A 56,170-nucleotide genomic window follows, 5' to 3' on the forward strand; every position below is an offset into this window, starting at 1 on the left:
GACGGTGCCGGGCGGATCGGCGACCGCCGCGACGTCGGGGGTCGGGTGTTCGGCCACGTTTGCGGCGTCCGCGGCGGAAACAGTCTCGAGAACGACTCGCCGCTCGCGCACTGTCACGGACCTGGTTCGTGGAAGCGGTTTAACGGCCCGGGCTTTCGGCGTCCGCTGCGCAACATCGGCCAGTGCGGTGCGCACCTGCGTGGTGAATCCCTCGACCATCTCACGGGCCTGTGCGGGGATGGGCAGTGCGCGCGTGGGCGGTTCCTGCGCCGGCGGCTCACCAGGCGGCGCCTTGTGCTTTCGCGGCCCGAGGCGGGCGGGGTGCGGTTTGGCCTTGTCAGAGTGCTTGGCGGACTGGGAGGTTGAGTGGCCGGTGTTGCCGGAATCAGGATCCGCGTGGGCCGTCGGGACCGCTCCCCCGATCAGCCCCAGCCAGAGCGCGACCACGATCACGCCCAACCCCGTCAGCGCTGCCTGGACTACTCGCCCCCGCTTGATCACGCAGGCACGCTAACCGGCGCCGTCCGCCCACCGCAGGAAAATGCACAAATCTGTATAGATGTTTCTTTAATGTCGGCTGCCGGCAGTTGTCCGGCATACTGAAACCCCTTTACACCGCCGAGCAGGATGTCGATTGTCAGCACCAGAACGCCGCCCCCGCGGACGGCCAGTCGGCGGCGGCAACACCGCCGAACAGGCCCGCGAGGTGTTGATGGACGCCGCCGAGCACCTGTTCGTCACCCGCGGCTACCGCGCTGCGACGATGGAGGTCATCGCGCGTGAGGCCGGCTATTCGCGCACCGCGATCTACCGCCAATTCGCCAACCGCGACGAGCTCGTCGCCGCCATGGTGCAGCGCACCACCCAGCGTCATATGGCGTCGATCCTGTCCCGGATGCCCGCGGGCGCCGGGCCGGTCGATCTCCTGGTCGAGAGTCTGGTGATCGTGGCGAGCGAGCTGGTATCCGATCCGCTGCTCAACACGATCGCCGACCAGACCGGCGACGGCACGATCGCCTCGCTGATCGCGAATGACAGCGGGTTGACCGAGCTGGTGAAATCCACCGTGGAGACCGTCGTCGCCGACGGCACCCCGTTCCGCCCCGGCCTGCACCCGAATGACCTGGCGCAGTTCATCATTGCGACCGCGCTCAGCTTCCTGATGAAGACCGTCCCCGGCGTCACCGATCCGGCGGTGGCGCGGAGTTACATCGAGACGTTCATCCTGCCGGCGATCCTGCCGGAGTCACCGCCACCGCGTCGGGTGTTCTGAGCGGGGCGCTCAGCGCAGCGCGCTGCCCTTGACCCATTCGGCCCACGGCACCGACCAGTCGCCGTTGTTGGTCGGCTTCAGTGGGTCGCCGCCGGTGTTGCGGATCTCGACGATGTCGCCGGGAACGGAGAAGTTGTAGAACCATTCGGCGTTCTCACCGCTGAGGTTGAGGCAGCCGTGGCTGACGTTCTCCTTGCCCTGCGCCCAGATGGTCGAGTTCAGCTGGTGCAGGTAGATGCCGTCCATGCTGATGCGGGTGGCGAACGGGATGGTGGTCTTGTAGCCCAGCCGGGAGTTGATCGGCAGGCCATAGGTCGAGGAGTCCATCACCACCGGGTTGGCCTTGTCCATCACGGTGTAGATGCCGCGCGGCGTCCAGAAACTCAGGGTGGTGCCGCCGACGGTTTCGGTGCCGCCCATGCCCATCGAGGTCGGCATGGTGCGCACCAGCTTGCCGTTCTCGTAGACCCTGACCTGCTTGTCGGTGTCGTCGGCGATCGAGACGTGCGAGGCGCCGATGGTGAACGACACCTTCTCGTCCTGAGCTCCGTAGAGATCCTCGCCGAGTTTGGCGCCGTAGATGCCGGCGTCGACGGTGACCTTGGTGCCCGGGGCGTAGTACTTCTCCGGGCGCCAGTGCGCGGTCTGATCGTCGATCCAGTTCCAGGAGCCGACGGCCTTGGGCTCGGTGATGACCTTCATCCGCCGCTCGGCGTTGGCCTTGTCGGTGATGGGCTCGTCGAAGCGCGCCACGATCACCATCCCGACGCCGTAGGTGGCGCCGTCCTGCAGCGACGCGGCCGACGTGCCGTTGAGGTAGACGCGGGCCTGGTAGCCGGGGGTCAGGGTGGTGAAGGTGGTGCTCTTGCGGGTCGGCATGCCGCCGGGGCCGCGGGCGTCGACCGTCAACGTGTAGGTGCGGCCGTAGCCGAGCGCGGTGGTCGGCTTCCAGGTCTTGGCGTCGGGGGTGAGGACGCCGGGGATCTCCTTGCCGGCGTCGTTGACCATCTTGACGCTCGCCACGGTGCCGGTGTCGGCGGTGACCATGATGCGGGCCAGCGGGTCGACTTCAGCGTTGGGCTTCGGGGTGATGGTGAGCCTGGCCGGTTCGGTGGGCGACGGCTGCGGGACGCCCTGGGGCGGGGCGGCCAACGTCTGGCAGTGCTCGGCGGCGCAGTCCGGCAGGGCCGAGACGACGACACCACCCGAGACGGCCAGCACCGCTAGTGCGACCGCCAGGTAGGCACGGCGAACAGACGTCAATTTCACTCCAATGTGGTTCGGCGAGGGCCGGATTGAATCGAGGCTCGATCCGTGCCTCAATCGTAGCCGGGACGTTTCGACTTCGACGCAATGCCTCTCCGATGTGGGCGAGTCGTGATGTGGTCGTTGCGTCAGCGGCCGGTCTGCTCCAGGTATTCGATCGCCGCGTCGGGCTCCTCGGTTACGTACACCAGCTCGTCCAACGGCATGGGCAGGAACCCGTCCTGCTCCATCCGCCGGAGCTGGATCACCAGGCCGTCGTAGAAGCCCGCGGTGTTCAGCAGCACGACGGGCTTGTCGTGGCGCCGGTGCTTGCGCAGTTCCAGGATCTCGGTGGCCTCGTCGAGCGTGCCGAGCCCGCCGGCCATCACCACGAGCGCGTCGGAACGCGCCAGCAGTTGCGCCTTGCGTTCGGCGAGGTCCGCGGTGAACACCATCTCGTCGGCGTTGGCCCTGGCCTGCTGCCGCAGGAACTCCACGGAGATCCCCACCAGCCGGCCGCCGCTGAGCTGCACCCCGTCGGCGACGACCTTCATCAACCCCTTGTCGGACCCGCCCCAGATCAGCGCGTGGCCGCCCTTGCCGAGGAGTTCGGCGAAGGTGCGGGCCGGTTCGGTGTAGCGCTCATCGAGGTCGGCGGCGGACAGGAAAACGCAGATGTTCATCACGATCGATGATGCCCTCCGGCGCGGCCGCGATGACGGGGGTTGACCACACGCGTCACATGAGCACCGGGAGGGGACAGATAGGTGGTCGGGAAATGCGATATCACCGGTGATATCACCGACGCGGTCACGCCGCTCGATTACTGGTTTGGCCGCAACCGCCCATACCATCGCTAGTCGACATGACCGACAAAGCCCTCGACGACGCCCCGGCGCCGCCTGCCTCCAGCACCCCGCAAGCTGCCCGGATCTCGTCCGAGGCGGCCCGTCGCCGCACCTTCGCCGTCATCAGCCACCCGGACGCCGGTAAGTCGACACTGACCGAGGCGCTCGCGCTGCATGCCCGGGTGATCAATGAGGCGGGCGCGATCCACGGCAAGGCAGGCCGCAAGTCGACCGTGTCGGACTGGATGGAGATGGAGAAGGCCCGCGGCATCTCGATCACCTCCACCGCGCTGCAGTTCCCGTACCGCGACTGCGTCATCAACCTGCTCGACACCCCGGGGCACGCCGACTTCTCCGAGGACACCTACCGGGTGCTGACCGCGGTGGACTGCGCGGTCATGCTGATCGACGCCGCGAAAGGCCTTGAGCCGCAGACCCTCAAGCTGTTCCAGGTGTGTAAGCACCGCGGCATCCCGATCATCACGGTGATCAACAAGTGGGACCGCCCGGGCCGGCACGCGCTGGAGTTGATGGACGAGATCCACGAGCGGATCGGGCTGCGCACCACTCCCCTGACCTGGCCGGTCGGTATCGCCGGGGACTTCAAGGGCGTGATGGATCGCCGGCAGAACAAGTTCATCCGGTTCACCCGCACCGCGGGTGGCGCCACCGCGGCTCCCGAGGAGCACATCGCCGCCGCCGACGCCCATGCCGCCGCCGGCGATGACTGGGACACCGCNGCGGTTCCGCCATCACCGGGCGAACCGATTGCCGCACGATGTGATCGTGGTCGACGAGACGTCGATGGTGTCGCTGACCATGATGGCCCGGTTGTTGGAGGCGGTGCGGCCGCAGACCCGGCTGCTGCTGGTGGGTGACCCCGATCAGCTGGCCTCGGTGGAGGCGGGTGCGGTGCTGGCCGATCTGGTCGAGGGCCTGGGTTCGCGTGGGGTGGCGGCGCTTCGGACCTCGCACCGGTTCGGTGCGTCGATCGGCGCGCTGGCCTCGGCGATCCGGGCCGGGGACGCCTCGGCTGCGGTGCAGGTGCTGGCCGCAGGCNCCGACGGTTCCGACTACGAGCGCGAGACGTTCCTGTCCGGTGAGTCCTCGCCGGTGCTGTTCACCTCGGCCGCGCTGAACTTCGGGGTGAACCAGCTGCTGGACGTACTGGTCGAGCTGGCTCCCGCGCCCAGCGGATCGCTCGACGTCGACGGTGTGCGACGGGCGGTCGACTCACCGTTCAGCGCGTTCGTGTTCAAGGTGCAGGCCGGGATGGACACCTCGCACCGCGACCGCATCGCCTACGCGCGCGTCGTCTCCGGCACATTCGAACGCGGCGACGTGCTGACCCACGCCGCCACCGGCAAGCCGTTCGTGACCAAGTACGCGCAGTCGGTGTTCGGCCAGCAGCGCTCGACGCTCGATGACGCCTGGCCCGGCGATGTGATCGGGTTGGCCAACGCCGCCGTGCTGCGCCCCGGCGACACGCTCTACCGCGATATCCCGGTGGTGTACCCGCCGATTCCGAGCTTCTCCCCCGAGCACTTCGCGGTGGCCCGCGGCACCGATCCCAGCAAGCACAAGCAGTTCCGCAAGGGCATCGAGCAGCTCGAGCAGGAGGGCGTCGTGCAGGTCCTGCGCTCCGACAAGCGCGGTGACCAGGCCCCGGTGTTCGCCGCGGTCGGGCCGATGCAGTTCGAGGTGGCCGCACACCGGATGGCCACCGAGCTCAGCGCACCGATCGCCCTGGAGAACCTGCCGTATCAGGTCGCACGCGTGGTCCGCCCGGAGGACGCCGAGTACGTGAACCGTCAGGTGTCCTGTGAGGTGCTGACGCGCACCGACGGCGTCATGCTGGTGCTGTTCTCCACGCCGTGGCGGCTCGAGGGCTTCCAGCGCGACAACCCCGACATCAAACTCGGGTCGTTGGTGGCCGCCGAGGGCTAACAGCCCGCCTAGCGCTTACACCTCGAATCCCTTGTCGTAACTGTCGAATTGGGCCGCTCGGCAGAAGCCGCCCACCACGGCGCCGCCGCTGGCTCCAACGCTGTGCATCTATGCACTTCACTGTGCAGCACTGTCCGTTGACTAAGCCGTTTCCGCAGGTTGAGATGTAGTTCACATCGCAGCGAGGTCCTACGGCTTCACCAGCACAGGCCCGACATCCGCTGCGGTCGAATTCAGACGACGCGCCGGATGCGCGTTCGGTCATCAGTCGCGAGATGGTGCGAGGAAGGATCATGCGTTGAGCTTCAGCAGTTATTTCCAGGGGCCGGCCACCAGCCTCGATGACCAGATCGAGAGCTACGCGACGACGCGCGTCCCGGACAGTCAACGCTGGCGCCGGCCGGCGATCCTGCTCGTCCTCACCGGCAACGTCACCGCGATGTTCTGGTTCGCGCTGGGTGGCCAGATGGGCTTTCTGGTGGGCTGGCCGATGCTGCTCATCCCGATTGCCTACATGATCGTCGGGGCCACCATCGTCGGCGCTTTGGTGATGAGAATCGCCAGCCAGGAAGGCCTGTCGCTGCCGCTGCTGTCTCGCGGACTCGGTTTCGGTGCCCGCGGCTCGGCGATCGCCTCGTTCGTCTACGCGGTGAACTACGTGTTCTACTTCATCTTCGAGGGCAGCATCGTTTCGCATGGCCTGAGTGAAATCGCCGGAATACCAATCAATTCGGCGGCTGCCAGCGTGGTATTCGGCATCGTCGCTCTCATAGCGCTGTATTACTCCTGGCGCGGCATGCATTCGATGAACATCCTGCAGCGGTTCGGCATGCCGATCTTTTTGATCCTCTTCGTCATCGGCATGGTGATGCTGGCCAATGGCTACGTGCTCGTCGGGCCGGGGGAATGGGTGGTTCAGGACGGCGTATCGGCCACCGCCATGTGGCAGGCGCTGAGCCTGGCCAACGGTCAGGTGGTGTTCCAGGCTTTGATCGCCACCGACTACGGGCGGTTCGTCAAGCGCTCAGTTTCCTATGCCGGTACCGCGGGCGTGATGCTCGTCGAGTTGCTGATGATTGCCGTGGTCATGGTGCTCGGGGTGTTCCTCGGCTTCACGATGATCTCGCATTTCGACGGCAGCCGTGCCGAGCAGGAGCTGGCCGCCACCGATCCCGGCTTGATCTTCGCGGTCGTGATGGGCGCGCTCGGGGTGATCTTCGCGATCTTGACCCAGGTGCGGATCAACGTCATGAACCTGTACTCCGGGTCTCTCGCCCTGTCCAACGCCTGGGATGTGCTGTCCCCCAAACGCATTGGCCGGCAATGGTGGATGGTGCTGCTGGTTGCGCTCGGCGTGGTGCTGTATCCGATCAACGTGCTGCAGTACACGGACAAGTTCCTGGCGGTCACTGGCATCATGACCAACACCTGGATTTTCATCCTGCTCAGCGACTACTTCGTCTGCCGCAAGCTGCTCAAACTCGCGCCGAGCAGTCAGATCGAGTTCCGCGAGGGCCGGGTCAAGGACTGGAACCTGTGCGGCATGGTGGCGCTGGCCGCGGGCCTCGCCCTGGGTGCCCTCGGCGTGTTCGGCGTCTATCCATTGCACTTCGCCTCGTTCGCGGCCATGCTGCTGGGACCGATCGTGTACATCCCGCTCACCATCATCACCCGGGGCTCGCAGTACGGTTCCGCCACCTCGGGTATCGACGACGAGCTGCCGGACGACCAGCGCGCTGTGGCGGTTGAGTGATTGAACAGTTTGAAACACAGGGAGATTGACGAATGACTGACAACGGTTCGGAAGCCGGTCTGCACTACCGGGAGATCTGCGAGCTGGTCGACATGCTGGCCGCCGGCGAGGTCACCGCACGGCAATTGACCCAGCTGACCCTCGATCGGATCGCCACGGTGGATCAGCGGCTGGGGTCCTACGCCTATGTCGCACCGGACGAGGCACTGGCGCAGGCCGACCAATCCGACGAGCGGCGCAAGGCCGGCACGACCCGTGGCCCGCTGGACGGTATTCCGTTGGCCATCAAGGACATTTACGACAAGGCCGGATGGCGGACCGAGGCCGGAATGGCGATCCGGGCCGGACAAGTGGCCAACAGCTCGTCCACTGTGGTCGAGCGACTTGAGCAGGCCGGCGCCGTCATCGTCGGCAAGGTGCACACCACCGAGGGCGTCTACACCGAGCACACCTCCCCGTTCAAGGCGCCGCTCAACCCCTGGGATCCGAATCGCTGGGTCGGGGTGTCGTCGAGCGGCAGCGGTGTCGCCCCGGTTGCCGGGCTGTGTTTCGGTGCGCTCGGCTCCGATACCGGCGGGTCGATCCGGATGCCGTCGGCCTCCAACGGCGCGACGGGCCTGAAACCGACGTGGGGCCGGGTGAGCCGGGCCGGCGTCGTCGAACTCGCCGCGACGCTCGATCACGTAGGGCCGATCTGCCGTTCGGCGCGCGACGCGGGCCTGATCCTGGGTGCGATTGCCGGTCCCGACCCCCGTGACCCGACTGCATCGTTGTTGCCGGTGCCTCAGTTCGACACGCACTCACCGGCCTCCCTCACCGGTGTCCGGATCGGGATCGACCCGGAGTGGAGCTATCGCGAGGTCAGCATCGATGTCGAGAAGGCGCATCGGGAGGCTGAGCAGGCTCTGCGCGATCTCGGCGCCGAGCTGGTACCGATCACCCTGCCCGATCCGACCGAGGCCATCACCGACTGGTTCGGGGTGTGCGCGGTGCAGACCGCCCGTGCGCACCGTGGGCTGTACCCAGAACAGAAGGGCAGCTACGGGCCTGCCCTCAGTGAACTGATCGATCGCGGAATCGCCATGTCCGGCATCGAATATGACGAACTATTGCAGCGGAGGCTGAAGTTCAAGGGCCAGATGGAGGCGGCGCTGGCGCAGGTGGACTCGGTGCTGATTCCGGCGATGTCCTTCATTGCACCGCCGGTCGAGAAGATGGTCCGGATGGACGAGGAGACCACCGCCGGAGTACACCGGTTCACCGTGCCGTTCACGCTCTCGCAATTGCCGACGATCACCTTCCCCGGCGGCTTCACCACCACCGAATCCGGCCGCCCCTTCCCGGTCGGCCTGCAGATGGTCGGCAGCGCTTTCGAGGAGCGCCGGCTTGTGGACATCGTCGGCGCCTTCCAGGCCGCCACACCGTGGAACAAGGAGCATCCCGCGGTGTGACGGGTTACCAGTCGGCTGGGGCGAGGTACGGGCTGGCGGCCACCGTGGAGCGCAGGAACTGCGCGACGGCCCGGACCCGCCCGAGCTGCTGCATCTCCCGTGGGATGACCATCCAGTAGTTGCGTCGCGCCGAGAACTTCTCCGGTAGAACCACTTCCAGTGCGTCGTCCGGTTCGCCGAGATATTCCGGCAGGGGCGCGATGCCGAGCCCGCTGCGCGCCGCCGTCCAGTGGCCGGTGATGTTGTTGGTCTGGACCGCGACCCGCTGCTTGTGCGGCAGCGATTCCAGGATCCGCAGCGGTGCCACGTCGAGCAGAGCGTCGATGTACCAGACCAGGGTGTGGTCCGTCAGATCGGCAATGTCCGTGATCGGTGGCGCCGCGCTGAGGTATTCCGGTGTGGCGTACAGCCGCAGGTCGTATCCGGCCAGATGGTGTACATGCACCGCGCGCGGTGACGGCTGCTCAAGCGTGACGGCAATGTCGAAGTGACGGGCGGACAGCGACCCGTGTTCGGTCGCGGTGACCAGTTCGACATCCAGATGGGGATGGGCGCGTCGTAGTTCGATGAGCCGCGGTGCCACGACGAAGGCGCCGAACCCATCCGGCGTCACCATTCGCACCGTGCCGGTGAGCGGGCCGGCCGTGGAGGTACGCGCGTCGTACGCCGCGACGACGGCCGATTCCACCGTCTCCGCACGTGGCAGCAGATCCGCACCGGCCTCGGTCAGATGCCAGCCTCCCGGGGAGCGGTCGAAAAGCCTTTCCCCGAAGGCCTTTTCCAGCGCGGTGATGCGCCGGCCCACCGTGGTGTGGTCCACCCCCAGATTGCGAGCGGCCTCGTTGAGCCGGCCGGTGCGCGCTACTTCCAGGAAGAAGCGCAGGTTGTCGGCGCTGAACATGGCGATAAACCTACACGTGCAAATGTGCACGCGCATGTGCGTCATTGGCCGTTGACGGGTGCATGAATGAGACATGAGCATGGTTCATGACCGGAGTCACTCGGCTCCCCGCAACGAGATCGCTTCACACTCCGGCGATCTCAACCTCAACCCCCCGAAACATGTGAGGACGGATCCATGACGGTGAACATCGCACTCCCCCGCTTCGCGAAGATCGGTGCCGGATCGGTCGATGACCTCGGATCCGTCATCACCCAGCTCAACATCTCCAGGCCCCTGCTGGTCACCGACAAGTTCCTCACCGAGACCGGTCAAACCGAACGGCTCGTCAAGACGATGGAAGCCGCGGGCGCCGACGTCGCGGTGTTCTCCGAGACCGTGCCCGACCCGACGGCCGCTTCCCTCACCGCCGGTGTGGAACTGGCACGCAGCCACAACGCCGACGGCGTCATCGGTTTCGGCGGCGGCAGCCCGATGGACACCGCCAAGGCGTTGGCAGTGCTGTCGGCCACCGGCGACAACATCACGTCCTACAAGGCACCGAGCAGCTACTCCGGGCCCGCACTTCCGATCGTCGCGGTACCGACCACCGCCGGAAGCGGGTCGGAAGCAACACAATTCACCGTCGTCACCGACGATGACACTGATGAGAAGATGCTCTGCCCCGGCCTGTCCTTTCTGCCGATCGGCATCGTCGTGGACTTCGAACTGACCGTGTCCATGCCGGCCCGCCTGACCGCCGACACCGGGGTGGACGCGCTGACCCACGCGATCGAGGCGTATGTCAGCCGACGCGCCAGCCGGTTCACCGATGCCCTCGCGTTGGCGGCGATGACGTCGATTTCGCGGCACCTGCGCCGGGCCTACGCCGACGGCGCTGACCGTGACGCACGCGAGGCCATGATGCTCGCCTCGACGCAGGCAGGCATGGCGTTCTCGAACTCCAGTGTCGCGCTGGTGCACGGGATGAGCCGACCGATCGGTGGCCATTTCCACGTCGCACACGGCCTGTCCAACGCCATGCTGCTGCCTGCGGTCACCAAGTTCTCGATCGACTCGGCAGTCGACCGGTATGCCGACTGCGCCAGGGCCATGGGTGTTGTAGCGCAATCCACTGAAGACCGCCCGGCGGCGAACGCCTTGGTGACCGAGCTCGAGCAGCTCTGCACCGACGTCGCGGTGCCGTCGCCCCGGGCGTACGGCATCGACCAAACCGCCTGGGAGGCAAAGCTGGACATCATGGCAACGCAAGCGTTGGCATCCGGGTCACCGAACAACAACCCACGGATTCCGACGCACGAGGAGATCGTCGCGCTCTATCGCGAGATCTACTGAGGCCCTCCAACGCTTCCGGCGACGGGCCTCATCCCCACCAGAACGAGGCGGCGATGATGCAGTACAGCGCGATCAGTGCCGCACCTTCCAGCCAGGTCGATTCCCCGTCGAAGGCGATGATCGCGGCGAGGATGACGGCGACGAGCAGCGCAACGATCAGCATCGGCCCGAACACCAGGGTCAGTGAGGCGAGCCCGAAGATCTGGCTCACCAGCACCAGCACCGGGGCCAGCACCAGGGCGATTTGGATCGGGCTGTTCAGGATGATCGAGAAGGCGTACTCGGACTGGTTCTTGGCGGCCAACTGCACGCCGACCACGTTCTCGACCGCGTTGCCGGCGATGGCCACGATCACCAAACCGGCGAAGGCCTGTGAAATGTTGAGCGAGTCCATCGCCGGTTCCAGCGCGGCGACGAACCAATCGGAGACGAACGCCGCCGACGCGCCCGCGACGGCCAGCATGCCGATCGCCAAACCGACCGGCCAGCGCGGCGGTTCCTTGTGCGGCTGCGGCACGGGGTCGCCGGTCTTGGTCTTGTCCCGGCGCAACGAGTACGGCAGGGACAGGGCGAACAACACGAGCAGGACCACCGACACGATCATCGAGAACGAGACTTCGTGCTGGGAGGCCGGGGCGTGCACCTCGTGGGCGATCGACGGTATCGCCATCGCGGTGACCGACAGCACCATCAGCACCAGGATGGTGCGGACCTGCGCGGAGCCCAGCTTCTGCGGGCCGTGACGCAATCCGCCGACCAGGAAGGCCAGGCCAAGCACCAGTAGCAGGTTGGCCAGGATGGAGCCGATCAGCGCGGCGCGCACCACGTCGACCAGGCCCGCCTTGAGCGCGAAGATGCAGATGAACAGCTCCGGCAGGTTGCCGAGCGCCGACTGCAGCACCCCGGTTGCGCCGGGGCCGAACCGGTCGCCGAGCTGGTCGACGGCCAACCCGACGAGCGAGGCCAATACGGTGACCGCCACCGCGCTGACGACGAAGCCGACCAGGTGCGGCCAGCCACCGTAGTGGGACAGCCCGGCCAGCACACAGATCGCGAGGCCACCGAAGATCAACAGCTTGTCGGATCGGATGAGCGCCGCCCCCATGCGCGCCATCATGACACGCGGACCCGGCTCAGGGGCGGAACTGGCGCTACCCCTTCAGCGCCTCGGCGGCCGGCCCCAGGTCGAGGAACACGGTCTCTCCGTTGGCGTCGTCGAGTCCGTCGTTGTCGGTGACCACGTACAGGTTCTGGTTGCCGGCGATGGCGAAGCCCTCGACCTTCTCCTGCACGTACCCGTTGGGGGCTTGCAGATCGGGCAACAGGTTGCGGGCCAACGTCTTCGGTAGCACCCGCGGCTTTTCGGAGGAGGACACCCCTGTGCCGTCCGGAATCGCCACCCGGTACAGCGCTTTCACCCGCGCGTCAGGCCCGTTGAGCTTGTCACGTTCGAGGACCAGCAATGCGCCGTTGTGGACGGCGATTTCGGAGATCCCGATCCAGTCATCCTTCGCCGCGGTGGTGTCCAGCTGGTACCCGAACCACTCCCACTTGTCCCCGGCCGGCGTGTAACGGCCAATGCGTGCCACGCCCTTCGGGTCGCTCTTGAGCTCACGCTGCAGCGCCACCCACACCGTCTCCCCGTCGACCGCAACACCTTCCAAGCCTTGGCTGCCGAGCTGTGCCGCAACGTCGTTGGGCAGCGGCACCCGCTTCTCGATCTTGCCGTCGGCGGCGACGTAGACGAGCTGGTTGCCGACGCCGTCGTCACCTTCCACGGCCAACACGAAGCCGCCGTCGGGCCGGGCGGCGACGCCCTCGGTGTCGAGCGTGACGGGCTTGCCGTCCTCGGTGACCGGCAGCGCGGTGTCGATCAGCGCGGGTTTCTGGCTGACGTCGACGCCGAGGATGCGCGCCGGGCCGTAGGCGTTGTCGGTGGCCGTGTAGAGCCGGTTGGCGTCCTTCGGGTCCGCCGACAACGCCCCGAGCGCGCCCCAGCCGATCGGCGCACCGTCGATGTCGCCGGAGACGATCGACGGGAAGTCCGGCTTGCCGGCGCCGGCGAAGGGTTCGCCGTAGCCGTAGAGACTCACCGAAGCGCGCACACGGTTCTCGGCGTCGTCGGACTCGGACGAGATGGCCAGTAGGTTGCGCGACGGGATCGGCAGGATTCCCTCCGGGCCCGGCGTGGTCGGCAGGATCTGCCGGAACTTCGGCGCCTTGGCATCACTGACGTCGTAGACCGCGACGAAGTTGCTGCGTTCGGAGGCGATCAGCGCGGTCGGCGTGCCGCCGATGCTGGTGATGGCCAGGCCTTCCGGCTCGGGTCCCTTGGACTCGGCCCGGCTTTCGATGTGCAGGCCGGTGCGGACCGCGAGCTGTTCGAGCGAGCTGCCGGCGTCCCAGGCGACCTCGCCCGTAGCCGCGTCGAAGACCGTCCAGCCGCGGGTACCGCCCTTCCAGTCGCCCTCGTTGGCGGTGGCCAGATGGTCGTCGCCGATCCAGCCGATGGCATCGGGCTCGCGCGGGGTGTCGGGGATCGATCCGGTCTGGTCGATCGTGTCGTCCTCTTTGGTGTCGATGCCTGGCACGGATTGGCTTCCGGCGCTGAAGATCTTGCTGACCGTCCCGGCCCGGCCGTCGAGGATGGCGATGCCGTTGTTCTCCTGCAGAGTCACGGCGACCTGGCCGCGGGAGTTGATGCTGACGTACTCCGGTTCCAGATCTTCCGGGGTGTCCAACCCGGCTTTCCGTGCCGCTTCGACGTCGAAGTCCACCTTGCGGGGCTTCCACATGTTCGGCGCACCCTTGAGGTCGATCAGTTGCACGAAACCGGTTGGCGGCTGCGGCAGATCGCCTTCCTGCTTGCCCGGCGGGGTGAACTCCTCGTCGCGCTGGTTCTCCATGGCGATCGCGGCGAACGTTCCGTCGGGGCTGATGGCGATCGAGTCGGGCTGACCGCCCAGATCGATGCTGTGCACGCGGGTGCGGTCGTTGACCCGGACGATGTCGACGCGTCCGGAGGGGTGCGGGAAGTCGCCGCCAGTGGTGTCGACGACGACCAGGACGAATTCGTTGACTGCCGCGACCGAGGTGGGCTGATCGTCCTTGTGGCCCAGCTCGGCGAGGGAAAGCGTGCCCTTGCCAACAGGTTTGGCGGGATCGTGAATGTCGAGAAAGCCGATGCGCTTGGCCGCGGCGTCGGTGTAGATGACGGTGTTGCCGTCGGGGGTGACGGTGGAGATCTCGGCGACGGTTTCTTTTTCGACCGGATCTTCGGCCGGTTTGTTGAGGTGCACCGGGTATGTGGCGGTGCGGTGGTAACGGTCCGCGTCAGGCAGATTCCAGTCGATCGGCGAGGTGGCCTTCGGAGCGTCGGCCCGAGGCTCGCCGGGCTTCTGCTCCTCGGTGGTGCAGCCTGCCAGGATCAGTGCCGCCGTGGTCACCGCCGCGGCGTACGCCGCACTCGCCGTTCTCATTCGTCACCCTCTTCAGTTGTGCAACGGGTCGACGAAGCTTGGCGTGGTCAGGTGACCGGTAGGGAGTCAGTGGGTGAACGGCGGGCGACGGATCGGCCGTTTCACAGCCAGCTGATTCACTAAGTGCCGGTGGTTTCCTGACCACCCACGACCGCGTGAATGCGGCCCTGCGGGTAAGGCAGGTTGATTCCGTTTTCGTCGTAGGCCCGCAGGATCTCCCGACGGAGTTTGCGCTGCACAGACCATTGCGCGTTTGGCCGGGTCTTGAGCGTCATCCGCAAGGTGAGCTGGTCCGCCGCCAACGACTGCACACCGAGCATCTCCGGTTCACCGATGACCTTGCCGGCCATCGACGGGTCGGCGATGACATCGTGGGCGGCTTCGACAGCGACCTGCTCGGCCCGGTCCACATCCGCGGTCAGCGAGACGGGGACCTCGACGCGGGCCACCGCGTAGTCCTGGCTCATGTTGCCGACGCGGGCAATCTCGCCGTTGCGGACGTACCAGAGCGTGCCGTCGATGTCGCGCACGGTGGTGATTCTCAGACCCACGCTCTGCACCTCCCCGGATACCTCGCCGAGGTCGACGTTGTCACCGACGCCGTACTGGTCCTCCAGCAGCATGAATACACCGGTGACAAAATCGCGGACCAGGTTCTGGGCGCCGAAGCCGATCGCGAGGCCGACCACACCGGCCGAGGCGATGAACGGCGCGATGTTCACGCCGAGCACGCTGAGCACCGCCAGGACCACCCAGACCAGCAGCACGATGGACACCGTGGACTTCAGTACCGACCCGATGGTCTGGGCCCGCTGCTGGCGACGTTCGGCCGCACGTACGCCATTGGTCGTCGCCGAGGCCCGATCACGCAGATAGCGCAGCAGCGGTGGCTTCTTCGCTTGCCCTTCCAGTTCTGCGCTACTGGATTTCTTTGGCCTACCGGTGGTGGCGCGGTCGATCGCGCGTTGCAGCAAATACCGGATGATTAACGCGACGACGATGTACGCCACGACCCGAATGGGAACCTCGATGAGCCAGTGCCGATTGGTTTCCGTCCACTCGAAAGCCTGGTTGTACATTTCCACGTTTTCGACGGTACGACAGTACTGACGCATGCGTCGAATGAGCCGAACTACTCACGTTTGGCCATAGGTAAAACACCTCAGCCCGAAGATGATTGGCGTCAACGAACCGTGGGGTTCACATCATGTGCGACGAAACAGTTCCGCAGGTCGCCCGCATCCGCCGGTCATCACGAAGCCCGTCGGCTCGAGGTGTCGCTGCATCGCCCAGCGAAAGGTGTCACGCTGCAGCACGTGCCCGGCGATCACCTCATGGACCAGCCGCAGATCCCGCAGCGTGAACTCCTCGCCCAGCAAACGATCCGGGTCCGGACTGGCGGCGTAGCGGGCCCGGACGTCGACGACGGCCAACTCGATGATGTCGGGGTGGTCGTAGACCAACTCACCGGGCGCGTCGACCGGCACGAACCGGGTGGCGTCGGCAAACCGCGTGGCTACCCGCTCGGGTGGGACGACGGCGATGTGCGCGGCGGACACCCCGACGAGAATCCACATCTGGGCCACGTGCCACTCGAGGCCGCGCGCACGGTCGAAGGCCTTCGCGCGCAGGGAAGTACGGTGCTGCTGCACTGCGGCGAGGGTACAGCCGCACACCCACAGTGGCGGCAGCGCTCTACGGTCGCGTGTGCAGCGCATCGGGGTCGACGTGGCGTTGCGCGATGTGCTCACAGGTGTTGCCGAACGCGAATCGCAATCCGGCCTTCCGGGACGCGTTGCGGCGGTTCGGGAAGTCGCACTCAGTACTACGTTGATTGGTCACTTTCCCGTAGTTTTGGGGCGCGACGCCCTTTCGCCCCTAGGTAGGTCCCCGGAGTCGTCTGATGGATCTCGAAACCGTGGCGGCTGTACCAGCCGGCCAGTCGTGCGGCGCTGGTTTCCGTGCGATCACCGGGCATGATCATGAGGCTCACGGACAAGCCGTAGTGGTCGGCCGTGCGACACAAATGTTGCAGCGCCGCGGTCCCCAAACCGGGCGCGCACGTCGGTCGGCTGTCACCACGAAGCTCCGTGACGATGATGTCGTGCAGCTCTAATGTGCCGACCGCAGTTAGCGATACGGTGAACGTGCGCAGCTGGAAACGCGTATCAGCACAGAACCAGGCCGGCTCCATGTAGTGAAAGTAGCGCTCCGCGAACCGAACAAACCCTCGGCGAGTGAGAGTTTGTGCGGCGTCATCCAGATCGACATCAGGGATGGGCCGCGCCCAGGCCGGGAGATGATGCACGAGACGGCGTGCCCGCTCGTCGCAGGGTTCAAGGTCCAGACAGGACGCGAGCGTACATGTCAGTTCCGCCTCGAGATCCCGGTCCCCGGTATGCGCCGCTATTCGTGCGTCAAAAAGCTTGTCACGTATGGCTTTCAACCGACGACGCAATTCATGGCTGATATCGCCGTCGAGGCAATAATCCAACGTCGATTCTGCGTTGTCGCTCAGCAATCCCCATTGGTGCGGGATTGAACCGACGCCTGCCCGAGCGACTCCGGAAAACGCGCGCTCGAATCTCCGGTTCGCCTCGTCGAATGCAGCTAGAGCCTCGAAGTACTGGCGTTTGCGCCACCACCACCGCCGCGCGGGCACGGCTGCACCCGTGGCGGAAACCGCTTCCCAAGCGGATTCCAACTCGGTGACGGCCTCGTCGGGTGTAGCCCGGCGGCGATCCATCGTGCCCACACCCGCTGCCCGCGCTCCCCGCGGCTCCGCGTCGAACGGGATGTCATTCATGCGATCCATGATCGCCCCGGGGTCCGACAAGAGGTGCGGCTTGGACGCGTGGTCACGCTTACGACGACGCGTCGTCGACCAGCACTTCCGTGCGCACGCCGAGCGCTTCGTAGGTCGAGCGCGCACGTGCGTCCCGGGTGACCAGGACGACGTTGTGCTCACGAGCCGCCAGCGCCACGAGCCCGTCATAGGTCGCTCCACCAGCGATGCCGCGCCGAGCGAACTCACGGTGGGCTGCGCGCGCGGCACGCGCTCCGAGCGGGAAGGACTCAGGAAAACTCTCGTCGATCAGGGCCACGGCGTCAGCCGGATCGACGCGGGCGTCACCGGGCAGACGGGTCAACACCGAATATGTTTCGGCCAGCGCTTGCCCACTGAGCCCTAGTGTCTTGCCGTGGGCCCACCGCGCGACGGCCGCGTGGCGCTGATGGGAACTCACGAGAAGCGGCACCGCGACGCTGGTGTCGACCGCCGTGACAGGCACCGGCGTCAGCGCCGTCCCGAATCGATGAGAGCGAACATCATGTCGTCGGTAACCACCGTGTCGGCCCGGGCCACCAGGCGCCCGTTCTCATCCCGCTCCAGGCGTGCGGTCCGTCCTCCCGGCACGATCTGCAATCCCCCGCCGTACGCAGAGATATCGACCTTCGTGCCCGGAGTCAGCCCCAACGCATCGCGCAGTTGCTTGGGCAGGACAACACGGCCTCCGGAATCGATGACGGCCTCCATGGGATCAGAGTACCAGCGAGATCCCATCTCCTGGCTGGACGCGGCGACCGGCCGGTCCGATGACGCCGCGATTCCGCAGCGCAGCGCCTACCGTTGGTCAGCAACTTCAATCGAGAGGAAGACGAGTTGGCCGTCTCAACCACGCCGACCCTGCGTGAACTGACCGTTCGCGGGATCCTGCTCGGCGGCGCCATCACGTTGGTGTTCACCGCCGCGAACGTCTACCTCGGACTCAAGGTCGGCCTGACCTTCGCCACCGCCATCCCGGCCGCGGTGATCTCGATGGCGATCCTGCGCAACTTCGCCAACCACTCGATCGTGGAGAACAACATCGTGCAGACGGTCGCCTCGGCGGCGGGCACGCTTTCGGCGATCATCTTCGTGCTGCCCGGGCTGATCATGGTCGGGTGGTGGACCGGTTTCCCGTACTGGACCACCGTGGCGCTGTGCGCGTTCGGCGGCATCCTCGGCGTGATGTACTCCATCCCGCTGCGCCGGGCCCTGGTGACGGGCTCAGACCTGCCCTACCCGGAGGGGGTGGCGGCCGCCGAGGTGCTCAAGGTCGGTGACAGCTCCGGCGGCGCCGAGGACAACCGCGTCGGTATTCGGGTCATCGCGTTCGGTGCGCTGGTGGCGGCCGGGTTCGGCCTGCTGGCCAACCTCAAGGTGCTGGCCAACTATGTGGCGGCGTACTTCCGCGTGGGTGCCGGCGGCTCGATGTTCGGGGCCAGCCTGTCGCTGGCGTTGATCGGTGTGGGGCATCTGATCGGCATGACCGTCGGGATCGCGATGCTCGTCGGGCTGGTCATCTCGTTCGGGGTGCTGCTGCCGATCCGCACCATCGGCGCGTTCGGCACCGACGAGTCCGTCACCGACGTGATCGACGGGATCTTCGTACAGGAGGTGCGGTTCATCGGGGCCGGGGCGATCGCGGTCGCCGCCATCTGGACGCTGCTGAAGATTCTGCGCCCGATCATCAAGGGCATTACCGATGCGCTGGCCTCGGCGCGCAGCCGCCGGGAGGGCCAGCTGGTCGACATCACCGAACGCGACATCCCGTTCCCGATCGTGATCGGCACCGTGGTGGTGCTGCTGGTCCCGATTGCCTTGCTGCTGTGGGCGTTCGACCACGGAACCGCCCTACAAGGCAGCGCGGCTGGGATCATCGTGGCCAGCGTCATTTTCATCTTTGTCATCGGCCTGGTGATCGCGGCGGTCTGCGGCTACATGGCCGGCCTGATCGGCTCGTCCAACAGTCCGATCTCCGGTGTCGGCATCCTCACCGTGCTCATCGCCGCGGTGCTGATCAAACTGGTCTACGGCCAGGCCTCCGACACCCAGTCGGTCGCGCTGGTCGCCTTCACCCTGTTCGTCGCGGCCATCACCTTCGGCGTGGCCACCATCTCCAACGACAACCTGCAAGACCTCAAGACCGGCCAACTCGTCGGCGCCACCCCGTGGAAACAGCAGGTCGCCTTGGTGATCGGCGTTCTGTTCGGCTCAGCGATCATTCCGCCGGTGCTCGACCTGATGCAACGCGCATTCGGATTCCTCGGCGCCCCCGGCGCCACCGACAACGCCCTGGCCGCACCTCAGGCCGCGCTGATCTCCTCACTGGCCAAGGGGGTGTTCGGCGAATCCCTGGACTGGTCCCTGATCGGCCTGGGCGCCGCCATTGGCGTCGGGATCGTCATCGCCGACGAGATCCTCACCCGCACCACACGTTTCGGCCTCCCGCCGCTGGCCGTCGGGATGGGCATGTACCTGCCGATGAGCCTGACCCTGATCATCCCGCTCGGCGCGCTGCTGGGTTGGTTCTACAACCGGTGGGCCGACCGTACCGGCGGCAATGTGGAGCGCAAGAAACGCCTCGGCGTGCTGCTGGCCACCGGCATGATCGTCGGCGAGAGCCTCTACGGCGTCATCTTCGCCGGGTTCGTCGCCGGCACCGGCAACGACGCGCCCTTCGCGATCTTCACCGGCAATGACGGGACACCAGCCGAATTGCTCGGGATCGTTGGGTTCGCGCTGGTTCTGCTGTGGCTCTACAAGCGGACGCAGAAGATTTCGAGCGTCGAACCTGTCAGGAGCTGAGCGGTTCTTGTGCCGCGCGCGATGCCCTCGGGTGCCTGAAGCCGAATGCGCCATCCGGCAACAGATACCCGTCACTTCACCACCTCGGTCGAGCTGAGGACCGCACTCGAAACGAGGTATCACCGGCGATACGACTGTTCCACAGTCGGCGTTCTTGCCTTGACGCAACTGGCAGATCCCCCCGGGGAGGGGTGTGAGACAGTGCAAATGTGGACGATCCATTGCTGCTCGGCCAGCGTGTGGTGGCGATCCTCGAGACCGGACAACGGGACGCCACATACAAACTGGCGACCTTGATGGGTCTGATACAGCATTGCATCGAGAACCTGCCGCCTGACCCTGAGGATCTACTGCGGGTACCGCTCCCCGATCTCGCGCACCGGGTGCTGGGAATCTACTGGCGGCAGGTGCGCACCTTCGACGGCCACATCCTGCGCCAACGCCGGACGGGTTCGAAGGCACGCATCATCGAAGCCACGCTGGAGCTTCGTGCTGCAGCCGGTGTGGGAAACGGTGGGCTGTCGCTGGAAGTGGCCAAGGTGCGAGCGCCCGAGGACTACCAGGCGGCGATCGACAAGATCGTGATCGCCATGGCCAAGCAACCGCTGCCGCGGCTCCAGAAGCTGCCGGGGTCGGCAACCGGTGACCCGTTTCTATACGACGATTCGTTCCTCGGCGAGAACGTGTCACGGAAGACCTTGCGTGCCCATGGCGATGCGATCGAGTTGATGCCCGGCGTGGCACACGGGTTGGCCCGACTGGCCGGATTGCTCAAACCCGCTCTGGAAATCATGTGGGTCGACGACGTCCGCGGGATGAACAAGTTCCTCACGGCGGAGGTACCGGACATCGCCGGGCACCTGTTTGGCCGGGACCGCGCGGACCTCGCGGCCGTCCGTGGACCGTTCACAGCCGCCTTCGGCCCGCACTGCTTCTACTGCAATACCCACCTGCAATCGGGCGATCCGGTCGACCACGTGCTGCCGTGGTCGTTGGTCGGCATCGACGGGCTAGCCAACCTGGTATTGGCGTGCCGCCGGTGCAACGGTGACAAGAGCAATGCCCTGCCGGCGGTCAGTATCGTCGGTCGCGTTCTCGACCGGGACCGCGAGGTGCTCGAGCAGATCGCCGATGAAATCCGTTGGCCAACAGAACACAACCGGGTGGTGGCCGCGGCACGGGGAATCTACCGCGGGCAACCGGCCGGTATCCCGACGTGGACGGGCTATAAGACGAGCACACGGTTGGATATCGCATTCCCACCGTGGTGGGCGACGACGTAGCTAATAGGCTGTGCCAGATGATCGACTGGCTGGCCCGGATAGTGGAGCCGCTCAACGGTGCGCTCTTCACCATCGGTACCGAAGCGGTCAGTTGGGCCGAGTTCCTCGGCTTCGTCACCGGTGGTCTGTGCGTCGCTCTGACAGTACGACGCAACATCCTCAACTTCCCCATCGGGATCGCCAACAACGCGTTCTTCCTGGTGCTGTTCACCTCGGCCAGCCTGTGGGCGGCCTCGGGCCTACAGGTGCTCTACATTGCCCTCGGCTTCGCCGGGTGGTGGCAGTGGTTGCGCGGCCGGGCAGAGGCGGGCACCACCGTGGTTCGTCGGAGCAGTCGGGCCGAGTTGGCTTGGTGCGCGGTGTTCTTGGTGCTCGGTACCTGGGTGCTGTACCTCATCCTGACCGCCGCGCACGACGCGGCACCGTTCCTGGACGCGGTGACGACGTGTCTGTCGCTGGTCGCGCAATGGCTGCTCAACACCCGGCGGATCGAGACCTGGTACTTCTGGATCGCCGCCGACTGCATCTTCATCCCGCTCTATCTCAGCCAGGGGCTAATCCTCACCGCGGCGGTGTACGTGTTGTTCCTCGGCCTGTGCATCGCCGGGCTGCGTGCCTGGACCCGGGAGCCGGCCCCGTCCGAGGCGGCCCTGCCGGCCGACAGCGCGGCGCGATGACCGAGTTCCGGCATGGCCTGATGATCGGCAAGTTCTATCCGCCGCGAATCGGGCACCACGAGGCGATCCGCGCCGCGGCCGCGCGCTGCGACCGGTTCACCGTGCTGGTGATGGCCGCCGCCGTCGAGACCATTCCGCTGGCCGACCGGATGGCGTGGCTCCACGAGGAGCACCAGTGCGATGCGAACGTGCGTATCGCCGGAATCCCTTGTGATGCACCCGTCGACGTGAACGATCAGCGGGTTTGGGCGGCGCAGGTCGCAACCATGCGCGCCGGCGTGCGCGCTGCGGGTGCCGCGCCGGAGATCGACGCGGTGTTCAGCGGTGACGACTACGTCGACGAACTCGCCCGGTGGTTCGGCGCCATCGCCGTGAGGACCGGACGTACCGGCAGCAGCACCGCGGTACGACGCAACCTCGCCGCCCACTGGCACGAGTTGGCGGCGGCAACCCGGGCCGGGCTGACCACGCGCGTCGTCGTGGTGGGCGCCGAGTCGACGGGGACGACGACGGTGGCCGAACAGTTGGCTCGGCACTATGCCGCCCGCGGCGGGGTGTGGGCCGCGACGCACTGTGTGCCCGAGTACGGACGCGAGTACACCGAACTCAAGTGGGCTGCCAACCCCACCGTGGATATCACTGACCTGCAGTGGAATTCACATGATTTCGATGTCATCGGCCCGGAGCAGACCAGGCTCGAAGAACAGGCGGTGCGGACCGGATCGCCGATCTTGGTCTGCGACACCGATGCGTTCGCCACCGCAATCTGGAAGCGCCGCTACCTGGGCGACGCATCCGGCGGGCCCTGGACGAATGTCCCGCCGCGAGCGGTCTACCTGCTCACCGATCATGAGGGTGTGCCCTGGCACGACGACGGGATGCGGGAAGGCGACCTGGCCATCCGTGCCGAGATGACCGGCTGGTTCGCCGAGGCGCTCACCGCCGCCGGGCACTCCTGGGTGCTGTTGACCGGGACGCTGGAGGAGCGGCTCGAACTCGCGGTCCGCACCATCGAGCCATTGTTGGAGCTCCGGGCGCGGTTCGGGGAGCCGTTGCGGGGGCCGGGATTTGAAGGGACCATATAGGCGCATGCTGCGTAACTCCGACCCGGCTCAGTTGAGATAGCCGAGGCATTGGCAAGAGATATTGATCGCGCTGACCGAGGTCCAGGCAGCGTTACAGTCGCAGAATCCGGGCCATCTCTCTCTTCCAAACACACAGACGCTACGGAGTCTCCATGACGCGCACTAGCAAGTCATCGTCGAGTTCTGCCTCATAGTTGCCGCCGTCCCGCAGATGACTCACTGCCCATACTTCTCGCAGTGAACAGCGCCGCCGGGCCGACCTACCGGCACCATCGACAACCGTGCAAATCCGCTCAGCCAGAGTGCAGTTGGTATGGCCTGAGATCCCTATCCGTCTGGGTCCAAACGAAAACCGTCCCGCCCACACCAGTCTGCACGATTGAACTCGGACGGATGTCCAGCGGCCTGACACACGCGCCGACCCCACGACGCGATCCACGTGTCCGAGGCTGCCCGAGCCGTCTCGGCGGCTCTCAGTAGACGCGGGTCGGTGCGGTCAGAATGGCCGAACAGGCAGTACAAGCTGTCAAGTAGGTACCTTCGGGCAGGGCATGCTTGATCTCCGATAAGCTTCAGGAGCAAATCCAGGTTGTCCACGTCCGCGATGATTAGGTCCCAATCCTGCATCGGCTCAATCGCTCCGCTGTACGCCCAAGCTCGGATCTCCTCCTGCGTCGGGTTCACCACATCGCCAAAGCTCGGCTCGTCGAACATCGCCCTATCCTTGCAGGATTGGTCCTTCTACTGTCAGATCGAGCCGTCAGCTTCTTATCCGCTCAGTCACGAGAAATAGTCCATTCATGGCACACTCAGCGGATGGATAGTGCAGTCGAACGGCAACTCCGCAAGATGCTCTTCGACCATCTTGCGGACATCGCCGACGACCGTGGCATCGTCACGCGCGCAGACTTGGAGTCAATCTCTCTCAGAGGCAACATCTACAAAGCCGTCGATCGCAATAGCGGCATCTGGAATCCCAACGCGTTTATGGCGACGCTGTCGGTGATTTCCGATCCCGACGGCGAATACGACGACGGTGAGATCGGCGATTCGTTGTATTCCTACGCATACGAGAAGACCAGCGTCGACGGCAAGAATATCAAGATGCGACGGGCACTTGAACTACAGCTGCCCATTATCCTCTTACGAAAAGTCGCGACCTCAGCGTTCGTGCCAGTATTCCCCGTGTATGTCGTGCACGACGATATGCCAAACCGCCGGTTCATCCTCGCGCTCGACGAGAATCTCCGGTTCGTCGACGACCCCCTTCACTTGAAACCCGTCGAGCGCCGGTATGCCGAACGTGCTGTGAAGATACGGCTGCACCAACCCGAGTTCCGCGGCCGAATCCTGATTGCCTACCAACGTCGCTGCACCGTCTGCACGCTGAGGCACGGAAAGCTCCTAGATGCTGCCCACATTGTCGGGGACAACAAAGCCCATGGGCTACCAATTGTCCAAAATGGATTGAGTCTCTGCAAGATTCACCATGCTGCTTACGATGCGAACCTGCTTGGGATATCGCCTGACTATGTGGTCAGCATCAACCGGGAACTCATGGAAGAGATCGACGGCCCGATGTTGCGGCACGGCCTGCAAGACATGGACGGCCGAATGCTGACCCTACCCCCTCGGCGCGCCGACCGGCCATCGAAGAATCGCCTCGCCGAGCGGTTCGAGGAATATCGACGCGCAGGATAGTTCCTCATGAGTTATCGGCACAAGCCGACGCTCCCAAATTCCCGTCGGCCAACCTTTGTCAAAGCAGGCGGGGAGTTGTTCGACCGATGGCTATTTGTAGACATTCGGCAGGCGATCCCACGTCAGATCCGCCAAGATGGCGAATGCGGTGTGGGGCGTTTGCGCACGGTCTGGCTTTTCTCACACCTGGACGGTAAGTACGACGCGTCCTCCCCCGACGCTGTTGCCGCCACGGTTCGAGCGTCCGTCCCGATGCTCGGACAGCTCGCCTAACCGGGAGCAGGGTAGCCCTACCAACTGGCCTTCGCGTAATCCTTCAAGAAACAGCCGTACAGATCCTCGCCCAACTCCCCGCGCACGATCGGGTCATACACGCGCGCAGCACCATCCACCAGATCCAGCGGCGCGTGGAAGCCTTCCTCGGCCAACCGCAGCTTGGTCGGATGCGGACGTTCGTCGGTGATCCACCCGGTATCGACGGCGGTCATCAAGATCCCGTCCTGTTCCAGCATCTCCCCAGAACTGGTGCGGGTCAGCATGTTCAGCGCGGCCTTGGCCATGTTGGTGTGTGGGTGCCCGGGCCCCTTGTAGCCGCGGCTGAACTGGCCTTCCATCGCCGACACGTTCACCACGTACTTGCGCCGGGCGGGTGACGCGGCCATCGCGGGACGCAGCCGGCTCACCAGAATGAACGGCGCGGTCTGGTTGCACAGCTGCACTTCGAGGAGCTCCATCGCGTCGACCTCGTGCACGCGTTGGGTCCAACTGTTCACCGGCGCGGTATCAGGCAGCAGCCCACCCGCGTCGATGGCCGTCCCCGCGGAGATCCGCTCCGGGGAGGCGCTGCGGGCGGTCAGGGCCAGCTCGGTGAGCGCGTGCGGGGTGGGGTGCTCACCGAGACTCCCGGCCAGGGCATGCGGATGCGCGTCGCTGACGTGGTCGAAGGTAACGACGTCCACCAAGGCCGGCGGCGGGGTGCGCTCGGCCTCCACCAGCGCGGCATACGAACCCGGTGCGCGACGCACCGTCTGCGCCGCGTTGTTGATCAGGATGTCCAGCGGCCCCTGCGCGGCCACCTCGTCGGCCAGGGCCACCACCTGGGCCGGGTCCCGCAGGTCGATCCCCACCACCCGCAGCCGGTGCAACCAGTCGGCACTGTCCTCCATCGCGGCGAATCGACGCACCGCGTCGTTGGGAAACCGGGTGGTGATCGTGGTGTGTGCGCCGTCGCGCAACAGCCGCAGCGCGATGTACATGCCGATCTTGGCGCGCCCGCCGGTCAGCAGGGCCCGGCGCCCGGTCAGATCGGTGCGGGCGTCGCGCTTGGCCCGGTTGAACGCGGCGCAGTCGGGACACAGCTGGTGGTAGAAGGCATCGACCACCGTGAAGTGGTTCTTGCAGATATAGCAGTGCTGTGAGCGCAGCAGCGTGCCCGCGGTGGCCCCGACCGCGGTGGACACCAATGGCAGCCCTTGCGTCTCGTCGTCGATCCGGCCCGGCGCACCCGTCGCGGTCGCGGCGATGACGGCGCGATCAGCGGCCGCAACCCGCTCGCGTGCGGCGGCCCGGCGAACCTTCTTCAATTCCTTGAACATCTTCGCGGTGGCCTGGCGCACAGCAATGGCGTCGGGGTGCTCGGGAGGCAGCGTGTGCACCTCGGACAGCACCCGCAGGCACGTGCTGAGCTGCTCAGGGTCGATCGCGTCCACGAGGGAAGGGTACGGGGAGCGGGCACAAATCCCCGTATCGAGCGAACCAGGCGGCCCGACGCAAACCGGTAGACATCAGTCGTAGATGACGTCGAGCCCTTGCCGCCGAAGGTCGGCCAGGGTGTCGCGCATGGCTTGCAGTTGCTCGGGTGAATGCCCCACCCAGTCGGTGAGCTCACCGACGATCTTCACCGGCTCACGGGTCCGGTAGGAGTGGGTGGGGTTGCCAGGGAGCTTCTTGTCAGTCACGTTTGGGTCGTCCTCCAGCGCACCCTCGGGTTCGACGATGTAGATGCGGCCTCGCCCCTCGCCGGCAGCCATCTCGGCGCCCCATACCGCGGCATCCAAGGTACGGGTGACGTACACGTGGTTCATGATCCGCCCGGCTTCATAATTCGACTCGCGTCCGGGCACCAGGTAATCCCCCACCGCCAGGTCGGCCCTGGTGCCGTGCAGCAGCGCACCGGACTCGTGCACCTCAAACGGTTTCGGCGTACTCGTCACAACAATCCCCCATCTCGTCACGGATCGACAGATTGTGCAGCACCTCAGGGGCCTTGCCGCAAGCCCCACCCCCCGTCGTATAGTGAGAGTGGGAACAGAGCCAAAGTCCTTCGCGGCCAGTCAATCCCGCGGCGCTGGTCGGAGTTGGCCGAGAAGGTCGTGAACAAGATCGCTCAACTTCTCGAAATGCGTTCCGGCCCAATAGATCCGCCCGCAATCCGGGCAGCGGCTGAACTCGTCGTAGTAGCGGCGGGTCAACGGCTCCAGGCGGTCCATCACCGCCTCCTTCGGCACCACGGCCAGCTGTCCGTTGCAGCGCACACATCGGGTGAACGGCTTGGCCTGCCGTCGTAGATCCAGCCGCCGCAGCACCTCCAGCGTCTGTTCCTCCGGCTGCTGGGAATGGACGAACAGGCCGTGGGTGATCGCGCGACGCTTCAGCAGGCCACGATCTCGGGTCAGCAGGATCCGCTGCTCACCGAGGCTGACATCGGCCAAGGTCTGATCGTCGGCATCGTTGGACCACCACACGTCGAACCCGAGCACCCGCAGCAGCCGCGCCAGCCGACCGAGGTTGACGTCGATCACGAACCGTGGGTCGCGCAAGGGCTCCGACCGTAGCCGCGCCGTCGCCCCGATGTCGAGCGCCTCGAACATCGGGTATGCCGCGATCCGGTCTCCGGCGCCCGGACGGTGCTCGAAGCCCACCGGATCCCCGTTGACCAGGATCAAGTCGATCTCGGTATGCGGAATGCCCATCGCCTCGAGCACGTCCTTGACGGTCTGGTGACCTCGGTATGGACGGCGTACGGACAGACCTCGCGACGCAGGGTCGAGAAAGTCGTTGAGCTCGGCGTAGGCCCGGACCGTGACGAAACCGGCCATAGCGCCATGGTCGCGCGTGGTCCGACCGGCCGCAATCGACTAGGTATCGACGTCCATCTCGACGAGCACCCGGCGCAACAGCTTGCCGGTGGCGTTGCGCGGCAGTTCGTCGATGAACACCACGTCGCGCGGGACCTTGTGCCGAGCCAGATTCTCCTTCACATACAGCTTGATCTCGGCCTCGTCGGGACTGGCGCCGGTTTCCGGAACGACGAAGGCCCGCAACCGTTTCCCGAACTCGACATCATCCACGCCGACCACCGCCACCTCGGCGATGTCGTCGCGTTCCTCGAGCAGGTTCTCCACTTCCTGCGGGAAGACGTTCTCACCGCCGGAGACGATCATGTCGTCGTCACGACCGTCGACGAACAGCAGCCCATCCTCGTCGAAATGACCCATGTCGCCGCTGGACATGTAGCCGTCGATGATTTGCTTGGTGCGGCCATCGGTATACCCCTGAAACGGCGCGCCATTGCGGATGAAGATCCGGCCGCGACGGTGGGCCCCGTGGATGCGTTGATCGTTCTCGTCGTAGAGCACCACCTCGCAGGTCACCGGGGCCCGCCCGGCGGTTCCCGGCGCAGCCCGCAGTTCGGCCGGGGTGGCGATGGTGGCGATGGCGCACTCGGTGGACCCGTACATGTTGTACAGCACGTCGCCGAACACGTCCTGCACCCTGGTGGACAGGTCCGGGCTCAGCGCCGATCCGGCGATCAGGATCACCTTCAACGTCGACGTGTCGTACTTGGCGATGACCTCGGGGCCCAGTTCGACCATCCGGTGCAACATCGTCGGCACCGCCACCAACATGTCAGCCTTGTGCTCGGCCATCATCTTCAGCGTGCCCTCGGCGTTGAACCGGCGCGCGGTCACCACCTTGTTACCCAGGGCCGCACCGACCAGGTAGGTAGCCCAGCCGGTGCTGTGGAAGATCGGTGAAACGATCACCATGGTTCCCTTGCGGGGGAACGGAACTCGGTCAACGATCTGCGCTGTCGCGAACGGGGACACGGTGTCCCGCGGAGCGCCTTTGGGCAGGCCGGTGGTGCCGCTGGTGAGGATGACCGACCCGCCGGGCTTGCTCGGTGCGGGCAGCGGTGTGGTGGGGTTCGCGGCCACGATGTCGTCGATGCTCTGCGCGCCCTCGGGCAGCTGGGCACCGTCGTCAACCCAGGTCAGGATCCGTGGAAGCTCGGCGGGCAGCGCGTCGAGCAGGCCGAGGAACTCGCTGTCGTGCATCACCACGCTGACGCCCTCGCGCGCGCAGACCTCCGCGAACTGCGGTTTGGCGAAGCCGGTGTTCATCAGTACCAGGCGCACACCGAGCTTGCCGCAGCCGGCCATCGCGATGATCAGGCCGCGGTGATCCCGGCACAGCAACCCGACAACGGAGCCTTCCTTGAGCCCCAGGCGCTGCAGGCCGTGTGCCAACGCCCACGACTGGTCGTCGACCTGCTTGTAGGTCAAGGCGCCGCGTTCGTCGACGATCGCCGGCAGGTCCGCATACCGGAGCCCGCCCTGGATCGCCATGGTGGCCTGTGGCCCGACCGTCCGGGCAAGTTTGGCGCTGCGCACGGCGGCACCGATATCCAGGGGCTCGATGATGCCCCGGGCCACGAGGCGTCTGACCGCATGCCCCGACTCGAAGATCTGACCCATCGTGTGCCGAATTCCGGCTATTGCGTTCATGATCCTGCCCCTCGCCGATTTCGCTGGACACTAGCAGGGCCGCGAGCGCCCCGGTACGGCAATCAGCCTGGGCAACGCCGCACAATGGGCCTAGCGTGAGGGCATGACAGGGCAATCACCCGCGATCACCGTGGCCCACCCGCCGCAGGCGATGATGCGCATCGTCAACCCGGCACTGCGGTTCCTGCTGCGCACGCCGTTCGCCGGCGCCGCCCGCCACCAGTTCATGATTCTGACGGTGCGCGGCCGAAAAACCGGGCGACAGTACGCGATTCCGCTGAGCGCGCATGTCATCGACGGAACGCTCTATGCGATGACGGACGCGGGCTGGAAGCACAACTTCCGCGACGGCGCCGACGCCGAAGTGCTCCACGACGGGCGGACGACGACCATGCGCGGCGAACTCATCACGGACCGCGCGGCCGTCGCCGATCTGTTCCACCGCTGCGCCGAGTCCTACGGCGTCAAACGTGCCCAGCGGATGATGGGGCTGACGTTCCGCGATCAGCGCATCCCCACGCTGGAGGAGTTCACCGAGGCGGTCGATCGCCTGCGCCTCGCCGCGATCAAGCTGACCCCTACTACTTGAGGCACGTGTCGAATTCGTCGCGGATGCGCTGTTGCAGGGCCAATGCCTCGGGCACGAGCGGTTCGGACTTGGTGCGGTCGCCGTTGGCATACTCGCATTTGCCGATCATGGCGCTGCCCGCCCACCGTGGCTGGTCGTGGCGGGCCGGATCGTCGTCCCATCTCCACGTGAGGCTGACGGGATGCGCCGGGCCCGCCTCGAGCGCGTGGATGGTCCGCACCACGTCCTCGTATGCGGTCGCCGGGGTTGGCAACCCGAAGGTCAGGTGCTGAACCCGCCCGTCGCGGACGCTGATCCACCCCGGTTCGGCCGGTGCGGCCGCGGCCAGTTGCCGGTCGATGCGCTGCTTGTCGGCGACGGTCAACCGGGTGTGGATCATCCAGTGCGGATCGGCGACCCGGTCGGCGGCAGAGATATCGATGACGTTGGGCGGCCGGTCGGCGAAGATGCGCAGGATGGCGTCGACCGCGGCGCCGGGTTCCTCGGCCTCCCGGATCTCTATCTTCGATGCCTCAGGCGCGGCGCCGCCGGACCACATGATCTCCGCGGCCGGCGCGTCGGCGCGAAGGCGACGCACCAGCCCGGTCACCCGCTCGGCGTCGTCCGGCAGATCGGCGCTTCCGGACACTGAAGTCCGTTCGGCCACAAGGATCTTCATCCGCTGGTTGAACTTTGCGAAGTCGTTCCCGCGCAGCTCGTCGAGTTGTGCGGCCACCGCGCCGACCTGCTGATCACTGGCCTGCGCCATGTCGACCTCGAGTTCGAACCGAGTGCCCTCAAGGATGCCGTTGTCATAGATCAGGTCGACTTCGGACACTCCCGGCATCGCACCGATCTGGTCGCGGATGTCGAGTGCCTCATCCTCGCGATCGGGCGCACCGGTGCAGCCACTGACGCCGACCGTCACCACGGCCAGCAGCAAGGTGACAAGAGCCGCGAATCGCATGTGTATGAGCCTACGGCCGGTCCGGGAAGCGACTGAGCGCCAATTGGCCCTGCACAATCCGCGCCCGAGGCGCTGACCGGCACTGCCCCGTTCCCCACCAACAGCTACGAGCAATTGATCGCCGCGCATCTGACAGCCCCGCCACCACGGCCGAGCCTGAGCCGCGCCGACATCCCCACCTCGATTGACGCGGTCGTCGCGCGCGGCATGGCCAAGGAACCCGACGACCGCTACGGCAGCGCCGGCGCATTGGCGCGCGCCGCACAACGCGCGCTGCGTTGCACTCCGGAAGAAGCCATGGCTGCCGGCGCCGACACCATGGCAGCGCCGCACGTTTCATCTCCCACGCTCGGCACAACGCTGGGCCATTCGACGCCGCCGCCCAATGACGGGAACCGGAGGTCGTGGGTCCCGATGGCCATCATCGGAGTCGTCTCAGCGCTCCTGCTCGGCGCGATGGGTCTCGTCATCGGCCTCCTCATTCCGAAAAGTCCTGCGCCCGAAGTCAACTCCGCACCGACCACCGTCACGCCGCCTCCGCCGAGCGTGACGGTATCCGCCACGACCGTTTACAAGACGGTTCCGCCTCCGGCGCCGCCCGCTACACCGTCGTACACGCCCACCGCTACGCGCGATGCCGAGTCCACGAGTTTCCAGCAACTCCGCCAGATCGCCGATGAGGATCACGCCGTAATAAGCGCCGAGGGATCCGATCTGTGGGTGCCGCAACTGAGTTCGAAGCGACCCGGGGTGGTCGACGCGGGTGTCCGGTGGAACAACGCCATGACCTTGCGAGAGCATCTGCAGCTGCGCGAGCGTTACGGGGCCAAACTGCTGTGGTCGGGCGACTGGTCGACATTCGACGCGCCCAACTTTTGGGTGACCATCGCTCCGTTCACGTTCGCCGACTCTGCCGGAGCCCTGTACTGGTGCAGCTCACAAGGCTTCGATGCCGACCATTGCTACGCCAAACTCATCAGCAAGACTCACGCCGTCGCAGGCAGCACCGCGTTCAACTGACCCGGCGTGTCGCGCCTCGAATGCGGGTCTCGAGTTGCCCGCCTGTTAGCGACTTTTCAGCGACAATCGCCTCAGGAGCACCCTGTGTTTCTTTGGCCACGCGGGCCTTCTGTACTGGCGTCACTGTGGGCATCGCCAGTCTCGTGCGTATCAGAATTCGAGGTGCCCACCTATCAGCGACAGTGTCGCTATTAGGTGGGCACTGGACGGGTGAGACCAATGGGGTCAGCGGTGCCAGATGGGCGAAAAAGTTGGCCGACGCTGAGTCTGACGGGATAGGTGTTAATCACTGTGGCGATTGTCGCTGAAAAGTCGCTAACAGGCGGGCACATCGGTAATCGCTCCGAAATCCGTGACGGATGTGACTGGCGTGATCAGCGGCCCGCAACGCGAGCGCCGCCAGACGAGCCGACCGCCCCGGACCGGACCTCGACGCCCACAACACCAAATGCCCCAATAACCGCCACCCGCCACACCCACCTCGGTAACGTCGAGAGCAATGAGGGCAGCGACGTGTTGATCGCGGCGTTACGCGATCTGCAGTGGCGCCGACGACGATTCATGATCGCCGCAGTCGGCACCGCGTTGGTCTTTGCGATGACGTTGGTGTTGACGGGTCTGGCCAACGGTTTCCGGGTCGAGGCCGAACGCAGTGTCGACGCGCTCGGTCTCGACGCTTTCATGATCAAGGAAGGCGCGGCCGGGCCGTTCCTGGGCTCGGCGCCGTTGCCGCTCAGCGACGTTCAGCGCGCTGCCCGGTTGCCGGGCGTCACGGCCGCGGTCCCGCTGGTGTACGGCTCGTCGACCATCCCGGCCGGCGGCGGCCCCCGGAACGTCAACGTGTTCGGGGTGCCGGAGCAGGGCCCGGGCGCCCCGGCCGTGAAGGAAGGCCGGGCGCCCCACACCCCGGACGAGGTCATGGTGTCGACGACGATGGGCCGCTCGGTCGGCGCAGACGTCGATATCGGCGCCTCGAAGCTGCGCGTCGTCGGCCTGGTCGACGATCTCACCGCCCTGGCCGCCCAGGACAACGTGTACCTGACGGTGCTCGGCGCCCAGCAACTGCTGTTCTCCGGTCAGAAGCTGATCTCGTCGGTCGGCATCGTCGGCACCCCGGGCCCGGCCCCGCCGGACTTCCGCATCGTCGACCGGGCCGGCGCCGTCGACGACATGGTGCGCCCACTGCGCGGTGCCAACCAGGCGATGAGCCTGATGGCCGGCCTGCTGTGGGCGGTCGCGGCGCTGATCGTCGGCTCGGTGATCTACCTGTCGGCGTTGGAACGCACCCGCGACTTCGCGGTGTTCAAGGCCGTCGGAGTGGCGACCCGGTCGATCATGGCCGGGCTGGCGATGCAGGCGGTGACGGTCGCGCTGCTGGCCGCCGTGCTGGGCGCGGGCCTGTCGCTGGTACTCGGCCCGCCGTTCCCGATGCGGTGTGACGTACCCACCCTGGCGTTCGTCGCGCTCCCGATCGTCGCCGTTGTGATCGGCCTGCTGGCCAGCGTTGCCGGACTGCGCCGTGCCGTCACCATCGACCCTGCCCTGGCGTTCCGAGGACCCTGACATGGCTGATCTGCTCGTCAAAGACCTCGTCGTGGAGTACTCCAGCGGCGGCTACGCGGTGCGCCCGATCGACGGCCTGGACCTCGAAGTCCCGGCCGGATCGCTGGCAATCCTGTTGGGTCCGAGCGGTTGCGGCAAGACGACCCTGCTGTCATGCCTGGGCGGCATCCTCAAACCCACCGCGGGCCGCATCGAGTTCGGCGACATCGATGTGACCACCCTGAACAAGAAGGAACTGTCGGACTACCGGCGCGACACCGTCGGGATCGTGTTCCAGGCCTTCAACCTGGTCCCCAGCCTGACGGCGATGGAGAACGTGATGGTGCCGCTGCGCGCTGCCGGCATGAGCCGCTACGGCGCCCGCGAACGCGCCATGGAGCTGCTGACGCGCGTCGGCTTGAAAGACCGATTGCACCACCGCCCAGGCAATCTCAGCGGCGGCCAGCAGCAGCGCGTCGCGGTGGCCCGCGCGATCGCCCTCGACCCGCCCCTGATATTGGCCGACGAGCCGACCGCGCACCTCGACTTCATCCAGGTGGAAGAGGTGCTCCGGCTCATCAGAGAACTGGCCAGCGGTGAACGCGTCGTGGTCGTCGCCACCCACGACACCCGCATCCTGCCACTCGCGGACCGCGTCGTTGAGCTGGTTCCACACGTCGCCGTCGAACATCAGGGCAGCGAATCGATTACCGTCGACGCCGGCGAGGTGCTGTTCGCCCAGGGCGAGATGGGCGATCTGATCTACATCGTCACCGGCGGCGAGATCGAACTCTCTCGCGAATTGGCCAGTGGCGGCGAGGAAGTCATCAAGATCGCCGGCCCGGGAGACTACTTCGGCGAGATGGGGCCGCTGTTCAGCCTGCCTCGCTCGGCCACTGCGCGCGCCAAGACCGACGCCACGCTCGTCGGCTACACCGTCCAGGCGTTCCGGGAACTGCTCGGCCCCACCGGCGCCCGCAACCTGATCACCCAACCGGAAACAGAGGACGAGTCGGCCGTTTGAAAACGCAAGCAGCGGCCCCGCTTTCACGGCCTCTGTTCGCTGCCTGCACCTCGGGTTTCCACAAGGGGGTACCCGTCGCAGACGGATTGGAGTAACGTCCCGACACGGCGCATGAAGAAAGCGGTGCGCCAGGTCAGCTACCGAATCCGAGCACTGTACGGAGCGGATGGTGACAGCTACCGAGCACAAAGACAAAACCGCGGCACCGTACATCGGCGCCCGTCCCGGCGAGCGCCACGGGTCGACGGCCGATGAAGTCCGGTCCCATTACGACCTGTCCAACGAGTTCTTCCGGCTCTGGCAGGACCCGACGCAGACCTACAGCTGCGCCTACTTCGAACGCGACGACATGACGCTGGAGCAGGCTCAGATGGCGAAAGTCGATCTGGCACTGGGCAAACTCGGCCTGCAACCGGGCATGACCCTGCTCGACATCGGCTGCGGTTGGGGTTCGACCATCATGCGTGCCGTCGACAAGTACGACGTCAACGTCATCGGCCTGACCCTCTCGCACAACCAACTCGCCCACATCGAACAGCGTTTCGCCGAGTCCGACAGCCCGCGCAGCAAAGAAGTGCGCCTGCAACCTTGGGAGGATTTCGACGAACCGGTCGACCGGGTGGTCTCGATCGGGGCCTTCGAGCACTTCGGTTTCGAGAAGTACGCCGATTACTTCAAGAAGACGTACGAGCTGATGCCCGACGACGGCGTGATGCTGCTGCACACCATCGTCTCGACAAGCAAGGAAGAAGTGGCCGAGATGGGCCTGCCCACCACGATGTCGCTGATGCGCTTCTTCCGGTTCATCGTCACCGAGATCTATCCCGGCGGCCGGATCCCGCTGATCAAGATGGTCGAGGACCGCGCCACCGAGGCCGGTTTCCGCGTCACCCGCAAACAACGCCTGCGCCCCCACTATGCCCGCACCCTGGACGCCTGGGCGGCGAACCTGCAGGCCAAGAAGGACGAGGCGATCGCGATCACCTCCGAAGAGGTCTACGAGCGCTACCTGAAGTACCTGACCGGGTGCGCAGACCTGTTCCGCGACGGCTACACCGACGTGTGCCAATTCACCTGCGAAAAGGCGTAACCACCGGGGAGGTTTGTGCGCATGGCCGACGGCACGGCGGGGACGGCCCAGATGCGGCCGTACTTCGAAGACGTTCAAGCCCATTACGACCTCTCCGACGACTTCTTCGGACTCTTCCAGGACCCGTCCCGCACCTACAGCTGCGCGTTCTACCAGCGCGACGACATGACGCTGGAAGAAGCCCAGATGGCCAAGATCGACCTGGCATTGGACAAGCTCGGCCTGCAGCCGGGCATGACGCTGCTGGACATCGGCTGCGGCTGGGGCGCGCTGATGAAGCGCGCGCTGGAGCGCTACGACGTCAACGTCATCGGGCTGACCCTGAGCCGAAACCAGTACGCCTACAGCCAAGACCTCCTGGACCGGGTCGACACCCGCCGGTCACATCTGGTGTGCCTGCAGGGCTGGGAGCAGTTCGACCAGCCGGTGGACCGCATCGTCAGCATCGAGGCCTTCGAGGCGTTCGGAAAGTCGCGCTACGGCGCGTTTTTCGACACCGCTCACCGGGTGCTGCCCGAGGACGGCTCGATGGTGATCGAGACGATCTTCACCCACCCGATCAACTACTGGCGCGAACACGGCATCGCGATCACGTTGACCGACATGAAGTTCACCAGGTTCATCGGCCGGGAGATCTTCCCCGGCGGGCAGCTTCCCTCCGACGTCGACATGCTCGAATTCTCGTCGCAGGCCGGGTTTTCCACCGACGAGCTGCAGCTGATGAACTCCCACTATGTGCGCACACTGGACACCTGGGCGGCGAATCTCACCGCGCATCGTGACGAGGCGATCGCCACCACATCCGAAGAGGTCTACGACCGCTACATGCACTACATCACCGGCTGCGCCGACTTCTTCCGCCGCGGCATCTCCGAGGTCGCTCAGTTCACCTTCACCAAGCGGCCCTAGTCGGCACCGAAGGCCAACGCGACGTTGTTGCCGCCGAACCCGAACGAGTCGCTGATCGCGTACCGGTAGTTACCCCTGCGGGGCTGGTCGACGACGACATCCAGGTCGATCGTCGGGTCCGGGTTCTTCAGGTTGAGGGTGGGTGGGATAACCCCGTCACGCAGCGCCTGCACCGTCAGCACCGCCTCCACCGCGCCGGCCGAACCCAGGGAGTGGCCCAGCGCCGCCTTGGGCGCGTACACCGCAGGTGTGGCACGTCCGAGCGCCCGGTGAATGGCCCGGGCCTCGGCCGCGTCGCCACAGCCGGTGCCGGTGGCGTGTGCGTTGACGTGGTCGATGTCGGTGGGGCTGAGCCCGGCCAGCTCGACGGCCCGGCTGATCGCGTCACCGGCCCGCTCCCCCGTCGGCTCGGGCCGGATGGCGTCATAGCCGTCGGAGGTGATGCCGCAGCCCAGCAGCCGGGCCAGGATCGGCGCGCCGCGGGCCTTGGCGTGCTCTTCGGTCTCGATCAGCATCAGGGCGCCGGCCTCGCCGAACACCATCCCGCTCCGGTCTTTGTCGAAGGGGCGGCAGGCGGCGGCCGGGTCGTCGTTGTCGGTCGACATCATGCCGATCTGCGTGAATGCCGCGATGGGAACCGCCTCGATACAGGTCTCCACCCCACCGCAGATCGCGATGTCGGCGTCACCGAGGATGATCTGCCGCCACGCCTGCGCAATGGCCGCCGCGCCCGAGGCGTCGGCCATCACCGGAGACATCACCCCGGCCTTGGCCTGCCGCTGCAGGGCGACCGCCACCGCCGGTGCGTTCGGCATGTACTTCTGGATCGAGGTCGGCGCCACCGCCCGCAGACCCTTCTCCTTCCAGGTGTCGTACTGCAAGATCATTTCCTCGGTGGTGCCCAGTGCCAGCCCGATCGAGACCAGCAGCCGCCGGGTGTCGATCTCGGGCGAGCCGGCGCTCTCCCACAACCGGCGTCCCAACACCGTGGACATCTGGCCCATATACGAAAGCTTGCGCCGCTCAACGCGAGTGAGGATGTCTTCGAAGCTCTCGGTCAGCTGTCCGGCGACCCGCACCGGAAAGTCGAACTCGTCGACAAACGGCTTGTCCAGGGGGCGGATCCCGCTGCGGCCCTCCAGCAACAGCCGCCAGGTGTCCTCCGCTTGAGACGCAAGCGAAGTCGTCGATGCGACCGCCGTGACGACGACATCGGGAACATGACCCGTGGCCTGCGTGTACATGTGCGGGCTCTCGTTTCTCCTTCGCGAGCCAACCTATGTGCGGGAAGGTACTTCCCACTTTAGAACTGCACATACGCGCGCAGGTCAGATTTGTCAGACTGGGACCATGACCGAACCCGCCACCCGCGTCGCGGTCTACCTCGACTTCGACAACATCATCATCTCCCGCTATGACCAGGTCAACGGCCGCAACTCTTTTCAAAAAGACAAGGCCAAGGGTCTGGAACCCGACAAGCTGATCAAGGCCACGGTAGACATCGGCGCGATACTTGACTTCGCTTCTTCTTTCGGCACGCTGGTGCTCACCCGCGCCTACGCCGACTGGTCGGCTGACGTCAACGCCGAGTACCGCCAACAGCTCGTCGGCCGCGCCGTCGACCTGGTGCAGCTGTTCCCGGCCGCCGCATACGGCAAGAACGGCGCCGACATCCGGCTGGCCGTCGACGCGGTCGAGGACATGTTCCGCCTCCCGGACCTCACCCACGTGGTGATCGTCGCCGGCGACTCGGACTACATTCCGCTGGCCCAGCGCTGCAAACGCCTTGGCCGCTATGTCGTCGGCATCGGGGTGGCCGGCGCCTCCAGCCGGATGCTGGCCGCCGCCTGCGACGAGTTCGTCGTCTACGACTCCCTGCCCGGCATTCCCACGTCCGCGCCGGAACCGGAATCCAAACAGCAGAAGCGCGCCCGCAGGCGGGAAGAGCCCGACCCCCAGTCCGATGCGACCGCCCTGCTCACCCGCGCCCTGCACATCGGCCTGGAGAAAGACGACGTCGAGTGGCTGCACAACTCCGCGGTCAAGGCCCAGATGAAGCGGATGGACCCGTCGTTCAGCGAGAAGGCGTTGGGCTTCAAGTCGTTCAGCGATTTCCTGCGGTCACGCTCCGACCTCGTCGAACTGGACGAGAGTTCGACGACGCGCATGGTCAAACTGCGGTGAGCGGTCCCGCACCCCGTCCGGCATGCGTTCGAGTGATCACCGGCTCCGGATGTCCGGCGTCGCGCACTGCCCTGGGCACCACTGCGCCGACCACCGCCATCCGCTCCGCGGGCACCAACGCGATGACACACCCACCGAACCCGCCGCCGGTCATCCGTGCCCCCAGCGCACCGGCCCGCACCGCGGCGGCCGCGATCAGATCGAGGTGCGGCGTGGTGATCTCGAAGTCGTCGCGCATCGAGGCGTGCGATGCGGTCCACAACTCACCTGCTGCCGCGAAGTCCGAAGACGTCATCGCCGCAACACAATCGAGCACGCGCTGGTTCTCGGTCAGCACGTGGTGTGCGCGCCGGGCCGCAACCGGATCTTCCACTGCGTCGAGCTTTGCCACTGCCGAGACCTCACGCAACGAGGCCACGCCGAGCTCGGCGGCGGCCCGCTCACACGACTCCCGCCGGGCCGCGTACTCGCCACCGGCGTGGGCGTGCCGGGCCCGCGAGTCGATCAGCAGCAGCGCCACCCCGACCGCCTCAGGATCGAAGCGCACCGGCGCAACGGTGAGGTCGCGGAAATCGATCAGCATCGCCTGCCCGGGCGCGCCGCACAGCGACGCCAGCTGATCAAGCAGACCCGTTGGGGCGCCGACGTACTCGTTCTCCGCCTGCTGCGCGAGCCGGGCCCGTTCGACACGATCGAGGTCGATGCCGGCCGCCGTGAGCAGCGCACCCAGCACCGCGCATTCCAGCGCCGCCGATGACGACAACCCGGACCCGATCTCGATGTCGCTGGTGATCGTCATCGTCCCGCCGGGTGTCGCAATCCCGGCCCGCCGCAACGCCCACACCACGCCGGCGACGTAGGCCGCCCACCCCGTCACGTCACCGGGAGCGGTGTCCAGCCCGATCCGCACCGGCGCGTCACCCAACGCGCTCGACACCTCCAGCACACCCGAAGAGCCTGGGTCGAAGTCCACGAAGGTCCGCTGCGGCAAGGCAATCGGCAGCGCCAACCCCGCGTTGTAATCGGTGTGCTCACCGATCAGATTGATCCGGCCCGGGGCCGCGTACCGAATCGTCATCCGAGTTCATTCCGCGCCACACCGACCAGCATGAACCTTGGTATCAGTGACCGGCAATGTCATCGGCACTCGCTGTCGCGCAATACCGAGCAACGTCGGGCGCCGGTGTTCTCGGCCACTACCTTGTGGGCACCGTCGCCTGCGGCACTCGACGCATCACCAGCTCCGCCTCGAGCGGGAACGTAAGTGTTTTGTGCGAGACATCGACACCCTCGACGCTCAGTGCACCGTTGACAGTGGCCTGTCCTGACCGAATGGCCGTCACGTAGCCGTCCTGCACGACCGCGACCGCGGCGAACAACTGCAGTCGCACCGTAGCCCTGGCGGTCAATGACATCACCGGGAGGCCATCCACCTCGACGTCGAGGCGGTGCTGTCGGTCCGCCACGATTACGTGATTGCGCAATGGCACGATCTGCGTCACCCCGGGTCTGCCGCGAGACTTCCTCACGGCCTCGGCAATCGCCCCATAGGTCCGCCAGCCGCCGAGCACGAGATCCGCCAGGGTCTCACTCAATACGGCCCGTAGCTTCGCCTCGATCTCCTGGGCCAGCGCACGTCTGGCCACCACACCGAGGGTCTGCAGCGGCCGGGCCGATTCGCGACCCACGGTGCTCTGCGTGACGGCCTTCTCGATCCTGACCTGAGTCTGGTCCGGCGTGGTCAGCATCCAATTGCCGACCGACATGTCGGTCATCAACGTCGCGGTCATGGGTAGACCTCCTCGACAGTGGTGGAACGCGAACTCTCGGTGGGGACCACCGCAAGAATGTGGTCCCGATCGGGCCCGTCCGATGGATGGGTGTCGAACGCAGCCGACCCATGCCGCGGCGCCACGCTGACATGATTCTTGAGGAACTTCAGGCCACGGTGCCGCCAGGCGCGTGCGGCCACGCCGGCAGCAATCGCCAAGCCGCACAACAACATCAGGCCGAGCCACAGCGCGCTGCTATCCGGAGCAGAGTCAGTGTCAGAAATGGTGGTGGTCGGGATCGATCTCGGCACGGTCGTCGGCGTGGCTGACGGCCAAGTGCCGGTCTCCGGCGTACCGACAGTCGGCGCTGTCGTGCTCACGGTGTCGCTTTCGCACGTGTCGTATGAATGCACATGAGCCGCCGTGGGGGGATTGAAGTCCGGGATTGTCTTGAGCCAGGGACCGTCGGTGGACTCCGGCGTAGTAGGCGGCGCGGTCGTCGACACCGTGGTGGGGTTCGTCGTCAATGTCGGATCGGTAGTCGTCGGCACCGGATCCGTCGTGGTCGGCACCGGGTCCGTCGTGGTCGGGCACGGATCGGCGATTGCCGGCACGCTGCCACCGATAACCGCGGGCCAGGCCACCGCCATTCCCATCACCACCACAGCAGTGCCTGCCCACCTGCGTGCTCGCGGCCTGCCGTGCTCCGATGTCGCCATATCAGCCACCCCGATCCTGCAACGGCTAGCTGAAGTATCGACCGGTGACTGAGCGTTGTAATGCGTAGCGGACTACTCGAACCTTCACCCACGCGTGGCTGAGATGTGCCTGATCGTGACCGCCCGGCACCGTGGTGATCAGCTGCTCCCGCCCGTAGCATCGAATCGTCATGCGGATAGCCATCAGTGGAGCAGGAGTCGCCGGGGCGGCGCTCGCCCACTGGTTGCACCGCACCGGGCATGAGCCCACACTGATCGAGCGGGCGCCCGCATTCCGCACCGGCGGCTACATGATCGACTTCTGGGGCATCGGCTACCGGGTGGCCCGGCAGATGGGCATCGAGCCCGCGGTCCGGGACGCCGGTTACGACGTGCAATGCGTGCGCTCGGTCGGATCCGATGGCTCCACCATTGCCGAGCTCGGCGTCGAGGTGTTCCGACGGATGATCGGCAACGACTTCACCAGCCTGCCCCGCGGCGACCTGGCCGCCGCGATCTACCGCACCATCGAGAACGCCGTGCCGACCGCGTTCGACGACAGCATCACCGGCATCGACCAATACCCCGACCGCGTGCGGCTGAGCTTCGAGAACGCCCCGGCCGACGATTTCGACCTCGTCATCGGCGCCGACGGCCTGCACTCCAACGTGCGCCGACTGGTGTTCGGACCCGAAGAGCGCTTCGAGCACTACCTGGGCTGCAAGGTGGCCGCCTGCATGGTCGACGGCTACCGCGGCGGCGGCGATCCCGACGCGTACGTCACCTACAACACGCCGGGCCGGCAGATCGGGCGGTTCACGCTGCGCGGCGGCCGCACCATGTTCCTGTTCGTGTTCCGCGACGAGCACGACAACCACGGTCTGACGCCAAAACAGCAGTTGCACAACCAGTTCGACGATGCCGGTTGGGAATGCCGCGACATCCTGGCCGCGGTGGACGACGTCGACGACCTGTTCTTCGACGTGGTCAGCCAGATCCGGATGGACACCTGGTCACGCGAGCGGGTGCTGCTGATCGGCGACGCCGCCGGCTGCATCTCGTTGCTCGGCGGCGAAGGTACCGGCCTGGCGATCACCGAGGCCTACGCCCTGGCCGGCGAACTCGCCCGCGCGGGCGGGGACCACCAGCTCGCCTTCAAACGGTACAAGTCGCTGCTCCGGCCGTTCATCGCCAACAAGCAGGCCGGCGCCGAACGGATGCTCGGCTTCTTCGCCACCAGAACCCGGTTCGGCTTGTGGTTCCGCAATCTGGCCATGCACGCGATGAACATGGGACGCCCGGTGGCCGGACTGTTCGCCGGCAGCGTGCGCGACGACATCGACCTGCCCGATTACGGGATCGGCTGAGCGGCAACCACGCGCGACGCGTACGGCACCTCATGCATTGCCCGCACGCAGATCCGAGCGCCGCGGTTCGGCACCAACGTGACGTGCTTGACGCGTTGCGTCTCATCGGCCGCGGTCGTGGTGAAAAGGTCCACCCGGCGCAGGATTTCGCGCAGCACCACCCGCATCTCCACCATCGCGAACGTCGCCCCGAGGCAACGCCGGTTGCCCCCGCCGAACGGGAACCACGTGGTGGGGCCGTGCGTCACGCCGAGCATCCGGTCCGGGTCGAACCGGTCGGCCGCCGGATACACGTCGTCGCGGTCGTGCACCAGACCGATGCCCGGCGCCACCATCACCCCGGCCGGGAGCCGGTAGCCGGCCACCTCCACGGACTGCGTCAGCACCCGCCCGACATCGAACACCACCGGCCGGATCCGCAGGGTTTCCCTGGCCACCGCGTCCAGGTACTCGTCGTCCCCGGCGCGTGCCGCGTGCACCGCCTTGTCCAGCACCGCGGGGTGACGGGTCAGCCGTTCCAGCGCCCAGGACAGGCCGGTCGCGGTGGTCTCATGCCCGGCGGCGAGCAGCGTCATCAGCTGATCCCGTAGCTGCCGGTCGGTCATGGTGCGCCCGTCCTCATCGGCGGCGCGCACCAGCATGGCCAGCACATCGGTGCGGGTGGCCAGCTCGGGGTCGGCCCGCCGGTCGGCGATCTCGGCGTAGAGCAGCCGGTCGGCCTCCTCGATGTTGCGCTGCAACGCCTGCCACGGCCGTCGGCGCCGCAGCCCTGGGCTCGCGACCGCCAGCGTCTCCCACGGGCCCACACTGAGCAGCCGGGGCATCACCGCCCGCAGGGCAGCCAGCCGCGCGGGATCCGACGCCCCGATCACCGTCCGAAGGATCACCTCCAGGGTGATCTCAGCCATCTTGGGTGCCACCGGGAACGGGGTGCCCACCGGCCAGCCCGCGACATTCTCCGCGGCGATCTCGGTCATCACCTCGACTTGGCGCGCCACCGCATCGCGGTGAAACGCCGGCAGCATCTGCCTGCGTCGTTCGCGGTGTTCGTCCTCGTCGATCACCAACACCGAGCTGCTGCCGAGCAGGCTGCTCAACACCGAATTCGCTTCCCCGGCATGGAAGACCCTCGGGTCCCCGGCGAACACCACCTTGATGTCGGCCGGGTCGGCCAGGTACACCATGGTGCCCATGGCCGCGATCCGCAGGGTGAACACGTCGCCGTAACGGCGCCGGCAGGCCGACACGAACCGGGGCCAGTACCGCAGCATCAGGGCGGCCTGCACCGTCCGGGGCAGCGCGGGCCCGGGCGGCAGCGACGTGGCACTGCTCATACCCCACCCTACGAGCCGCGGGGCCGCCGCCGTCAACCATCGATCGCCGGAAAAGGCCCGAACGCTGGCTGCGTCCGGGCCTTCTCCGCCCCCTGGCTACTTGGCGTGGTTGTTCTGGTGATGGTGGTGCGTCGACGATCCGGGGACCGGCACGTTGTGCTGGTTGGGGAACACCTGATGCGTGCTGGCCGACGGGCCGGTGCTGGCGACGGATGTGTCGGCGTGAGCAGTGGCGACACCAACGGCGACCAGGGCGGGGGCGGCCAGGGCGAGGGCGAAACCGGCGGTGCGGGCGATGACGGTCATGTCGACTCCTTTGTCGGGTAAGGCTTTTCGTTCTTCATTTCCGGTGTTCCGGCGTTGAGATAACAATGCGCCCATCCGGAGCGGACCTGTATCGGCCGACCGGCCCCTCCACCGGACCAATCCGCTGTCCCCCGATCGGGGGAACGGGCGCCGAATTACCGACTGGCAGGCAGGCCCAACGCGCTTAGGATCGGCAGACAGATCCGAGGGGGAACCCGATGAGCATCGACCCGAGAACAGCCACCGTCGCGCTGTGCGCGGCCGTGCTCACCGCCTGCACCCCGACTCCGCCGCCCGATTCGGGCGGGCCACAGGTCGACGTGCTGGGCAGCATGCTCGCCAGCGAGTCCGAGATCAACGCGCTGATGAACGCCAAGGTGCGGCCGAAGACCGCCCTGCGCGCCCCGATGACCAACGCCAACTATGAGCCCGTGTCGCGCCCCGAGTGCATGGTCGTGATCGGCAACGCCATGGAGTGGGTGTACGGCGACAGCGGCTACCGGGAGTTCCGCGAAACACAGCTCGCCGATGATGCCGACGACGTGGAGATCGACCAGGCCGTCGCCAGGTTCGACAGCCCGCAGGCCGCAATGGCGCTGGTGACGCGCACCGTGGACATCTGGCGCCGCTGCGGCAACGACACCCTGACCTTCAGCTACGACGGTGGCGAGACGCAGGACGTCCGCCGGATGGCCACGCCGACCGTGCTGGACGGTGTCGACGTGACACACGACGAGCCGGTGGACGTCAACGACCGCATCACCCACCGCGCAATCCTGGCCGTCGACAGCTACGTGATCGACCTGCGGATTAGCGGATACGACATCGACGACCGCCAGACCGTGCAGCTGGCCAAGGTCATCGCCGGCCGCAACGCGCTATGACGCCTCGATAATGCACTGTGCTGCAATCGATTACGCCCGACGTTGACACGGCCACGATAACGGCGTGTACTGGGGTGTACAGGGCGCGTCACCTGCTGATCGACAGCTTCTCCCTGTTCGACTCATCCGGCACAGGGACCTCAGAAGTAATGTTCCCCTTTGGGATCCCGGTCATGCGGGTGACGCCGCTCGGAATATCGATCGCCAGCCCGTGTCGGGCACTGACAGCCGGAAAACCGTGCGCAGGCTCTGCAGGTACTGGCCGGCCAGCGGTCCGGTGGTGTAGGGCAGCTCGTACTTCTCGCACACCGCACGTACCCGCACGCTGACCTCGGCCAGTCGATTGCTGGGCAGATCCGGGAACAGGTGGTGCTCGATCTGGTAGCACAGGTTACCGCTCGAAAAGGCCAGCACCGGACCGGCTTTGAAGTTCGCCGCACCCAGCATCTGCCGCAGGTACCACTCAGCGCGACTCTCCTCTCGCAGCGTTTCCGGTCCGAACCGCTCCGCGCCGTCAGGGAAATGACCGCAGAAGATCACCATGTGCGCCCACAGATTACGCAATACGTTGGCACCCAGATTCGCAACCAGGGTCCGTTTCCAGCGCCGCAGGCTCAGCGCCGGAATGGCGACGTAGTCCTTGATGAGCTGCCGACGGATCTTGCCCTTCAACTCCCGCCGAGCGGCGGCTCTGCCCTCGCCGGTGGTCGCCCGGTCCCGGGCGGAGTAAAAATCGTGTAAGGCGATTCCCCATTCGAAGATTAGGGCCAGCAACATATTTCGCAGCGGCTGCACCAGATGCTGACGTTCCCACTGCTGGTCTCGGCTCATCCTCAAGATGCCGAAGCCGAGATCGTCGTCGACCCCCACCACGTTGCTGAACACGTGATGGTGGTAGTTGTGCGAATAGCGCCATTGCCTCGACGGGCCCACCATGTCCCACTCCCAGGTGCTGGAGTGGATCTCGGGATCGTTCATCCAATCCCACTGGCCATGGCCGACGTTGTGCCCGATCTCCATGTTCTCAACCGATTTCGCGTACGCCAGCACCACCACCCCGGCCAGCAGACCCGTCTTCGAACGGCTACCGGCGATCAGCAACCGTGCGGCCACCTCGAGAGCCCGCTGAAACACGATGGTGCGCCGGATGTAGGAGGCGTCCCGCGCGCCGCGCGATTCCTCGATGTCGCTGCGGATGGCGTCGAGTTCCGCGCCGATCGCGTCGATGTCGGCGCGGCTCAACTTCGCGTATGCGGCGATGTCTCTGATAGTCAGTGTTCCCGGTCCGTCTGTGTGCGGCGGCATGGTCCGGGCCACCTGGGTGAATATTGTCAGCCTATGCCCTGATACCGCTCCCTGCCACACCGCCGTCAGGGCACGAAACATCCGCATGATCGAGCCATCTCGCTACGCCCGCAGGGCCCCGAGCAACTCCGGCAAGGGCACGGTGGCGACGCGGATCGCGGCGTCGCCGACTCCGAACGGCAACACCAAGTTGTCGGCGTGCAGGAACGCGCCGCAGGAGTACACGACGTTGGGAACGTAACCATCGCGTTCGTCGTCGGCCTGGCCGAGCAGCGGCTCGGTGAGCCTTCCGAGAATCCTGGTCGGATCGTCCAGGTCGAGCAGGACCGCTCCGATCCGGTAGGTGCGCATCGGCCCCACGCCGTGTGTGAGCACGAGCCATCCGTCATCGGTCTCGACGGGCGGCCCGCAGTTGCCCAGCTGAAGCGCCTCCCAGGGCCGCGTCGGCTGCTGGCACGGCACCGAGTTCGCCCAGATCGCCGGGTGGTCCGAGTACGCGATGGTGTTCGATTCCCGGTCGGATCTCGACATGGCCACGTACCGCCCGCGGATCCGACGCGGAAACAGGGCAAGTCCTTTGTTGGCGGCGGCCCGACCGACCATCGGCGCAGACGTGAACGACTGGAAATCCGTGGTAGCCAGAAGCTGCTGGCTGATGCGCGAGCCGCTGTACGCCGTATAAGTGGCATAGAACGTCACCGAACCGTCGTCGTCGACGAATCGGACGAACCGCGCGTCTTCGATACCGCCGGCTTCGGCACTGCTCACGGGCCACAGCACACGCTCGGAGAGCACGGTGTCATCCGAGAATTCGACCCCGTACGCGCGGTCCGCGATCGACCGGATCAACGCCATCGTCGCCGGCGCGTGCCGACGGGTGCTGCGATGCCGCTGCAATTGCTCGAGCCGCTCGTCGAGGTCAGTGCGACTGAACCGATCGTCGAGCGCATCGAGCACATAGTCAGAAGCCTCGCGCCCGTCGTGCAGCCAGGCCAGTTCGGTGCGGAACACCTCAGCGTCGAGGAGGGTTGCCACGGTGGCACCGGTGGTGGCGAACCGCGACGGGTCGTCGACCACGACGTGACCCGCATCGTCGACCGAGCCGGTGCGAAAGCCGATCGACGACCGGTGTCCCTCTCCGATCCCCCGCACACTCATCACGAACCGCACACTGCCTGCGGGGGTTCCCGATTGATCCGGGTGGACGACGATGCTCGGGTTGCACAGCGCCGCACCCTCGATTGCGTATTCGTTGGTGAACACCGCGCCGAGCAACAACATTCGCGCCTCGGACAGCTCCGTGCCCGGAGCCAGCCGGTCGGCCAGCTCATCGGCGTGGCGCCGGAAGGTACCGACGAGGTTCCGGTGCCGGTTGCCGTGCCGACGAAGCACATCGTCCAATGCCGTCCGTACATCGGCCTCGTCGAATTCCAGGATGCGTGCCAGAACCTTGCCCGCCCGCGACTCCTGAAGTTCGAAGCCCTCCTGGCCCGGCACGAACAGCCGGGTGATCACCCGCGAACGGTCAGCGCGCAACCATTGCGGGCTGCGGATGGGGGTTACCGGCCGGATCGACGTCATGGGGTGGCATGGGAAAAGCGTTGTGCCTGCTGAAAAGTCGAGAGCACCGCCAGCGTGGACTCGGCGCCCTGGTTCCGGTTCACCCCGTCCGCGTGCAAGCCGTCGAATCCGCCACCGGTCTCGGGATCCCACATGAGCTCGCCGATGTCATTGGCGCCCTGGAACCAGGCCGCAGCGACCCGCACGGTTTCGGGCCAGATAGCACTCGGATCGACAGCGGTCGCCCGGGCGCAGGCGTCGGCGAGTGTGGCGACCTCGATCGGCTGCTGGTCGAATCCCGGCCGCGGATCACCGGCACCCCAACCCCCGGCAGGCGTGACCGACAGATGACCGTCGGCCGTCTCTCGATCGACCAGCCAGGCCAGCAGGTCCAAGCCCCGCCCACACAGCGCCACGTCATCAACGGCAGCACCTGCGGCGATCATGGCTTCGGCAAGAACCGCGTTGGCGTACCTCAGTCTCGGTTCTGGCCACGGCCAGGCCGGGTCACCGGTGGGCGCGGGGACACCGGCGATGTAATCGGTGATGAGTGCGAGGGCCGCGCCGTGTCCGGGGTCAGCGGCGAGTAGCTCAGCAGCTCCCAGCACGGCGAACGCCATCGCCCGAGGCCATACCGACCTCCGCCGTGCGGCACGCTCGAACTGAACGCCGGCCATTGCGCGGACCATGTCGACATCACTGTGTGCGGCTGCGGTACCCAGGCCCCACAGGCAACGTCCCCAGGAGTCCTCCAGCGCCGGTTCGTCGATCCACGCACCGGTGCTGTCCATGCGGTTCCGGCAAGCGCCGTCGAGGGTCTGCGCCTCGTTCAGAAACCGCATCGCGACACCCGCCAGGCGGTTCAGATCCCTGTCGACACCGGGCGCACGGGCCGTCACCACGAGCACCCGAGCCATATCATCTGTGCAGTAACCGTTTTCGGTCCTCGGCTTGGCGAGGAGGGCATGTTCGAAGGTGCCGCTGCCGTCCGTCATCCGCAGCAGGTGGTCGAACCGCGGCATGGGCAACCCAGTCACCGGCGTTCCGTTCGGTCGGTCAGAATCTTCCGCGCTGCTGACTGGTACGCATTGGCGATGACCGACCACGCCATCGCGGGCGCCAACCGGCGAGCCTCGGCTGCCATCGCGCCGGCCAGTCGTGGTTGGGTGAGCACACTGCGCAAGGCCTGGGTGAGCGCCTCGGGATCATCGTGTCCGACCACGATGCCCGCCCCGCTACCGAGTAGCTCAACGGCATGAGGAAACGCGGTGGCGACGACGGGCCGCCCATTGGCAACCGCGTCGACCAACACTCCGGAAGTGACCTGCTCGGTCGAGTCGTAGGGCAACACCACCACGGCGGCTGCCCGGAGCAGAGCACTCAGCGACGCCGCACCGATGTAGCCGGAGTCGAAGTGCACCGCGTCAGCCAGACCCTTCGATCGAGCCTTCTCGATGCAGGAGTCGCGGTAGTCCTCACCGTCCGCGGCGAGCACCTTTGGGTGGGTCCGGCCGGCTACCAGGTACCGCGGGCGGCCATTGAGCTGGTGTAAGTCGGCCATTGAGTCGATGACCCGCTCGATCCCCTTCCCCGGGCCGAGCAGACCCCAAGTCAACAAGGTGGGTCTGCCGGCGCGCTTGGTGGGAGCGTGAGGCGGCACGACGGCACCGTGCGGGATCGTGGTGACTTTGCTCGGGTCGACATGAAAACCGCGGCACAGTCGCCGGCGGGCCGACTCGGACATTACGACTACCTGGTCTGCCAGCGCCGCGACCATCTCCAGTGCTGAACGCTGGTGCGGTGTCGGGCTTTCGGGAACCGTGTGTACGACCACGATCGACGGGATATCGAGGTCGCCGATGATGTCGACGATCTCGTCGCCGTCGACGCCTCCGTAGATGCCATACTCGTGCTGGATCACGGCAATGTCGTTTCGGCTGAGCAGATCCGAGCACGCCGCGACCGACGCGGCCGACCCGTTGACCAGCTCTCCGACCACCATCCCGTCGCGAGCCGGCGAACCATCAGCGACCCTGACGACATTCACGTCCGCACCGGTCCCGGACAAGCCGTGCGCGAGTGCGGCAGTGAACGTCGCCAACCCGCATGGCGTCGGCGGATACGTGCTGAGCAGCCCGACGCTGATCGAACCGGGATAGGCGCGTACCCCGGGCGGGGTCGCGGGCAACTGCAGCACGGAAGGCGCGCTCACGACGAACCCGGCATACCGACGGCGCGGGAAACTGCCACGAAAGTCGGCCCGTCGATCGAACCTTTCGAACTCGCAATATCTTTCGGTTGGGATGAGCCCATGTCCGCATGGTTGCCGATGACCCTCGGCTCGGTAATGTGCGTAATTGTCGACCTCGCTTCGGTTCGCGGCCGACATCTCGGACTGCTCCGAGCACGTCAAGACCGACCGGTGTGGACTGAACCGAATTTCGCTGTACCGCAGGAAAACTTCTTGCTTTCCGCTAGCGCATGGATCGATTGTGCCTGATGACGGGATCCGGGCCAGAGCCTCAGTCAACGCCCCGCCACAGACGTTGTCAAACGCGCGGACCGGTGGAGTCGCCTCGTTGCCGCATCAACGACGGTGCGCGTAGGGTCGGCAGGACCGGGACCGATACAGGCCCCCAAATCAAAGGGGCCTACATGGCCGACAAATCGCCGCGACAGAGCATGTCCAAGAAGTCCGGCAAATCCCTGAAAGAAAAACGCGCGGCAAAGCGCGCCAAACACGCCGGTACGTCTTCCACCGACGACGTCCTGCATCCCAAGAAGCGCTAGACCCTAGCTCGGCCCGACCTCGGTGGCGCTGATGCCGCCGAGGTGACCGCGTGCGCTCATGACGGCCACACCTTATGATCAGCAAACACGGTCAAGGGGGTCTCATGTACGTGCGGCGGGGGGTCACAGCCGCCATCGCGGTTATCGCGCTGGCGAGTCCTGTCCTCAGCGGGTGCGACGCCGAGCAAACCAAAGACGACGACAGCACGCAGGTCGACGTGCTGGGCAGCATGCTGGCCAGCGAATCCGAACTCAACACCATCCTGGGCACCACCGGCCTGCGACCCAAGACCGCGCTGCGCCAGCCCGCCGCGCTGGACGCCGACGAGCATGCGTCGCGTCCGATCTGCCTGGCCGTCATCGGCAACGCCATGGACGAGATGTACCGCGACAGCGGATTCCGGCAGTTCCGCGAATCACTGTTCGCCGACGAGGGCGACGCGCTCGAGGTCGATCAGGCCGTCACCACCTTCGATAGCCCCACGGGGGCACGGACTCTCGTCGCCCGCACGGTCGACGCCTGGCGGCAGTGCGCCGGCGACACGCTCACCCTCACCTACGACGGCGATCGCGCACCCAGCTCGTACCTGCTCGGCAGCCCCAGCGTCGTCGACGATATCGACGTCACCCACGACCAGGCGCCCGATACACCGCAGCAAGGCAGCCGCCGCGCCATCCTGGCCGTCGAGAGCATGGTCGTCGACGTGCGGATCACCGGAACCAACCTCACCGACGCGCAGGTGGTGGAGGTCGCCGAGGCCATCGCCGGGCGCAACGCCGTCTGAGACGTCGAAAACCCTTACCGGAACGCCCCATTGATCACCGGCTCGGTGATCATGCCCATCTCCACGCCCCACATCGTGGCGATGGTGCGGTACTGCCCGGACTCCATCACGTGCACCAGCGCCAACCGCAACGACTCGGCCAGCCCCGATCCCTTGGCCACCGGCCAGCCGTAGGGCGCGGAGTCGAACACCTCACCGGCCGGCTCCAACGCACCACCGCTGAGTTTGATGGCGAACCCGGCGACCGGCGAATCGGCGGTCATGGCGTCGATCTCACCGGCGATCAGCGCGGCCGTCACCTCGTCCTGATGGGTGCGCACCACCTCTTCGATGGGCGGCAGCCCGGCCGCCACGCAGGCGTCGGACTTGGCCGGGATCTCCTCGGTCTCCTGAATCGTGCTGTACGCCACGCCAACTCGCAGCCCACAGGGCGAGCCCGGGTCGGCCGCCGTGCCGGCCCGTCGCGCNGGTGTGGCGAAAGCTGCGGCTGCGCTCCAACGAGACCGCTCCACTGCAGACCTCGATGCGCCGGGCCGTCGAGCACCGGGCCCTGATGGCCATCGCAATCGGTGACCTGGGCCTGGCAAGCACGTCGACCATGTCGGTGGCCGCCCTCGACCGTGGCTGGACGCTCTACGCGCACAACCGCAAACGCGGCGTCGCCCTGGACCAGTGCACCGACGAGATCACCGTCGGCCGGGTCTGGAATGCCTTGCGCACCCTGCACGATCACCAGATCTCCCACGGCGACCTGCGCAGCAAGGAGATCACCGTCGACGACGGCGCCGTGCTGTTCGGCGGATTCGGCAGCGCCGAGTACGGGGCCACCGACGCGCAGTTGCAGTCCGACATCGCCCAGCTGCTGGTCACCACCACCGCGCTGTACGACGCCGAATCGGCGGTCAGCGCGGCGATCGAGGCGTTCGGCCGCGACGCGGTACTCACCGCGTCGCGCCGGTTGACCAAGTCGGCGGTGCCGGCCCGGGTGCGCGCCGAGGTACNCGGCGGCGGGGACACCATGTGCCCGGCGATCTGTTGTTCGAGGCTGTCGGCCGGATAGGGCCGGACACCGGTGAGGCACTCGTAGAGCACACACGCCAACGCGTATACGTCCGACCGCGGATCGACCTTGCCGCCGTCGAACCGTTCCGGCGCCATGTAGGCCAGCGTGCCCAGGGTGCTGCCCGCCGTCGTCATCCCCGACTCACCCGCGGTACGGGCCAGCCCGAAATCGATCAGGTACACGAAGTCGTTGCCGGCGATCAGGATGTTCGACGGCTTGACGTCGCGGTGGATCAGCCCGGCTTGATGCGCGCCGTCCAGGGCCTCGGCCACCTGCTCGATCATGTTGACCACGAACGTGGGGTCCAACGGCTTACCGGTCTTGGTGAGCATGGCGCCCAGATTGCGCCCCTCGATCAGCCGCATGTCCAGATACAGCCGTCCGTCGATCTCGCCGTAGCCGTGGATCGGCACCACATGCGGATTGCTGATTCCGGCCGCGGCATGCGATTCCCGGCGGAACCGTTCCTGGAACGTGGCGTCCTCGGCCAGATGGGGCGGCAACACCTTGAGCGCGACGATGCGGTCGGTGTCGGCATCGTAGGCCTGGTAAACCTCGCCCATCCCGCCCCGGCCGATCAGCTTCTGCAGCTGATAGTGCCCGAATGGTGTCCCGTCCACCGGCATGCCGAGAAGTTACATCACGTTTGTCACGGCCGTTGGTCCAGATCACACCGCACTGGCAAAAATTGTCGCCCGCGGTGACATATGTGAACGATGTGAATTCGTAACGCTCCAGATCAGCACCAAATGCCGATATCGCCATCCGATCCGGCTACCTTGGTCGCGGGCTTGATAGCGGGTCTTGACACCGGGGTGGAAGGGGGAACATGCGCGTTGACGGACGGGACATCACCGTCACCGGCAGCCTGCTGCAACCACCGACCCGACGCACCAACGACATCCTGCGGCTGACGCTGGCCGCGATCTTCCTCGCCACGGTCATCACCAGCTCGCTGATCACCCGCTACGAGTGGGTCGCGCTGGAGCGCTCCATCTCCGAGATCGTCGGCGTGCTGACCCCCACCCAGTCCAACCTGGTGTACCTGGCCTACGGCGTCGCCATCCTGGCCCTGCCGTTCGTGATCCTGGTCAGTCTGGTCCTGGGCCGGCAATGGAAACTGTTGGGCGCCTACGCCGCCGCGGCCCTGATCACCATGCTGTCGCTGTCGATCACCGCCAACGGCATCGCCGCCCCCAAATGGCATTTCGATCTCTCCGACCGACTCAGCTCCCAGCTGTCGCAATTCCTCGACGACCCGCGCTGGATCGGCATGCTCGCGGCGGTGCTGACGGTGTCCGGGCCGTGGCTGTCCCGGCGGCTGCGGCGCTGGTGGTGGACGCTGCTGCTGGCCTTCGTGCCCATCCACCTGGTGGTCAGCGCCGTGGCGCCGGCCCGCTCGCCGCTCGGTCTGGCNACGAGATGATCTAGGCCTACGGTGTGCGGTCGCCCGCCGCCACAGCAACCTCGGACCGCGCCCCTTTCCAGGCATACGCACAAACGAGTGCACGCCGCCGCGGCCCGACAGTGCGATGATGATTTGCCATGGACAGCGCCGATTCCACCGAGCTGATCCGCCACGCCGAGGCTGCGCTCGCCGGCGTGGGCAAACTTCGCGCCGACATCGCCGATCGCATTCATGCGTCCACCGACGAGGTGGTGACGCAGACCCTGCAGTCGACTCCACTGACGAACGTCCGTCCGTACCTGGCCCGTGGCGCCCGCCTCGGCGGGCTGGCCAACTCCGAGTACCGCACGGTCGCCGATGTCCACACCGTCCCGGCGCGGCTGCTGACCCAGGTGCCCGGCATCGATATCGACGCCGCACGGGCCGTGCAAGCCGCGGCACAGGCGATGGCCGACCACATCCGTACGACGACGCGCCCCCGGCTGCGCCCCCAGCAGGACACCGAACTGCTGACCTCACTGCTGACGCTGGTCCACACCGAGACACCGGTCAAACAGCTGCGGCGGCTGATGCCGCGGCTGCGCGGCCAGTCCCCCTCCGACCAGGTGCTCGAGACGGTGGGCACCCTGCTCGGCCGGATCGAGGACGGCCGGCACGCCGACACAGACCCGTGGGCGGCCTACCGTGCCGACCCACGCCCCGTCGACCAGCTCTTGCATGAATTCGCCTCGGGAACAACCGATGTCGATGCCGCCCAGGGATTCGTCGGGGCCGAGGTGGCGGCCGAGGTCGAGCAGGCCGTGCTGAACCGCTCACTGCTGCGCACCGAATTACGCGGCTATCAGGAATTCGGCGCCCGCTACGCGCTGGCCCGCGAGCGCGTCCTGGTGTGCGACGACCTCGGGTTGGGCAAGACCGTGCAGGCGCTGGCGGTGGCCGCGCACCTGGCGACCGCCGAACAGCAGCGTCACTTCCTGGTGATCTGCCAGGCCAACACCGGAATCCATTGGGCCGCTGAGACAGCCAAGCACACCACGCTACGGGCGATCGAGATCCGGGGCAGCCGGCGCGACGCGCGCCTGGAGGAGTGGAAGACCTCCGGCGGGGTGGCCATCGTCTCCTACGAGACTCTGGGGCGCATCAAGCTGCCAGAGCGGCCCGGCCTGGTGGTCGTCGACGAGGCGCACCTGCTGCGCGACCCGAAATCCGACCGGTCCCGCGCCGTGCGCAACGTGCTGACCTCCGACAACCGGGTGCTGTTCCTCTCGGGCGTGCCGATGCACCAACGGCTCGGCGGCTTCCGGCATCTCGCCGACTTCCTGCAGCCCGACGTCGCGGGCAAGGTGGCACCGAACGCTGGCGAGCGCGGTTCGATCGCCTTCCGCCGCGCCGTCGACCCGGTCTATCTGCGGCGCGACTACCGCGACGTCGTCGACGAGCTGCCGGTACGGATCGCCACCGAGGAATGGGTACGGCCCAGCCGCACCGACCGCGACCGCTACCGCCAGGCCGTCTCCAGCGGCAATTTCAGCGCCATCCGGCAGGCCGCCTGGCCGTCCGGGCTGCCGACTCCGGGCGCCAAGCTGGACCGGCTCATCGAACTCACCAGCGAGGCCCACATCAACGGCGCCAAGGTGGTGGTGTTCTCACACTTCCCGGCGGTACTCGACGTCATTCGTAAAGCCTTGCCGGGCAACGTCTTCGGCACCATCGACGCATCGGTACCCGATCAGCAGGCCGTCGTCGACGCCTTCGCCGGCGATCGCGGCCCGGCCACTCTGCTGGCTCACATCGGCGCGGGTGCGCTGAATCTGCACCGGCTGAATGCGCCCGTGGTGTTCATCATCACCGAACCGCAATGGGAGCCGCGCACCGAGCGGCAGGTGGTCGGACGCACCCAGCGGCGCAGTGAACTGCACACGGTGCGGGTCTATCGACTACTGGCCAGGGGCACCGTCGACGAGCCGATCCGTCGCCTGGCCCATGAGCGCGACCAGGCGCCACCGCATCAGGACGAGGTGGTGCGAGCCGAGCAGGCCCGGCTGGACCGGGCCGGGCTCAGCGCGAAGTTCAGTGGAAGCGGTTGATGATCGGGATGCGTTCGATGATCCGGTCCCGCAGTCGCGGCTGCGGATAGGTCACCGGCGGCGGCACATACGGAGGCGGCGCGGACACCGGCGGGGCCGGCGGCACGTAGGCC

The 56,170-nt window shown here is 66.4% G+C and carries 48 protein-coding genes and 6 pseudogenes; 26 read left to right on the forward strand and 28 right to left on the reverse strand.

The window, feature by feature from the left end; translation table 11 throughout:
• Positions 1-501 (reverse strand): hypothetical protein (locus BN4332_RS21995; protein ID WP_200820332.1); only part of this gene is annotated, 501 nt, incomplete at its 3' end.
• 133 nt (positions 502-634) lie between these two features.
• Between BN4332_RS21995 and BN4332_RS22000 the strand changes: the two genes are divergently transcribed.
• Positions 635-1,273, forward strand: a complete 639-nt coding sequence (locus tag BN4332_RS22000; protein ID WP_074133143.1) for a TetR/AcrR family transcriptional regulator — start codon at positions 635-637, stop codon at positions 1,271-1,273.
• A gap of 9 nt (positions 1,274-1,282) precedes the next feature.
• Here BN4332_RS22000 and BN4332_RS22005 read toward each other — a convergent pair whose 3' ends face one another.
• Together BN4332_RS22005 and BN4332_RS22010 are read right to left on the reverse strand one after the other, a co-directional pair.
• A complete protein-coding gene (locus BN4332_RS22005) occupies positions 1,283-2,542 on the reverse strand; it encodes a L,D-transpeptidase (protein ID WP_066901599.1) in 1,260 nt (419 codons plus the stop codon).
• Positions 2,543-2,667: 125 nt separating this feature from the next.
• A complete protein-coding gene (locus tag BN4332_RS22010; protein ID WP_066901601.1) occupies positions 2,668-3,201 on the reverse strand; it encodes an LOG family protein in 534 nt (177 codons plus the stop codon).
• A 182-nt stretch (positions 3,202-3,383) separates the two neighbouring features.
• Here BN4332_RS22010 and BN4332_RS22015 point away from each other — a divergent pair.
• The 4 genes and pseudogenes from BN4332_RS22015 to BN4332_RS22030 all read left to right on the forward strand — a co-directional run.
• Positions 3,384-4,362: pseudogene (locus tag BN4332_RS22015) on the forward strand (GTP-binding protein); the annotation flags it as partial.
• Between the two features lie 66 nt (positions 4,363-4,428).
• Positions 4,429-5,313 (forward strand): annotated as a pseudogene (locus BN4332_RS22020) (peptide chain release factor 3); the annotation flags it as partial.
• A 298-nt stretch (positions 5,314-5,611) separates the two neighbouring features.
• A complete protein-coding gene (locus BN4332_RS22025) occupies positions 5,612-7,066 on the forward strand; it encodes a purine-cytosine permease family protein (RefSeq protein ID WP_074133145.1) in 1,455 nt (484 codons plus the stop codon).
• A 32-nt stretch (positions 7,067-7,098) separates the two neighbouring features.
• The gene (locus tag BN4332_RS22030) at positions 7,099-8,517 is read left to right on the forward strand and encodes an amidase (RefSeq protein WP_066901603.1); all 1,419 of its coding nucleotides are present in this window, start codon (positions 7,099-7,101) and stop codon (positions 8,515-8,517) included.
• 4 nt (positions 8,518-8,521) lie between these two features.
• On the opposite strand, the gene BN4332_RS22035 is transcribed toward BN4332_RS22030, so the two are convergent.
• Positions 8,522-9,418: a LysR family transcriptional regulator gene (locus BN4332_RS22035; protein WP_066901605.1), complete on the reverse strand. Its 897-nt coding sequence runs from the start codon at positions 9,416-9,418 to the stop codon at positions 8,522-8,524.
• Between the two features lie 177 nt (positions 9,419-9,595).
• Between BN4332_RS22035 and BN4332_RS22040 the strand changes: the two genes are divergently transcribed.
• The gene (locus BN4332_RS22040; protein ID WP_066901607.1) at positions 9,596-10,753 is read left to right on the forward strand and encodes an iron-containing alcohol dehydrogenase; all 1,158 of its coding nucleotides are present in this window, start codon (positions 9,596-9,598) and stop codon (positions 10,751-10,753) included.
• 28 nt (positions 10,754-10,781) lie between these two features.
• Here BN4332_RS22040 and cax read toward each other — a convergent pair whose 3' ends face one another.
• From cax to BN4332_RS22075, 7 genes are all read right to left on the reverse strand, one after another.
• Positions 10,782-11,858 (reverse strand): calcium/proton exchanger, encoded by a 1,077-nt coding sequence (cax, locus tag BN4332_RS22045; RefSeq protein WP_066901686.1) that lies wholly within the window; start codon positions 11,856-11,858, stop codon positions 10,782-10,784.
• Between the two features lie 46 nt (positions 11,859-11,904).
• The gene (locus tag BN4332_RS22050) at positions 11,905-14,232 is read right to left on the reverse strand and encodes an esterase-like activity of phytase family protein (protein WP_066901609.1); all 2,328 of its coding nucleotides are present in this window, start codon (positions 14,230-14,232) and stop codon (positions 11,905-11,907) included.
• A 119-nt stretch (positions 14,233-14,351) separates the two neighbouring features.
• A complete protein-coding gene (locus BN4332_RS22055; RefSeq protein WP_200820432.1) occupies positions 14,352-15,311 on the reverse strand; it encodes a mechanosensitive ion channel family protein in 960 nt (319 codons plus the stop codon).
• 126 nt (positions 15,312-15,437) lie between these two features.
• Positions 15,438-15,884 carry an NrtR DNA-binding winged helix domain-containing protein gene (locus BN4332_RS22060; RefSeq protein WP_066901613.1) on the reverse strand — a complete coding sequence of 149 codons (447 nt, stop codon included), beginning with the start codon at positions 15,882-15,884 and terminating at the stop codon, positions 15,438-15,440.
• Between the two features lie 173 nt (positions 15,885-16,057).
• A complete protein-coding gene (locus BN4332_RS22065) occupies positions 16,058-17,038 on the reverse strand; it encodes a hypothetical protein (protein ID WP_074133146.1) in 981 nt (326 codons plus the stop codon).
• Positions 17,039-17,096: 58 nt separating this feature from the next.
• Positions 17,097-17,531 carry a type II toxin-antitoxin system VapC family toxin gene (locus BN4332_RS22070; protein ID WP_066901617.1) on the reverse strand — a complete coding sequence of 145 codons (435 nt, stop codon included), beginning with the start codon at positions 17,529-17,531 and terminating at the stop codon, positions 17,097-17,099.
• Complete coding sequence (locus tag BN4332_RS22075; protein WP_066901619.1) at positions 17,528-17,767, reverse strand: AbrB/MazE/SpoVT family DNA-binding domain-containing protein; 240 nt, start codon at positions 17,765-17,767, stop codon at positions 17,528-17,530. Before BN4332_RS22075 ends, BN4332_RS22070 begins: the two co-directional genes overlap by 4 nt.
• Before the next feature lie 126 nt (positions 17,768-17,893).
• Here BN4332_RS22075 and BN4332_RS22080 point away from each other — a divergent pair, with 126 nt between their 5' ends.
• The 5 genes from BN4332_RS22080 (at position 17,894) to BN4332_RS22105 (ending at position 24,607) form a co-directional block, all read left to right on the forward strand.
• Positions 17,894-19,861 carry an OPT family oligopeptide transporter gene (locus BN4332_RS22080; RefSeq protein ID WP_066901688.1) on the forward strand — a complete coding sequence of 656 codons (1,968 nt, stop codon included), beginning with the start codon at positions 17,894-17,896 and terminating at the stop codon, positions 19,859-19,861.
• A 209-nt stretch (positions 19,862-20,070) separates the two neighbouring features.
• Positions 20,071-21,144 carry an HNH endonuclease gene (locus tag BN4332_RS22085; protein ID WP_066901621.1) on the forward strand — a complete coding sequence of 358 codons (1,074 nt, stop codon included), beginning with the start codon at positions 20,071-20,073 and terminating at the stop codon, positions 21,142-21,144.
• A 17-nt stretch (positions 21,145-21,161) separates the two neighbouring features.
• Positions 21,162-21,821: a nicotinamide riboside transporter PnuC gene (pnuC, locus tag BN4332_RS22090; RefSeq protein WP_066901623.1), complete on the forward strand. Its 660-nt coding sequence runs from the start codon at positions 21,162-21,164 to the stop codon at positions 21,819-21,821.
• On the forward strand, positions 21,818-22,906 hold the full coding sequence (locus BN4332_RS22095) for an AAA family ATPase (RefSeq protein ID WP_066901625.1): 1,089 nt from the start codon (positions 21,818-21,820) through the stop codon (positions 22,904-22,906). Before pnuC ends, BN4332_RS22095 begins: the two co-directional genes overlap by 4 nt.
• 816 nt (positions 22,907-23,722) lie before the next feature.
• Positions 23,723-24,607 (forward strand): HNH endonuclease, encoded by an 885-nt coding sequence (locus BN4332_RS22105; protein ID WP_066901629.1) that lies wholly within the window; start codon positions 23,723-23,725, stop codon positions 24,605-24,607.
• 290 nt (positions 24,608-24,897) lie between these two features.
• Here the strand turns inward: BN4332_RS22105 and BN4332_RS22110 are convergent, their stop codons facing one another.
• The 4 genes from BN4332_RS22110 to BN4332_RS22125 all read right to left on the reverse strand — a co-directional run bounded on the left by BN4332_RS22110 (position 24,898) and on the right by BN4332_RS22125 (position 29,394).
• Positions 24,898-26,316 carry an SDR family NAD(P)-dependent oxidoreductase gene (locus BN4332_RS22110; protein ID WP_066901631.1) on the reverse strand — a complete coding sequence of 473 codons (1,419 nt, stop codon included), beginning with the start codon at positions 26,314-26,316 and terminating at the stop codon, positions 24,898-24,900.
• A gap of 75 nt (positions 26,317-26,391) precedes the next feature.
• Complete coding sequence (gene arr / locus BN4332_RS22115) at positions 26,392-26,820, reverse strand: NAD(+)--rifampin ADP-ribosyltransferase (RefSeq protein ID WP_066901633.1); 429 nt, start codon at positions 26,818-26,820, stop codon at positions 26,392-26,394.
• A 120-nt stretch (positions 26,821-26,940) separates the two neighbouring features.
• The gene (locus BN4332_RS22120; RefSeq protein ID WP_066901635.1) at positions 26,941-27,705 is read right to left on the reverse strand and encodes a Mut7-C RNAse domain-containing protein; all 765 of its coding nucleotides are present in this window, start codon (positions 27,703-27,705) and stop codon (positions 26,941-26,943) included.
• 39 nt (positions 27,706-27,744) lie between these two features.
• On the reverse strand, positions 27,745-29,394 hold the full coding sequence (locus tag BN4332_RS22125; protein WP_066901638.1) for an acyl-CoA synthetase: 1,650 nt from the start codon (positions 29,392-29,394) through the stop codon (positions 27,745-27,747).
• 103 nt (positions 29,395-29,497) lie between these two features.
• Here BN4332_RS22125 and BN4332_RS22130 point away from each other — a divergent pair, with 103 nt between their 5' ends.
• Positions 29,498-29,983: a hypothetical protein gene (locus BN4332_RS22130; protein WP_066901640.1), complete on the forward strand. Its 486-nt coding sequence runs from the start codon at positions 29,498-29,500 to the stop codon at positions 29,981-29,983.
• Here the strand turns inward: BN4332_RS22130 and BN4332_RS22135 are convergent.
• A complete protein-coding gene (locus BN4332_RS22135) occupies positions 29,976-30,929 on the reverse strand; it encodes a hypothetical protein (protein WP_066901642.1) in 954 nt (317 codons plus the stop codon). The genes BN4332_RS22130 and BN4332_RS22135 overlap by 8 nt on opposite strands.
• Positions 30,930-31,043: 114 nt before the next feature.
• Here BN4332_RS22135 and BN4332_RS22140 point away from each other — a divergent pair, with 114 nt between their 5' ends.
• From BN4332_RS22140 to BN4332_RS22160, 5 genes are all read left to right on the forward strand, one after another.
• Positions 31,044-31,949, forward strand: a complete 906-nt coding sequence (locus BN4332_RS22140) for a hypothetical protein (protein ID WP_066901643.1) — start codon at positions 31,044-31,046, stop codon at positions 31,947-31,949.
• A 513-nt stretch (positions 31,950-32,462) separates the two neighbouring features.
• The gene (locus BN4332_RS22145; RefSeq protein WP_066901645.1) at positions 32,463-33,512 is read left to right on the forward strand and encodes an ABC transporter permease; all 1,050 of its coding nucleotides are present in this window, start codon (positions 32,463-32,465) and stop codon (positions 33,510-33,512) included.
• Position 33,513: 1 nt separating this feature from the next.
• Entirely contained in the window at positions 33,514-34,515 is a 1,002-nt protein-coding gene (locus tag BN4332_RS22150) for an ABC transporter ATP-binding protein (RefSeq protein WP_066901647.1), read from the forward strand.
• 169 nt (positions 34,516-34,684) lie between these two features.
• On the forward strand, positions 34,685-35,605 hold the full coding sequence (locus tag BN4332_RS22155; protein WP_435405172.1) for a cyclopropane mycolic acid synthase family methyltransferase: 921 nt from the start codon (positions 34,685-34,687) through the stop codon (positions 35,603-35,605).
• 21 nt (positions 35,606-35,626) lie between these two features.
• Entirely contained in the window at positions 35,627-36,514 is an 888-nt protein-coding gene (locus tag BN4332_RS22160) for a cyclopropane mycolic acid synthase family methyltransferase (RefSeq protein WP_084459372.1), read from the forward strand.
• Here BN4332_RS22160 and BN4332_RS22165 read toward each other — a convergent pair.
• A complete protein-coding gene (locus tag BN4332_RS22165; RefSeq protein ID WP_066901651.1) occupies positions 36,511-37,758 on the reverse strand; it encodes a KasA/KasB family beta-ketoacyl-ACP synthase in 1,248 nt (415 codons plus the stop codon). The two genes, BN4332_RS22160 and BN4332_RS22165, sit on opposite strands and share 4 nt — an antisense overlap.
• Before the next feature lie 106 nt (positions 37,759-37,864).
• Between BN4332_RS22165 and BN4332_RS22170 the strand changes: the two genes are divergently transcribed.
• The gene (locus BN4332_RS22170) at positions 37,865-38,698 is read left to right on the forward strand and encodes an NYN domain-containing protein (protein WP_066901654.1); all 834 of its coding nucleotides are present in this window, start codon (positions 37,865-37,867) and stop codon (positions 38,696-38,698) included.
• On the opposite strand, the gene BN4332_RS22175 is transcribed toward BN4332_RS22170, so the two are convergent.
• Complete coding sequence (locus BN4332_RS22175) at positions 38,685-39,776, reverse strand: galactokinase (protein ID WP_066901656.1); 1,092 nt, start codon at positions 39,774-39,776, stop codon at positions 38,685-38,687. The two genes, BN4332_RS22170 and BN4332_RS22175, sit on opposite strands and share 14 nt — an antisense overlap.
• 118 nt (positions 39,777-39,894) lie before the next feature.
• Entirely contained in the window at positions 39,895-40,488 is a 594-nt protein-coding gene (locus BN4332_RS22180) for a hypothetical protein (protein ID WP_066901658.1), read from the reverse strand.
• A 405-nt stretch (positions 40,489-40,893) separates the two neighbouring features.
• On the opposite strand from BN4332_RS22180, the gene BN4332_RS33310 reads away from it, so the two are divergent.
• Positions 40,894-41,241 (forward strand): hypothetical protein, encoded by a 348-nt coding sequence (locus BN4332_RS33310; protein ID WP_220096860.1) that lies wholly within the window; start codon positions 40,894-40,896, stop codon positions 41,239-41,241.
• A gap of 118 nt (positions 41,242-41,359) precedes the next feature.
• Positions 41,360-42,535 (forward strand): FAD-binding domain, encoded by a 1,176-nt coding sequence (locus tag BN4332_RS22195; RefSeq protein WP_066901664.1) that lies wholly within the window; start codon positions 41,360-41,362, stop codon positions 42,533-42,535.
• Here the strand turns inward: BN4332_RS22195 and BN4332_RS22200 are convergent.
• A complete protein-coding gene (locus BN4332_RS22200; RefSeq protein WP_066901666.1) occupies positions 42,520-43,869 on the reverse strand; it encodes a cytochrome P450 in 1,350 nt (449 codons plus the stop codon). The two genes, BN4332_RS22195 and BN4332_RS22200, sit on opposite strands and share 16 nt — an antisense overlap.
• Positions 43,870-43,965: 96 nt before the next feature.
• On the reverse strand, positions 43,966-44,175 hold the full coding sequence (locus BN4332_RS22205; RefSeq protein ID WP_066901668.1) for a hypothetical protein: 210 nt from the start codon (positions 44,173-44,175) through the stop codon (positions 43,966-43,968).
• 218 nt (positions 44,176-44,393) lie between these two features.
• Here BN4332_RS22205 and BN4332_RS22210 point away from each other — a divergent pair, with 218 nt between their 5' ends.
• The gene (locus tag BN4332_RS22210; RefSeq protein WP_066901670.1) at positions 44,394-45,059 is read left to right on the forward strand and encodes a sensor domain-containing protein; all 666 of its coding nucleotides are present in this window, start codon (positions 44,394-44,396) and stop codon (positions 45,057-45,059) included.
• Between the two features lie 171 nt (positions 45,060-45,230).
• Here the strand turns inward: BN4332_RS22210 and BN4332_RS22215 are convergent, their stop codons facing one another.
• From BN4332_RS22215 to BN4332_RS22230, 4 genes are all read right to left on the reverse strand, one after another.
• Positions 45,231-46,334: a fatty acid desaturase family protein gene (locus BN4332_RS22215; protein ID WP_066901692.1), complete on the reverse strand. Its 1,104-nt coding sequence runs from the start codon at positions 46,332-46,334 to the stop codon at positions 45,231-45,233.
• A gap of 132 nt (positions 46,335-46,466) precedes the next feature.
• On the reverse strand, positions 46,467-47,945 hold the full coding sequence (locus BN4332_RS22220; protein ID WP_066901672.1) for a glycoside hydrolase family 130 protein: 1,479 nt from the start codon (positions 47,943-47,945) through the stop codon (positions 46,467-46,469).
• Positions 47,942-48,961, reverse strand: coding sequence for a glycosyltransferase (locus tag BN4332_RS22225; protein ID WP_066901674.1), 1,020 nt, complete (start codon positions 48,959-48,961; stop codon positions 47,942-47,944). Before BN4332_RS22225 ends, BN4332_RS22220 begins: the two co-directional genes overlap by 4 nt.
• A complete protein-coding gene (locus tag BN4332_RS22230) occupies positions 48,958-50,136 on the reverse strand; it encodes a glycosyltransferase (RefSeq protein ID WP_435405173.1) in 1,179 nt (392 codons plus the stop codon). The genes BN4332_RS22225 and BN4332_RS22230 overlap by 4 nt, the downstream gene beginning before the upstream one ends.
• A 443-nt stretch (positions 50,137-50,579) precedes the next feature.
• Here BN4332_RS22230 and BN4332_RS34930 point away from each other — a divergent pair, with 443 nt between their 5' ends.
• Both BN4332_RS34930 and BN4332_RS22240 read left to right on the forward strand, forming a co-directional pair.
• Positions 50,580-50,714, forward strand: coding sequence for a hypothetical protein (locus BN4332_RS34930; protein WP_096866964.1), 135 nt, complete (start codon positions 50,580-50,582; stop codon positions 50,712-50,714).
• A 104-nt stretch (positions 50,715-50,818) separates the two neighbouring features.
• A complete protein-coding gene (locus tag BN4332_RS22240) occupies positions 50,819-51,499 on the forward strand; it encodes a sensor domain-containing protein (protein ID WP_066901678.1) in 681 nt (226 codons plus the stop codon).
• A 14-nt stretch (positions 51,500-51,513) separates the two neighbouring features.
• Here the strand turns inward: BN4332_RS22240 and BN4332_RS22245 are convergent.
• Positions 51,514-51,966, reverse strand: a pseudogene (locus BN4332_RS22245) (type 2 periplasmic-binding domain-containing protein); the annotation flags it as partial.
• 2 nt (positions 51,967-51,968) lie between these two features.
• Here BN4332_RS22245 and BN4332_RS34560 point away from each other — a divergent pair.
• A pseudogene (locus BN4332_RS34560) lies at positions 51,969-52,499 on the forward strand (BUD32 family EKC/KEOPS complex subunit); the annotation flags it as partial.
• Here BN4332_RS34560 and BN4332_RS22255 read toward each other — a convergent pair.
• Positions 52,493-53,182 (reverse strand): annotated as a pseudogene (locus BN4332_RS22255) (serine/threonine-protein kinase); the annotation flags it as partial. The pseudogenes BN4332_RS34560 and BN4332_RS22255 sit on opposite strands and share 7 nt — an antisense overlap.
• Before the next feature lie 209 nt (positions 53,183-53,391).
• Between BN4332_RS22255 and BN4332_RS35595 the strand changes: the two are divergent.
• Both BN4332_RS35595 and BN4332_RS22265 read left to right on the forward strand, forming a co-directional pair.
• A pseudogene (locus BN4332_RS35595) lies at positions 53,392-53,976 on the forward strand (TIGR00374 family protein); the annotation flags it as partial.
• Positions 53,977-54,107: 131 nt separating this feature from the next.
• A complete protein-coding gene (locus BN4332_RS22265; protein ID WP_066901684.1) occupies positions 54,108-56,057 on the forward strand; it encodes a DEAD/DEAH box helicase in 1,950 nt (649 codons plus the stop codon).
• On the opposite strand, the gene BN4332_RS35600 is transcribed toward BN4332_RS22265, so the two are convergent.
• Positions 56,041-56,170 (reverse strand): DUF7157 domain-containing protein (locus BN4332_RS35600; RefSeq protein WP_435405203.1); only part of this gene is annotated, 130 nt, incomplete at its 5' end. The genes BN4332_RS22265 and BN4332_RS35600 overlap by 17 nt on opposite strands.

Source organism: Mycolicibacterium houstonense (genome assembly GCF_900078665.2).
GTDB lineage: Bacteria > Actinomycetota > Actinomycetes > Mycobacteriales > Mycobacteriaceae > Mycobacterium > Mycobacterium houstonense.

Excerpts from the sequence above, each read along its gene's own strand:
- BN4332_RS22010 (WP_066901601.1), bottom strand. The coding sequence starts at position 3,201 with ATGAACATCTGCGTTTTCCTGTCCGCCGCCGACCTCGATGAGCGCTAC.
- BN4332_RS22030 (WP_066901603.1), top strand. The coding sequence starts at position 7,099 with ATGACTGACAACGGTTCGGAAGCCGGTCTGCACTACCGGGAGATCTGC.
- BN4332_RS22035 (WP_066901605.1), bottom strand. The coding sequence starts at position 9,418 with ATGTTCAGCGCCGACAACCTGCGCTTCTTCCTGGAAGTAGCGCGCACC.
- BN4332_RS22040 (WP_066901607.1), top strand. The coding sequence starts at position 9,596 with ATGACGGTGAACATCGCACTCCCCCGCTTCGCGAAGATCGGTGCCGGA.
- cax (WP_066901686.1), bottom strand. The coding sequence starts at position 11,858 with ATGGGGGCGGCGCTCATCCGATCCGACAAGCTGTTGATCTTCGGTGGC.
- BN4332_RS22050 (WP_066901609.1), bottom strand. The coding sequence starts at position 14,232 with ATGAGAACGGCGAGTGCGGCGTACGCCGCGGCGGTGACCACGGCGGCA.
- BN4332_RS22055 (WP_200820432.1), bottom strand. The coding sequence starts at position 15,311 with ATGTACAACCAGGCTTTCGAGTGGACGGAAACCAATCGGCACTGGCTC.
- BN4332_RS22065 (WP_074133146.1), bottom strand. The coding sequence starts at position 17,038 with ATGAATGACATCCCGTTCGACGCGGAGCCGCGGGGAGCGCGGGCAGCG.
- BN4332_RS22075 (WP_066901619.1), bottom strand. The coding sequence starts at position 17,767 with ATGGAGGCCGTCATCGATTCCGGAGGCCGTGTTGTCCTGCCCAAGCAA.
- pnuC (WP_066901623.1), top strand. The coding sequence starts at position 21,162 with ATGATCGACTGGCTGGCCCGGATAGTGGAGCCGCTCAACGGTGCGCTC.
- BN4332_RS22095 (WP_066901625.1), top strand. The coding sequence starts at position 21,818 with ATGACCGAGTTCCGGCATGGCCTGATGATCGGCAAGTTCTATCCGCCG.
- BN4332_RS22105 (WP_066901629.1), top strand. The coding sequence starts at position 23,723 with ATGGATAGTGCAGTCGAACGGCAACTCCGCAAGATGCTCTTCGACCAT.
- BN4332_RS22120 (WP_066901635.1), bottom strand. The coding sequence starts at position 27,705 with ATGGCCGGTTTCGTCACGGTCCGGGCCTACGCCGAGCTCAACGACTTT.
- BN4332_RS22125 (WP_066901638.1), bottom strand. The coding sequence starts at position 29,394 with ATGAACGCAATAGCCGGAATTCGGCACACGATGGGTCAGATCTTCGAG.
- BN4332_RS22130 (WP_066901640.1), top strand. The coding sequence starts at position 29,498 with ATGACAGGGCAATCACCCGCGATCACCGTGGCCCACCCGCCGCAGGCG.
- BN4332_RS22135 (WP_066901642.1), bottom strand. The coding sequence starts at position 30,929 with ATGCGATTCGCGGCTCTTGTCACCTTGCTGCTGGCCGTGGTGACGGTC.
- BN4332_RS22150 (WP_066901647.1), top strand. The coding sequence starts at position 33,514 with ATGGCTGATCTGCTCGTCAAAGACCTCGTCGTGGAGTACTCCAGCGGC.
- BN4332_RS22160 (WP_084459372.1), top strand. The coding sequence starts at position 35,627 with ATGGCCGACGGCACGGCGGGGACGGCCCAGATGCGGCCGTACTTCGAA.
- BN4332_RS22165 (WP_066901651.1), bottom strand. The coding sequence starts at position 37,758 with ATGTACACGCAGGCCACGGGTCATGTTCCCGATGTCGTCGTCACGGCG.
- BN4332_RS22170 (WP_066901654.1), top strand. The coding sequence starts at position 37,865 with ATGACCGAACCCGCCACCCGCGTCGCGGTCTACCTCGACTTCGACAAC.
- BN4332_RS22175 (WP_066901656.1), bottom strand. The coding sequence starts at position 39,776 with ATGACGATTCGGTACGCGGCCCCGGGCCGGATCAATCTGATCGGTGAG.
- BN4332_RS22180 (WP_066901658.1), bottom strand. The coding sequence starts at position 40,488 with ATGACCGCGACGTTGATGACCGACATGTCGGTCGGCAATTGGATGCTG.
- BN4332_RS22195 (WP_066901664.1), top strand. The coding sequence starts at position 41,360 with ATGCGGATAGCCATCAGTGGAGCAGGAGTCGCCGGGGCGGCGCTCGCC.
- BN4332_RS22200 (WP_066901666.1), bottom strand. The coding sequence starts at position 43,869 with ATGAGCAGTGCCACGTCGCTGCCGCCCGGGCCCGCGCTGCCCCGGACG.
- BN4332_RS22205 (WP_066901668.1), bottom strand. The coding sequence starts at position 44,175 with ATGACCGTCATCGCCCGCACCGCCGGTTTCGCCCTCGCCCTGGCCGCC.
- BN4332_RS22210 (WP_066901670.1), top strand. The coding sequence starts at position 44,394 with ATGAGCATCGACCCGAGAACAGCCACCGTCGCGCTGTGCGCGGCCGTG.
- BN4332_RS22220 (WP_066901672.1), bottom strand. The coding sequence starts at position 47,945 with ATGACGTCGATCCGGCCGGTAACCCCCATCCGCAGCCCGCAATGGTTG.
- BN4332_RS34930 (WP_096866964.1), top strand. The coding sequence starts at position 50,580 with ATGGCCGACAAATCGCCGCGACAGAGCATGTCCAAGAAGTCCGGCAAA.
- BN4332_RS22240 (WP_066901678.1), top strand. The coding sequence starts at position 50,819 with ATGTACGTGCGGCGGGGGGTCACAGCCGCCATCGCGGTTATCGCGCTG.
- BN4332_RS22265 (WP_066901684.1), top strand. The coding sequence starts at position 54,108 with ATGGACAGCGCCGATTCCACCGAGCTGATCCGCCACGCCGAGGCTGCG.